Below are 57,671 nucleotides of genomic sequence, written 5' to 3'. Positions count from 1 at the left end.
CGATTGAATAAGTCATGGTTTATCTGAATAGTTGATTAGTTTTTATGTATTGTATCGGTTTTATCTGAACTCTACTATACAGACAATAGCAGAATTTTAGAAAAAATTAAAATATATAGAGCAGAAGAAGCAACCTTTATACCAGTGATTGACATGATGGAAAATTTGGTCAATCTAATTGGCAAATAATATTAGACCAAAATACTATCGATTAGCAGCTAAAAAGCAGCACCTTAAAAAATATAAGACACTGCTTTTTATCTAAAATACCTCCATTCTTAAGCACTCGTTATTTAACTATTATGCTTGGCTATCCAGTTTTGCATTTGCTCAATTTCAGGCTGCTGCGCGTCAATTACTTGTTGTGCCAATTGACGCATTTCTTCATTTTTGCCATACTTTAGCTGTATTTTTGCCATATCTACTGCGCCAATATGATGCGGCAACATACCGCGAGCAAATGCCATATCTGGGTTAGGGTCAGCGATACCTGCCATCATTTCACTATGCATCGTATCCATACCTTTAGCATAAGCTGTCTGCATGGCTTCAGTATCAGACGTTGGCTCAGCAGCATCAGGATGGTTGGCAAGCCAGTTCTGCATTTGCTCAATTTCAGCTTTCTGAGCGTCAATAATCTCTTGTGCCAACTGACGCATTTCTGCATCCGTACCATACTTTAGCTGAATCTCTGCCATATCAACAGCACCTATATGATGACCGAGCATTCCTTGGGCAAAGGCAGCATCGGGATCGTTGTATGCCATGCCTGCCATCATCTCATCATGCATCTTAGTCATAGAGTCATTATACTCTCCATGCATGCCCGTCATCGCATCGCCTGACATATCATGACCTGCATGAGCATCCATCGCGCTAGTATCTGTTGTAGCATTATTAACGGGAGCCGCCTCGTCTTTGACACTAGCCTCTGTTACATCATTCGTCGGCTGACAAGCGCCAAGCATCATCATGGCACTGACACTAACTGCAAGCATGGCAAGACGTGAGTTTCTTATCATTTTCATAGTAGATCCTTAATTACGATCGTTTGGTAGTTATGGTTCATATAAAAACTGGCAAATCAGCTAAGATCCACCAGTTGGAAAAATCATTTAATTTATGTACTAAAAGCAGTGCGTTTTAAGGCTATTTATTCTAATGCTTCGATTAGTGCCTGCATCTCTTTAATTTCACGTTTTTGTGCTTCGATGATGTCGTCAGCAAGTTGCTGTACTCTAGGGTCTTCTATATCGGCTCTTGAGCTGGTTAAGATCGCAATTGAATGATGCGGTATCATAGCCTGCATCCAATCCACTTGATCGACGGTTGCTTGAGATCTGACGCCCCAGATACCTACGGCAAACATCAGCACACTAAGACCATAAATCATTAAGTTGACCTTAGTTTTCTTGTACATATTGCTCATAAAGGCGAGCATAATCACTGCCATGCCTGCGCCCATATATAGCGCCATATAGGCTCTGGTCTCACTAAAATAAATATGATCCCACTCATAAGTATTGAAGTACATCATGATATACATCACCACGGTAGACGTCAGAATCATGAGGGTGAACTTTACATAAGGGTTCATCTGTTTTTGCTCTGTATGATTCATCAGTCAGTCTCCATCAATGCTGCTATCAGTACTACAATGAGTAGCTGAAATTTAAAAAATCTATCTAAAGTATTGGCTTATAGCTGCTGCTCTGCGGACTCAATCTCAGCGTATACTTGGTTTGTGCCATCTTTATTGATTTGCATAATTTGGTATGGCATAAACTTATCTTGATATTCCATACCAGGGCTACCGACGGGCATACCCGGTACCGCCAAACCAATGGCTTGCTTTGGTGGATTTTGCAAAAACTCAGCCACATACTTAGCAGGAACATGACCTTCGATGACATAACCATCACTAGTAACGGCGGTATGGCAAGAACGCATCTCAGCAGGTACACCGTAACGCTCTTTAAATAATGACAAGTCTGCAACATCATGGGCAGTTGCCGTTAACCCATTATCTTCTGCGTGCCCTATCCATTCTTTACAACAGCCACAATTGGCATCTTTATAGACAGTGGCTGACACGTTCTTGAGCAGGTCTGGATTGTTGGCTGGTGTCTCTGTTACTGTTTGCCTACTCTGTATAGCGTTTGCCTCACCACTGCTGGCGTTAGCGGCATTGGTAGTAGAGGGGCTAGCATTAGAAGCATTGCTGTCAGATTGCCCACATGCTGATAATATGGCAGCAGTTAATAAGACCGCTGACCCTCGAACAAACTTAACGGTAAAAGGAATCATAGAGGCTTCTCATAGTGTTGAATATTTCATGATGTTGAATATTAAAATTAGGATGTACTTAAGCCAAACTAGCATAGCCACTCTGACAGTCAGATGACGCCAAGATGACAATTTTGTCATCTTCTAGACTGAGCATAGGTTTATTACCAGTATTCCTCTATGATTGATAGCAATAGAGACATTTTATATTGATCTCATCCTAAATAATTGGCGCGAGTATGCTATGAAAGTATTGTTAGTCGAAGATGAGTTATCGCTTGGCGATTATATTAAAAAAGGTTTAAGCGAGGCAGGTTTTATCGTTGAGCATAGAACCACAGGTTTAGATGGTTATCATGCTCTGATGACTGAGGACTTCACTGTCGTGGTGATGGATGTGATGCTGCCTGATGTCAATGGTTTTGAGCTGGTCAGTAACTATCGCGCTGCTGGTAACACCACCCCTGTATTATTTTTGACCGCAAAAGATGACCTTGGCGACCGCATAAAAGGCTTTGAGATTGGCGGTGACGACTATCTCACCAAACCTTTTGCCTTCGCTGAGCTGTTGGTCAGAATCAAAAGCTTACTACGCCGTGCCAATCAAGCAGATTACGCCAGCACAGTGCTTCAAATCGCTGATTTAAAACTGGATATCGCCAAACGTAGTGTGCATCGAGATAAGGGTTCTATCAAATTGACGGCCAAAGAATTTGCGCTATTGCAGTTTTTACTTGAGCATCAAGGCGAAGTATTGCCCCGCTCTGTCATCGCTTCACAAGTATGGGATATGAATTTTGATAGCGATACCAATGTGATTGATGTGGCGATAAGACGCTTACGAAGTAAAATCGATGATGGCTTTGAAAATAAGCTCATTCATACCGTACGCGGTATGGGCTATAAACTAGAAGCGGACAATATCGCCGCTACAGTCAATAATGAAACTAGCATTGATATGAGTAATAAGGCTAATACGGTTTCTAAACTCAATCATGTTGAAGTAAAATAGCATGGCATATAAATCCGAGCATCGACGCTTGTCATTACTGTGGCGCACTACCCTAGTATTAACGGTATGTGTGCTGATATCTCAAGCTTTTTTGTACATATGGATACAGCGTTCGGTTAATGATCATTTTGAACAAATGGACTCAGAGATCCTGACTCATGCTGCGTTTAATTTACGACAGTACATGACAGAGGTGACATCGGATGATCAGCGCTCTAACAACCTTGCCGACCCTGCTCATCTCGCCAATACAGCATCATCCGTGATAGATATCTTTCGACCAGATTATGAAGTCAAAACAATTATCACTGACCATAATGGACATGTCATTAATAGTCAGCCAAAGGATTTTATTGATAAACTCAATGACTCCCAATTGGTCGAAAAACTATGGCAGCAGCACCGCGATCAACCCTTTGACTTGCAGCTTAATCATCGTCATTATCGCGCGCTGGTCATTGAGCACTCTAATCGCTTGGCATTAATCGCGCTACCGATTGATGTGCATCATCAATACCTTGCCCAGTTTAATCACCATCTTATTCTGATACTTATTGCGATTACTTTTATCTTGGTATCAGTGGCGGCTTTTAGCGTCTATTTAGGATTCGCCCCCTTAGCGACCATCAGTCAAAAAATGGCACGTATTAACGCCGAGCAGTTAGACGATAGAATCATCGTCTCTGAAATGCCAAGTGAGCTGCGACCCTTGGCTGACGCTTATAATGCCATGATGGATAAACTCGAACATAACTTTGCCTCATTATCACAGTTTTCAGATGACATTGCTCACGAACTGCGCACACCACTGGCAACGTTAAGCACCCAAACTCAAGTGATGCTTAGTAAACCTAGAGACCATCAAGAATATGTCGAGCAACTACATCATCAACACGACACGCTCAAGCAACTATCCCTGCTAATTAACAATATGCTATTGCTGGCAAAAACTCAAAAAGGTCTCTACGACTCACAACGTCATCTTGTCGATACTGACTCACTGATAATTAAGCTCATCGATTATTTTGAACTGATAGCCGAAGAGCGCGGTATCTCTTTTGAAAAAAAAGGTGAATTTGATGTGGTATTAGGAGATGAGAGCTTGTTACAAAGGCTATTTGCCAACCTGATATCCAATGCCGTTTACTACGCCGCCAGCGACAGTATCATTACTATTGCAGCCGTTTCTAAGACTGCTAGCCTCATAAAAAATAATGCTCATACTCTTAAAGAAACCGTTCAGCAGCCATCGCTAAGCATCACCATCACTAACCGCTTGCAGACGCCCCTAACTCAAGCGGAAGCAGATAGACTGTTTGAGCGCTTTTATCGTCATGACAAATCCAATAGCCAGCACTCGGGCACAGGGTTGGGATTGGCCATCGTACAAGCGATCGTCAATGCCCATAACGGCAAAGTCAGTATTACGATTAAGGATGAGTATTACTTTCAAGTTAATGTACAGTTATTAAAATAATCATAGGGCGTATTTTATCGAGAAATGGTCACCTTTTGGTCACCGAGCAGGTGGTCAGCAATTTTTAGAGAGTAAGATTTTCTCACTTGAATTTATCAAAGATATGATCGTAAAGAAAAAATAGCCAACCTTTATAAACAAAGACTTCAAGAGAAATTTTAGACACAAAAAAACCTCAAGTAAACTAATACTTGAGGCGAAACTTGCTTAAACTCGAGAGTTTAAATTCGTTTTAAATATGGCGCAGCGGACGGGACTCGAACCCGCGACCCCCGGCGTGACAGGCCGGTATTCTAACCAACTGAACTACCGCTGCTTAGGTCGTCTTAGCATCTTCTCTTATTACAGAGACACTCGCTAAAAAGAGTGGTGGGTGATGACGGATTCGAACCGCCGACATTCTGCGTGTAAGGCAGACGCTCTACCAACTGAGCTAATCACCCTGAGAAGCGTTAAAAAATTGCACTGCAATTTTAGCTTCGCAAATTAAAATTCCTTAAAGAGAATTTTATAGAAAGTTTAATCTTTAAAGTTGTCACGCTTTAAGTCAGTAAAAATCCTAACAACATTGAACTTAATTAAGTCCCCTTGCTGTGGGTGTGTATTATATAGATTTACACATAGCTGTCAAACAGTATTTTCAGTTTTTTAGCCTATTTTATAGGTTTTTATTTATTAATCTGACAAGCCTATGTTTTTATTGGATTTATATTTTCATAAAAAACCAATAAATTTTCAAGCATGATCCTATTTACTGGCTAATGCTTGTTCGATATCCATTTTTATGGCTTCTGGTTTGGTGGTTGGCGCATAGCGGTCAATGACCTGTCGATCTTTACCAATTAAAAACTTAGTGAAATTCCATTTGATACCGTCTGTTAATACGCCACCCTTTTGCTCTTTAAGCCAATCAAAAATAGGATGAGCGTCTTTGCCATTGACATCAACCTTCGCCATCATTGGAAAACTGACACCATAATTCTTTTGACAAAATGCGCCAATATCCTCATTACTGCCTGGATCTTGTCCGCCAAATTGATTACAAGGGAAACCAATAACGACCAATCCTTGATCTTTATATTGCTGATACAACGCCTCTAGGCCTTCAAATTGCGGGGTGAATCCACATTTGCTGGCGGTATTGACGATTAATAATACGTTATCTTTGTAATCAGAGAACGCTTGTGAAGTACCGTCCATACGTTCAGCGGTAAAATCATAAATAGTACTCATCATTTGTCCTTAAATTGATTAATTTATTATTTTGGTTTTTTTAAGCCGTGCTCATTTTTCAATAACAGTGAAAACGTTAATAATGCTAATCACTGGCAAGGCAGCATCTCGCGCTTCCCTGCCATGACTCTAAAATACTCTAAGCAATTTTTTTTAACAATTACTTTTCAGATTTATCTAAATCAATAGACACAGAATTGATGCAATAGCGCATCCCCGTCGTCTCGCTTGGGCCGTCAGGGAAGACATGACCTAAATGTGCGCCGCAGTTACTACAGGTGACTTCTGTCCGCGTCATGCCCAGCGAATTATCCACATGCTCCTCGATAGCGCTGTTATCAACTCCTTGGTCAAAACTTGGCCAACCACAGCTGGCATCAAATTTATTGCTTGAGTCAAATAAGCTCGCACCGCAGCCTTTGCAGCGATAAATACCGTCATCAGTCGCATCGTTATAGACGCCCGTAAATGGGCGTTCTGTACCCTTTTCACGCATCACGTGATATTCATCAGCACTTAAACGCTCTTTCCAATCAGCTTCTGTTAATTGGCTGATTTCTTCTTGGCTAAGTTGATTGTCTTGCATAATGTATCCTTAATTTGGGTATGTATTATCTCATCCATTAGCATTAGCTTTTATCTGCTATAAACTAACACTTTATCGCCATATTTTTATAAAAACGATGGGCCTTATCTATTGTTTATCCACTTAATATTCAAGGCATACATTACAAGAAAACCATCATAAACAAGTGATGGCGTAAGGTATTGAAAAAGCTATGATAAATAAAATACAGCAAATTTTCTTAACATATCAATGAATACAGATGTAGCCATGACAATAACTCTCTGAAAGAAGTTTGATATCTAAGGCCTGTCCTCAATTCAATCGATTATCTTCTAAATGGACTAAAATGGCTAAATTTTGCCAAACATCGTCAAATAGCTTATCAATATCTCGATATTATTTGCGCTACTTTCCTTGTTTAACGACAATTTATCTCATTTTTATTACCATTTTTAAAATAAGGACACGGCCTAGTAGAGCAGCAATGAGGCAACGATAATACTATCAATGCAAGTTATTCTTGCATTGATAAATATATCTTCCTTAAAAACAGCTTGCATTGATACTGATAATGCAATAATATCTTGCATTAAGGCTTAATTAAAACAAATGCCTGCTTTCCTTCTCTCCATTACCAACTAATGAATAAAGGCTTGAATGACTATGGCTGATGACAAAAATAAAAGCACACAAGCCGAAAGACTGGTACAGCTACGTCGTGATAAAGGGCTGACTGCTGAGCAATTAGCGCAAGCCATGACCGCAGCAGGCGCAAAAGTCAGTCGCGGTGCTATCTCGAATTGGGAGCGTGGCACCAATGGCATTGTGTCATCTAAACTACCAACGCTAGCACACATTTTAGGCTGCAGCGAAGGCTATCTGTTACGCGGCGAACTAAAAAACGACAGTGATAATAATAAAGAGGTGAGTAAGAGCGCTCATTCTCATAATAAGAATAGTCAAAACACGTCATCTGCTCAAACTGACAAGATACATGACTCCCAAGCCAATCACACTACTACAACTCCTTCTATAGATACAAACTCACAAAATAACCCTATGAGTGGTCACACTATGAACACAATAAAAAAATCGGATAAATTACAAAATGTTTGCTACGACATTCGCGGCCCGCTCCTACAAACAGCCAATAAGATGGAAGCAGAAGGCAAACGTATATTAAAGCTGAACGTCGGTAACCCAGCCCCCTTTGGTTTAGAAGCCCCGCATGAGATTTTGCGCGATGTGGCAATGAACTTACCAGACGCGACCGGTTATTCCGACTCGCAAGGGATTTTTTCAGCGCGTAAAGCTGTCCTACAGTACTATCAATCAAAGGGGTTGCTATCGGCAGTTGATGTCCGTGATGTCTATTTGGGCAACGGAGTTTCTGAGCTGATTGTAATGACCATGCAGGCCTTGATGAATGATGGTGACGAAGTGCTTATCCCAATGCCAGACTACCCGCTTTGGACGGCAGCGGCGAACCTAGCTGGTGGCACAGCTGTACATTATCGCTGTAATGAAGACGACAATTGGCATCCTGATATCGAAGACATTAAATCTAAAATCACCTCTAAAACCAAGGGTATCGTGGTGATTAACCCTAATAATCCAACGGGTTCACTTTATAGTGATGAATTACTCAAACAAATTATTGAGGTCGCTAAAGCGCATGATTTAATCATCATGGCCGATGAAATTTATGATCGTATTCTTTATGATGATATGGTACACACCCCAATGAGCACGTTGACTGATGATGTGCTGGTGCTCTCATACAATGGCTTATCTAAATCGCATCGTATCGCGGGATTCCGCGCAGGTTGGATGATGGTGTCTGGCAAAAAGCACCATGCCACTGACTTTATCGAAGGCTTGGACATGTTAGCGTCTATGCGCTTGTGTTCCAACGTCCAAGGTCAATACGCTATTCAAACCGCGATGGGCGGCTATCAAAGCATGAAAGAGCTCACGTCAGAGCGTGGGCGCTTATATAAGCAGCGTGAAATGGCTGTGTCACGGCTTAATGCGATCAAAGGCATCTCTTGTACCATGCCACAAGGCGCGTTTTATTGCTTTCCAAAGATGGATCCTGATGTTTACCCTATCGAAGATGATATGGCATTTATGATGGATTTGCTTGTTGAAGAAAATGTCTTAATGGTACAAGGAACAGGCTTTAACTGGGATAAGCCCGATCATTTCCGCTTGGTGTTTTTGCCAAACTTACATGATTTAGAAGACGCCATGGACCGCTTAGATCGCTTCTTTGCCAAAAAGCGCAAACAATTTGGTACCGAATAAACCTTAACTTGACATAAAAAAACGCTTATCGGCGTGATGCTGATAAGCGTTTTTTATTTGAAACGTGCTTATAAATAACGTTAAATAAGACTTAAACAAAAACTTTAATAAGCGTACGTGTTAAAAAATATTGACCAAAATGATATAACTGATTGCAGACATTGCCGCTGCTGCAGGAAGAGTAATGATCCATGCCAAACCGATAGGTTTCATCAACGCCCAATTGGTGTCTCTATTGACGATACCGATACCAAGTACCGCGCCAACTAGCGTATGCGTACTTGAGACGGGCAGACCCATGGTTGATGCGCCCATTACCACTGCAGCCGCAGCCAATTCAGCTGAAAAACCAGAAGCGGGATGCATTTTTGCCAAATTTGTACCAACCGTTTGAATGACTTCTTTACCAATGAACCAAAGACCAACGATAAGCGCAACACCAAAGGTCAGCATAACCGCAGGCGGTACAGCGGCTTCAGTCGCAATGCTATTGGTACGGATAACATCCATAATCGCGGCAAAAGGACCGACTGCATTGGCAATATCGTTTGAGCCATGGCTAAAGGCAAAAGCAGAGGCGGTAAAGACTTGCATCCAGCTAAACATAATAAACGTCGCTTTGGTCAAATCCTCTTTATGTTTACCGCGGATACTCTTGGTATAGATAAAGGTCGCAAGCCACACCAGCGCCGCGATCATACCCATGATTAAAAAGCCTTGCAGCGTCGTCATGCCATTATTGACATTCTTTAGCCCCTTAAAGATGACCAAAGAGGCCATGACCGCACCGCCTGCAGCCGCAATGATAGGCACCCATTGCTTCAACGCTTTTAGCGTATCAAGGTTGCTGCGTTCATTTTCAATCTCATAAAGCTGTTTATAGTAGTCAGTCTCTAAATCTTCAACATCGCAATCATCATCTTTATAGATTTCTTGATCACGTAACATCGCTGACGTATAGGCAAGTTGTTCTGATTCTGTTAAACCGTCCAAAAATTCTTTGTGGTTTTGTTTTAAGGTTTTTTTGTCGCCTTTCAAAGTCGCAATGTGCGCCTCTGTTCTATCATTATACTCAATGATGTTTTTCTTAATCTGTCCATATAATACATAGGACAAAACGCCGCCCAATAGCGGTGATAATACCCAAGAAATCGCGATGGTGCCAATCGTACTCCAATTCACCGTTGATAATGCCATTTCAGTACCACCTAACGTGATACCTAATACAACAGAGCTACCAACAACGCCGCCAATAATAGCGTGCGTGGTCGAAACGGGCAGACCCTTTTTGGTGGCAAATAACAGCCAAAATGCGGCAGCGATGAGCGCTGACAGCATGACATAAATGAATTGGTTGGGCGTTACTGAAAGACCATCTAAATCGACAATGCCGCTTCGAATGGTATCGGTGACTTCACCACCTGCCAGTACGGCTCCGGACACTTCAAATATCGCTGCGATACCCAGCGCCTGCGGGATAGTCAACGTCCCTGCACCCACTGAGGTACCAAAGGAGTTGGCGACATCATTACCACCAATATTGAATGCCATAAAGACACCAAAAGCGGTGGCCACAATAAATAGCGTCGTCTGTTGACGCATCGTGTAATCTAGACCCCACCACAAAAAGTAGGCGGTCATCGCAATCAGTAAAATGGCAAAAAATAGATTTATTCTCATAGAACCGACTGATTTGGCTGGCTCTGTAGAACTGTTGCTGATACCCATACGTTGATACGTCCTGCGTAAGCTGATTGAAATTATAGGCGGTTGATGACATTGCGCGGCTATTAATAATGTTCGTGATAGCTTCTGACATTAATATAACGTATATGAAACGCGCAATATGCTTGCTAAAAAACGGTTTTTCTTACTGCTATCTTGGTGCTCTACCCTAACGCTTATCTTTTATTTACTCGTATTTTATTTTACGTAAAGGCAGTAAATAAGGTAAAACACATCACTCAATATGTCACAAAGCCGCAAGGAATATTGCCAAATCGTCTGATTACAGCAGCTTGCGGCTTAGAGATGTCGTAGTAATAATTTTGGTGCTAATAACTGCTATTGTAAGAACCTTTGCCAAACTTATTAACCAGAGTGATTAAAATGTCTATTTCAAAGGATAAAACACGCTACTCACTCAGTGAGTTTCGTGCACAGCAGGAGCTATTACGCGCCTATTATATTAAATATAAGCGCATAATGCATGATGATATTGCAAGATTTGTAACTGCCAGCAGATGTGTTAGAAAACATCCTGCTGTAACGCCGCATTATACTCTCTTTCCCTGAATTTATTTAACGTTAAATATATAATTATGGCGCTTTGTAACCAGCTATCTAATTGAATGACCAATCACATATCAGCTGCCACACACCGCTGATAGTTGCTTAATCGCATGATCTAAAACATCCAAACGTGCTTGACGCTTCTCATTGGTCGCGATGACGCACCACGGTGCGTACTCTGTATCGGTACGTGCCAGCATATCCGCCGCAGACTGCACATAATCCGACCATTTATCACGGTTGCGCCAGTCATCGTCCGTCAGCTTAAACTGCTTGTGCGGTGTCTCCTGACGTGCCTCAAAACGTTTAAGCTGTTCTTTTTTATCGATAGCCAACCAGTATTTGATAACGATTGTCCCCGCCGCGGCTAAATCCGCCTCAAAGCGATTGATTTCATCGTAAGCACGCTGCCATTCCTCATCCGTGGCAAAACCCTCAATGCGCTCAACCAAAACGCGCCCATACCAAGTCCGATCAAAAATGGCAATACGGCTAATACGGTCGGTTTGCTCGTTCGGAAGTTTGGTCCAAAAACGCCATAGATAAGGATGTTGCAGCTCATATAGCATTGGCGCACTGATATTATAAATTTGATACTCGCGTGGGTCGAGCGGCGCCACCAATCTTTTGATCGCGCCACCTTTGCCAGCAGCGTCCATTCCTTCAAAGGCAAAAACGATATGACGCCCTTTGCGCGCACGCAGCAACTGGGCAAGGCGAACTTGTTTTTCTACCAACGCATCACGGTATTCCGACTTATCAATCTCTGCATCATCGATATTTTTTAGACATTTAGGAATTTTTACAGGTTCAAACTTTGCTGATTTGAGTGATTGCTGAGCTTGCTTCTTAGCCTTTGATTTATCAGAGGTGTTTACTGTATTGATTTTACTACTCATTAGCGCGGTTTGCATCGCTTGTAGCACTTCATGGCAAAAATGGTCAGCCGCATCTGACTTGTCATCACCATCAATGATGATCCAATCATCTTGCTGGCGTAGCAGAACGGTAGCCACTTGATTAAAGGTTTCGATAACTTTTTTACTATTCCAGTCAATTTGGTATAAAAACTGCGGATCGGCTTCATCGTCATTCAGTCGCGCTTGCAATGTTTCAATATCCACATGGAACCAGCATTTAAGCAGTCGGGTTTGATTGGCAGCTAGGTCTTGTTCGAACGCTTGTAGCTTAATAAGCTGCTGCTGTAAATATGCTTGCCATTGTGCAATCGGTAACGCTTTGTCGTTGTCAGACTTTTCTTTGGCAGACTTGTCATTGTCTGACGTTGCCATACGCATGACGTTATAAAGCAAGTCCGCATACCAGTTGCCAAAATAAACCATCACATCGCCATGACGGGGTAATGCCTTGGTATGTGCCTGCCAAATCGGCTGATACGCTAAGGGACAATCACCAACGGTTGCCTCAACTTTAAGTAGTCGAGGATCTACCCATTGGCGCAATTGCTTGACAGCAGTGCCCTTGCCTGCCTGCTCCATACCATTGACCAATACCAATAGCCCTGTTGGTTTATTGAGGATTGGCGGCGTCTGTTGCCGCGTTGCTCGTAGAGCATATTGGGCCGTGACCAGTGCCAATCTCAGGGTATCTTTGTCCATAGAAAACTGGCTCAGGGGATTGGGAGTTAAGCGTTCATCGATAACCTGCTCACTAAATTGTGCACTTAGCGCTTGTGGTGCGGTGGGTTCAGTCGTCTTATTATTTTTGCTCATAACTGTCATCATCCTATGATTGAAAGCGTGTTAGCGTCATCATAGCATTGCTGCAATTCGGTAAATAACGCTGCTATGTAACAGTTTGACATTTGTATTCTGCTTTATTTTCTTTTAAGGTGAACACAATCTCAGACATATGCTGTAATCACGCTCTATAAATACAAAAACCAAAAGTATAAAACATGGTTTATCCTGAGCTTTTTATTCGCAACCTTTTAACTCTCTTTACTTTTATGCAGGTTTACTAACCATGGCCTCTTTAGCCGATTTACAACAACATTTGAACCGTTTTTGGGCACTGCCTTATCATGAAGATTTGGCATTAAACGATAAACTTAGCGAGGTGCAAGCTTGGCAACGAGATCGTATTCAGAACACTCACAAAGACTTGTTTGAGCAACCTCAAAATCAGCTGATGGCAGATTATTTTTTGACCCAATTGTATGGCGGCGATGAGTTTAAATTGTTGGCCAAACAGTTAGAACGTATTGTGCCTAAAGCGCAAAAAGTCGAGCGTTTTGCGCCAGCAGCGGCTTTAGAGACTGGCAGCATGGCGATACAAGCGGCTATTTTAGCGATAGAGCTAGATTTACATTTAGCAGAATGGCTATTGTCTCAAGATTTAGTCGTTAACGAAGACAACATGCTGACCGCCTATCGCGTAGTCAACGAAGCCGACACCAGACGTATCCAAATCGGTCATTTAAAAGAGGTGTGCTATCGTACCGATAAATATATAAACTCTTTTATGTTGCAAAAAGCCTTTGCCTTGGCTAAAGGCACCGCCTACCGTTACAACTATCAGCCTTTGTATGAATTTATCGATTCAGGCTTTAAAGCGATGAAACCACTAAAAAGTGTCAGCGGCTTTATTGAACCGTTTTGTGAGCGTGAGCTTGAGATTATTGACCGTGTTCATGAGACGGATAATGGCGGTAAGCCAATGACGTTTGGTGTATGATAGACGCATCATTTGCTTGGTTAGCTGCTATTTTATACCTTGCAAACAAATAACCATAAAAGTGAATCACAGGATAATGCTATGACCGATAACACCCATAATAACAACGCTCATCTCGATCAAAAACCTATCATCAATGGTCATTTACAAGATAAATTGGTCAGAGACAGCATCACCCACAATCAAAATATTACGGCACAAGTGCAAGCACGTCAAAACTATGAAACTAATAGCACGCTTAATACGGGTATTGATGCTGGCGTCGAAAACAGCAAGAGAAATGACTTTACACAAGTCCAAGACCTACCAACGGGAACGCCACAAGGCCAACAAACCACTATGCCAAATAACAACACTAGCAGCAACACTGTAGACAATGCATCTGCACAAATACAAACCGCCAAACAAACACTTTTTAATCAGCGTGATGATATCAATAATCCGCATACGCCTGATACCGATGGTAATGAAGAAACGCATTTTGGCTACAAGACTGTCAATAAAGCTGAAAAACAAGCACGCGTTGCCGATGTTTTTACCTCAGTTGCCAAAAAATACGACATCATGAACGACTTAATGTCATTTGGTATTCATCGCCTATGGAAGCGTTATGCCATCAGCTTATCAGGCGTACGTGCGGGTCAACATGTGCTTGATATCGCTGGCGGTACGGGTGATTTAGCCAAAGTCTTTAGCCGTGAAGTCGGCAGAAATGGTCATGTGGTGTTATCAGATATCAATGCCGCCATGCTAGAAGTCGGTCGTGAACGCTTAATCAATGCTGGCTGCAATAACGTCGATTTTGTACTTGCCAATGCAGAAACACTCGCGCCATTCGATGACAATAGCTTTGATTTGGTCACTATCAGCTTTGGTCTACGTAATGTAACGGACAAAGACGCAGCGCTCAAATCGATGTATCGCGTGCTGAAGCCAGGTGGTCGTTTATTAATTTTGGAGTTCTCTAAGCCAGTATTTGAGCCATTGTCTAAAGCCTATGATTTATACTCATTTACCGCCTTACCTATTATGGGCAAGCTGATTGCCAATGATTCTGAGAGTTATCAATACTTGGCCGAATCGATTCGTATGCATCCTGATCAACAGACGCTAAAGCAGATGATGATGCAAGCGGGCTTTGAAAATTGTGATTATCATAACTTGACGGCTGGTATTGTCGCCGTCCACCGCGGCTTTAAAGCGTAAGATTAAGTTTTAAATTACATTAGGGCGTGTCTTCAATTCACTCAATAGTCATCTAAATGGGCTAAAAATGGATAAATATTGCCAAACATCGTCAAATAGCTTGTTAATATCCCGATATTATCTACGCTATTTTTCTTGTTTGACGGCAATTTATCTCATTTTTATCTCCATTTTTGAAATGAAGACACGCCCTACATAGTAATAGACATGCCATCACGTAAAGTGGTGGCAACTGACCTTTACAAACCCTGCGCTTTTCTAAAGGCGCTCAATTGAATATGCGAGAGCCTTATGCTGACTGTTCTACTTTTGGCGGGTGCCGAAAAGCTGATTAACCTTGCTATTGCGAGTGATGAAATTACCAAATCAGGATTGGCACCGCTTGCTGGCAAAGTATTGCGACTCAATATGGCCATGCCTGAGATTCGTTTGGATATTTTATTCACTCATGAGCGTTTGCGTTTTGAGCCGGTGACAACCGAGAGTGTGTTTGAGCAAAGTGGCGCGATGAACGAGCACCAACAAGCCAGTATGGAGCGCGCACGGATTGGTCATAGTCGTCCAGACTGTACCATTACTGTAGATAACCCAGCGCAACTGCTGAATCTGATGCGTGGTGCCGAAGGCAATTTACCTATCGCGGGTGATTACAAGGTACTAATGCAGCTCAAACAACTGGTCGCAGGTTTCGACCCAGATGTTGCAGGACAGCTTGAGCCATTTATTGGTAAGCCGATGGTCAGTCAGTTGCATCTGCTTATATCACAGCTAAAAGGTAGCTGGCGCCATAGTGCCAAACGCGCTTTTGATGACGTCAGCGACTGGGCTAATGAGGTGGCTGGTAATAGTGCTCCTGATCCTATCGAGACAGCAGAAGTAAACGATCTTAAGCAGCAACTATTAAAGCTGCGGGCTGATGTCGAACGTGAAGAGGCCAAACTTGCTGCTATCAAAGATGAACAGGCACGCTTTCTCAATAACTCGTTTCATCAATAACTGTTGTCGTCGATGATCGCTAAATTCTATTATCGACAGCACTGTTTATAGATAAGTGCAATTTATAGATAAGCACAGTTTATAAATAAGTGCAGTGCCCACCCTATTTTGACTTTCTTTAGAGTACCCATACCTCATGCTATTATCTCATCGCGCCCGTTTACTTGAGCTTTGGCGTATCGCCGCAACTTATCGCATCGATACTCATCTTTCTATCGAAGACGCGCCACAGCTGCAACCTTTGGCACGTTTGATTCGCCTACATCCAGCGGCGTGGGGTAAAAAACACCAACCCAATGCGATTAAATATGCGCTTGAAGACATGGGCACGCTGTTTTTAAAGCTTGGCCAACTACTGTCAACGCGTCGCGATTTAGTGCCGCCTGAGATTATAGAGCAATTGGTTCAGCTACAAGACAAAGTCAAACCTTTCAATTCTGATGTGGCCATTACCCAAATCCAAGACCCCAAACACGGTCTTGGTCAATCGATTGGCACCTTGTTCGCACGCTTTGATGTCAAACCTCTAGCGGCGGCTTCTATTGCCCAAGTACATACTGCTGCATTGCATGATGGTCGTGAAGTGGTGGTAAAAGTGGTGCGTCCTGATATCCGTACCACCATCATTGCTGATTTTGAGCTACTACGTGAGCTGGCCAATTGGGCATCAGCGCGTATTGAAGCGGCACGTGCCATTCATATTATAGATATTGTCGAAGACTATCGCCAAGTGATGTTAAACGAGCTGGATTTGACCTTAGAGGCAGACAATACCACTCAGATGCGCAACAACTTCTTGGGCTCGGCATTGATGTATGTACCAGAAGTCTATGATTCTGCCAAAAATGTGATGGTCATGGAGCGTATCCAAGGCGTTCCTATCTCGCAAGTTGCAGTGTTTGATAAGATAGGTTATGACCGAGCAGCACTAGCAGAAAAAGGCTTAACGATATTTTTTACCCAAGTATTCCGCGATAACTTCTTCCATGCCGATATGCATCCGGGTAATGTGTTTGTAGAGACGCCGCCAGTTAAAACACTCACCGCAGATATGGCAGCGGTTGACTTAGGGCATGAACCACGCTATATCGGACTTGATTGCGCCATCATGGGTACGCTATCAAAAGACGATCAGCTTATCGTCGCGCGCATGCTGTTGGCGGTGATGAATAACAACTTTACGGCGATGGTTGATATCGTCAGCCGTGCCGGTTGGATTCCACCAAATACAGACAAGCATGCCCTGATGCGCGATATGAAACGCACGGTTGGTCCAATGCTACAAAAGTCTATCAATGATATCGACTTTGCTGGTGTCTTAATGCAAATTTTAGATATCGCACGTCGTCACCATATGAGTATTCCGCCGCAACTCATGCTGCTATTGAAGACCTTGGTTCATGTCGAAGGACTCGGTCGCGACTTGTATCCTGACCTTGATATCTGGTCACTTGCCAAGCCGATTTTAAGCAGTTGGATTAAAGAGCAGCTCGATCCGATGCGTAATTTACAACATTTACGCCAGCAGTTACCAGAGATTTTATTATCTACGACTGATATTCCAAAGCTACTGGATCAAGGCTTACAAAGCCTTGCCTCACAAGGATCACGCCAAGACAGTCAACTGCGAGAAATACAACAAATTCGTGCGGATATGCTTAATGATCGCCGCCGAGATTGGCTAGCACTGTCAGGTTTTGCCATTTTCATTGCCATTGCAACACAGGTTGTTGGCTGGCTCTCGCCTATCTTTTATATATTGGCTATTTTGGTTGTCGTTTGGCGTATTTTAGCCTAACGCTTTGTTACTTTTAATAAAAATAAGTATTGGTTAATAGCCATTACTATCTAATTTTTATTCAATAAACTCCCACTCACTTTCATTGCTTTCTAGCGACATTTAAAGTGAGTGAGAGCTTAGCTTTTACATTGCCTCATTTCTCATTGGCTCGGTAAAAAAGACACTCTGTATAGGAGTCACCCATGTCTACCTCTAAAATATCAAGTGCTAAAAAAGACCACAGTGATGCTATTGCTGCCTTACAAACCCGTTTCGGTAAACAACTTACTACAAATATAATGGTACGTGAGCAGCATGGGCATACGATGACGTGGCTTGCCAATCAGCCACCCGATGCCGTCTTGACAGTAACAGATAAGCACGAGGTAGCAACTGCGGTGGAGATTTGCAATCAGTATCAAATGCCAGTGATTGCATTTGGTATTGGCTCATCCTTAGAAGGGCAATTAAATGCGCCTTATGGCGGATTATGCATCGATATGCATGCGATGGATGCAATATTGCAGGTACATAATGAAGATCTGACAGTGACCGTACAACCAGGCGTCACACGTGAGCAGCTCAATCACTACTTACGTGATACTGGACTATTTTTTCCAATAGATCCGGGTGCCAATGCCAGTATCGGCGGTATGGTCGCCACTCGCGCTTCAGGCACCAATGCGGTACGTTATGGCACGATGAAAGATGTGGTACTCGCGCTTGAGATAGTCACCGCGAGTGGAGAGATTGTCCGCACTGGTACCCGTGCCAAAAAATCTGCAGCGGGTTATGACTTGACGAGATTAATGATCGGCTCAGAGGGGACACTTGGCATTGTTACTGAGGTGACGCTTAAACTATTCGGCATCAGCGAATGTATTGGTAGCGGTATTTGCCATTTCCCAACGATTGAGGATGCCTGTCAGGCAGTGATGCTGACCATTCAAATGTGCTTGCCGATTGCGCGCATTGAGCTACTTGATGCCATGCAAATTAAAGCCTGTAATCAATATGCCAATCTTGATCTGGATGAGACGCCTACCCTATTTGTAGAGTTTCATGGCACAGATGCCAGCGTCGCTGAACAAGCTCAAATGTTTACGGATATTATCGAAGAATTCGGCGGTCGTGACTTCGCTTGGGACACCAATGAAGCCGAGCGCAAGCGTCTGTGGCAAGCACGGCATAACGCTTATCATGCCAGCTCTGCTCTACGTCCTGAAGCCAGCGCCTTATCGACCGATGCCTGCGTGCCAATTTCACGATTAGCAGAATGCGTCAGTGCAACAGCAAAAGATATCGAAGCGTCAGGTATGATTGGACCTATCGTCGGTCACGTCGGCGATGGTAATTTTCATGTTTTGTTATTGGTCGATACCGATAACCCTGAAGAAGTTGCTACCGCTGACGGCATTATTAACCGCTTAGCTACCCGCGCTATTGAGATGAATGGCACTTGTACAGGTGAGCATGGCATCGGGCAAGGCAAACAAAAATATATGCAGCAAGAGCACGGTAATGCCTTAGTGCTTATGCAAGCGATTAAATCAGCCCTTGACCCTAAAAATATCTTAAATCCAGGTAAAATATGGCCTGAGCCTTTACCCACTGTTTAACTGTTGAATATTGCTTATAAGAAATCAAAGCCTAAAAAATGCGCCTACGTTTAATACTCTAGTTAAACGTAGGCGCATTTTTTAGGCTAATTTCATAACATCTGGTCAATTGCCATTTGGGTCAGTACACGTCCACGAGCGGTACGTAATACATAGCCTTGCTGAATAAGGTATGGCTCAATCACATCCTCAAGTGTACCGCGATCTTCAGCCATTGCTGCTGCTACCGCTTCAACGCCAGCTGGACCGCCATCAAAGCGTTCGTGCAATATCTCAATATAACGTCTGTCCAAATGATCAAGACCACGTCTATCAACTGCCAGCATATCGAGCGCACTGCCAGCAATCGCGCCATTGATACTACCGTCGCCTCTCACTTCAGCATAATCACGTACACGGCGTAATAAACGATTGGCAATCCTTGGCGTACCACGCGCGCGGCGAGCAATCTCCACCGCACCATCTTCACTCATCGGTACACGCATCAAGCGTGCGGCACGACTCACAATTGTGGTCAAATCAGCGATATTATAGAATTCGAGCCGCTGCACAATACCAAAACGATCACGGAGTGGCGACGTTAACAAGCCTGCTCGCGTGGTTGCCGCAACTAAGGTAAAAGGCGGCAAATCAAGCTTGATAGAGCGTGCCGCAGGTCCTTCACCAATCATAATATCCAGTTGAAAGTCTTCCATGGCGGGGTACAGTATCTCTTCAATAACGGAACTCAATCGATGAATTTCGTCGATAAATAGTACATCACCCTCTTCTAGATTGGTCAGCATGGCTGCCAAATCACCGGGGCGCTCAAGCACAGGTCCTGAGGTAGAACGCAAGTTACCACCCATTTCACGAGCAATAATATTGGCAAGCGTCGTTTTTCCAAGACCGGGCGGACCAAAAATCAAAGTATGATCTAATGCCTCGCCCCGACCACGTGCCGCGCCAATAAAAACCTCCATCTGCTCACGCACCACCGGCTGACCGATATATTCAGCCAGTAATGCCGGTCGAATATTAGAATCAGGCGCATCGCCTGCCCCTTCGAATGGATTAATCAAACGATCTTGCATCATAGGTTTTATCATTATATTAAATCATTATTTTTAAAGAATAGGTGTAAATAGCATAACCAAACGCTACGTATAAGTCATGCAAAACATCATAAGGCAGCGACTAAATAAAGCACAGCCTAAAACGAAAATAAGCGACAATGAATGTCGCTTATCTGTTTAAGATTTATTGATACTTATTAGGGCGTGTCCTCATTTTAAAAATGGAGATAAAAATGAGATAAATTGCCGTCAAACAAGGAAAGTAGCGCAAATAATATCGAGATAGTGATAAGCTATTTGACGATGTTTGGCAAAATTTAGCCATTGTTAGCCCATTTAGAGGATAATCGATTGAATTGAGGACACGCCCTAATAGTAGTGAGCTGAATGAATCAAAATCCTGACAACTGTTGCAGTGTGGCTTTTAACAATCCTTGCGTATCGACAAAGATATCACCGTTACTCTTAGCGGCTTTAATCGCTTGCTGTGCCTCTCTTTCTTTATAGCCCAAGCTAATCAACGCGCCTTCTACCTCAGCGATGATGCTGCCCTCGTGAGATACCTCAGCAGGTTGCATGGCAAACTCTAAATGACTGCTATCGACTTCGATATTTTTCAGCTTATCTTTTAGCTCAATCAATAAGCGCTGCGCTGTTTTTTTACCGATACCGGGAATACGGGTTAATGCCGTCTCTGACTCTTGCTCGACATGCATCTTTAGCTCAGCAGCTGACATCGCAGATAGCATTGCTAACGCCATTTTTGCGCCAACGCCATTGATCTTGATCAATTGCCGAAAGACATCACGCTCTTTGCGATCGATAAAACCATAAAGCAGCTGCGCATCTTCACGTACATGAAAATGCGTCCAAATACTCGCCTGTTCATTGAGACGCAACTGGCAAAATGACGGTAGCGGCAGCTCTATATCGTAGCCGACACCAGAGGTAGTCATGACACAGGCAGTCGGTGCCATCAAATACTGCACTTGACCACTAATCAATCCAATCATAATCCACTACCTTTATTAGAGCTGATATAAAAAATGAACTGAGCTGCTATTTAATGATAAATGCTATTAAATAAGCATATCTCACAGACATGCTTATTTATAAAAATCGACCATACCTTCAAGGCTGATTGGACGAATTTTATGCGCTTGCCCAGCTGAGCCAAAGGCTTCGAAACGATTGGTACAGATATCTGACATCGCAACCATAGAGGCTTTGAAGTATTTACGCGGATCAAATTCACTTGGGTTTTCTGCAAGGAATTTACGAATAGCGCCCGTTGATGCCAAACGCAAATCGGTATCGATATTTACCTTACGCACACCATGCTTAATCGCTTCAACGATTTGCTCAACCGGTACACCATAAGTCTCACCGATGTTGCCACCATTTTCATTGATGACTTTTAGCCACTCTTGCGGCACTGACGACGAGCCATGCATGACCAAATGCGTGTTAGGAATACGGGCATGAATCTCTTTTACGCGCTCAATCGATAGGATGTCGCCTGTCGGTGGACGGGTGAATTTATACGCACCATGACTGGTACCGATAGCAATGGCTAACGCATCGACGTTGGTGTCTTTAACGAACTGTTCTGCTTCATCAGCACTGGTCAATAGCTGCTCGTGATCTAATACGCCTTCTGCGCCAGAGCCGTCTTCTTCACCAGCCATACCAGTCTCAAGGCTACCTAAGCAACCAATTTCACCTTCTACTGAAACACCGCACGCATGTGCCATCTTGACAACTTCGCGAGTCACGCTGGCATTGTAATCATAATCCATTGGCGTTTTACCATCTTCACCGAGCGAGCCGTCCATCATTACTGATGAGAAGCCAAGCTGAATTGAGCGTTGGCAAATCGCTGGTGACATACCATGATCTTGATGCATAACGACTGGAATATGTGGCCACTCTTCGATAGCAGCAATAATCAGATGACGCAAAAACGCAGAGCCCGCATAACTGCGTGCACCAGCACTAGCCTGTACGATAACAGGAGAATCACAGGCGTCGGCTGCCATCATGATTGCACGCATCTGCTCTAAATTATTGACATTGTAAGCAGGGACACCGTAGTTATTTTCGGCGGCATGATCTAGAAGTTGACGTAACGATATTAAAGCCATAAGACGCTCTCTGATTAAATTTTGAATATGATATTAAGAAATCATTCTTAAAAATACGATGTTGCAACAATTGCCCTAAAACCCTAGCCTGATAATAGCCAGACCAGCAAAAAACTGGTGTTTTTTGATCGTAATTATTACGCCGTGATTATAGCAAAAATTGCTAGCGCTTCGTAGCGGTTAACCGACTATTTCTTTCTTTGCTTGATTCAACAAACAGAATGATAGCGAGTTTTATAAAGTAACTTGATAAGTTCCATATGATACGCAGCTAATTGAAAAAACGGATAAACCTTGTGCACCATATTTTTGACTGACTAGGGCCTACCCTCAATTCAATCAATGGATATTTAAATGGGCTAAAAATGAGGACACACCCTAACCTCTAGATTATAATTTTAAATACAAAAAAGCCTTGGCTATCACCAAAGCTTTTTAAATATTTTGAGGGCTTATACAGCAATCAATATCTGCAACCAACAGCTTAATAAGCTATTCATCAATCGATAAATTAGTAGCTCAATGGCTTAGGTTCAGTTGCTTATGTATTGATGATTAATACTGTTGTTCTGCTTCTACTGCGTTTTCACTGGCTTTATTCTCAACAGCAGATGCGCCATCGGCAACCACTTCAGCAGTTTTGGCAACGGCTTCATTTGCGCCTACCACAACTGCTTCACCAGTGTTTTTTAGTGCATCTGTAGCAGCAACACCGGCAGTTTCAGCACCTTCGGCAACTTCAGTACCAGCATTTTGTGCAGCAACTTCAGCTTCAGCAGCAGCGGCTTCTGTTTCAGCAGCGGCAGTATCAGCGTTAGCAGCAACATCATCACCAGCAGACTCAACAGCAGCTTCGGCGTTCTCTTCTGTTTGTTGGCTACATGCAGTGATTGCAAAAGTACCAGCAAGTACGCTAGCAAGTAATAAATGGCGTTTTAACATAATAAATCCCTCATAAATAAAGCATGTCAAATACATGATTTGCGCTATTTTATAGAGTGCAAATTAGACATGCAATCATAATTTTCAGTATAGAAACAAATAATTACTACTTAATAATAATGAGTGGCTACTGACTCTTATTTCTCTTAAAACAATAACATAAGAATAGTAGCCAAAATATTATTGATACAGCGTACATGAGATGGTGAGGCTAAATTGTACGGCTAATGTTACTCATCTGCTAAATATCGTTAAAGCGTTACGCATCAATCTGTAGAGCAGCAACCGCAGGCAATACCTTGCCTTCTACAAACTCTAAAAATGCGCCACCACCTGTTGACATGTAGCTCACGCCATCTGCCACTTGATATTTATCAATTGCAGCAAGCGTATCACCACCACCAGCAATCGAAAATCCTTCGCTGTTTTTAACGGCATTTGCTATGATTTGTGTGCCCTGACCAAAAGCATCGACTTCAAAAACACCGACCGGACCATTCCATAAAATGGTTTTTGCGTTGATAATAGCATCCGCTAATTGCTTAGCACTTTCTGGAGCGATGTCCAATATCATGTCATTTTCGCCAATCGCATCGACAGATTTGATGGTCGCAGTGGCTTGTTGTAATGAGCCTGTGAAGTCAGCAAAATCAATCTCATTTTTATCAGCAACGACAACATATTCAGGTAATAAAATCTCAGTCTTAGTCATAATGTCACGAGCTGTCTCAACCAAGTCCGCTTCATAAAGTGATGCACCAACGCTATGACCTTGCGCGGCTAGGAAGGTATTCGCAATACCGCCACCAACGATAATCTGCGAGCACAATTCAGACAAACTGTGCAGCACTTCTAGCTTTGTCGATACCTTGGAACCACCAACGATTGCCAACATTGGCTGCGCTGGGGTCTCAAGTGCCAAGCTTAACGCATCAAGCTCTGCCGCCAATAAAGGTCCTGCACAAGCTGTTTTTCCTGCTCGATGCATAGCTTGGGTAACGCCTTCTGTTGAGGCCTGCGCACGATGTGCAGTGCCAAATGCATCCATCACGAATACATCGCATAAGTCAGCGTATTTCTGTGCTAAATCCGCATCGTTTTTCTTTTCGCCCTGATTAAAGCGCACGTTTTCTAATAGCATGACCTCGCCTGCTTGAATTGCCACGCCTTCAGTAAGATAGTCATTGTTTAAGCTAACGGGCTTTGATAACTCTGTGGCTAATTTATCGCTTAAATACTCAGCAACTGGTGCTAGCGAATATATCGACTCAGGACTGCCTTCAGTTGGACGACCTAAGTGTGAACAAACTATAACGGCCGCGCCTTTTTCTAACGCCATCTTAATCGTAGGCAAACTGGCTTGCAGGCGTGCATCACTGGCGACTTTACCGTTTTTAATAGGCACATTGAGATCTTCACGAATCAACACCACTTTATCCGTTAAGCTCAGCTCACTCATACGCAAAAAATTCATTACCTGCTCCTATGCATCATCTTTTGTTAATCTATCGGTTGGCTTTTTACTCATTGCTGAAAATATTTATCAAATCGGCTGCTCTTGTCTGTGGCTGTATAAAAGCAACCAAGCAAGAATTTGAGGCGGTGTATTCTAGCAGTTTTCTAGCAAGTGCTCATAAAGAACGCACTATTAAATTTTACTCGGGCGTGTCCTTATTTTGAAAATAGGAATAAAAATAAGACAAATGGCTAAACTTTAATAAAAATCAGTAACATTTCGTGGTGGCACTTAGTAATAAGGCTGTTTAAGATGCTATTAGCACTGATAATAAATAATACCCACAATAAAAATAACCCATTAGGAGAACCCAATGAATATCGACCTTCAAGCTGCCAAACAAAACCTACTAACACTTAAAGAAGAATATGAAACTCGTATCGATAAAATCGAAGATCATATCCAAAACCCGCAAGACGACCTCAATGAGCATTGGGAAGACCAAGCCATCTCTTATCGTCAAAACGACATGCGTACAAATTTGATGGTTGAAGCCCGTCAAAGTTTGATCTATGTCGAAAATGCATTAAGCCGTATTGAAAATGGGACTTATGGTAAATGTGAAGTCTGCGGTGAGCAAATTGAAGAGCAACGCTTACAAGCTCTGCCTTACGCTACCCTATGTATGGAACATGCTGAATAACGACTCATTTTACTCTAAGACAGCCATTCTAAATTAAATTTCTAGTGATCAAGTAGGCATTTTCCATTGAGAGAATGCCTGCTGCCACTGTTGACAGCGCACAGCGATTTGATCCACGGGCAAATCCATAATATCCCCAACGACCGCCACGTAAGTAATGGGCAAACCTGCCAGCTCGGTGACATTTTCTGCCGTCAAGCCACCGATGACACATATCGCTATATTTTGCTGACAGCCATCTATAAGCTGCTGGCGCGAGATAATATTGGCGTTAGGTTTTGTATTTGAGGTAAAAATCGCACCCATAGCGGCATAGCTTACGCCCTCATTTTTTGCTTCTTCAACCAGTTCTATCTTGCCATGACAAGTGCGTCCGATCACTTGGTTTGGTTGTAGTTCGTGCTTAGCATCGGCAACTTCGCCATCTTGTTGACCCAAATGCACACCAACGCCGAGCTTGGCAGCCAGTTTAATATTGTCATTGATGACGACTGGTACGTTGTACGCTTTCGCCAACTCAACTATTTGTCTAGCCTCTTCGTATAGACGAGACTCACCATCAGGTAGCGCCAATATCTGCTTGCGACGAATTTGTAACAGCGCAATGAATCCTGTTGCTAGTGCTGCTTCTAATTTGCGATACAGCAGCGCAAACTCATCGTCATTGGTCAGTAAATATAGCTTTGGCGCTGATATAACAGTCGATATTTGAGTCATGTTATTTTTCCTAGAGTGTGTCCTCATTTTAAAAATGGAGATAAAAATGAGATAAATTTTTAGCCCTTGTAGAAGTCCATTGATTAAATTGAAGACACACCTTAAATTCAACACAATAAAAAGGCTGTTATATCGAATAACAGCCTTTTTATAAATGCTAAAACAGTAAAGTTATACCGTGCGGCGTGTCGCTAAACTGTTTAGAATATTTTTGGCATCACCCCAACGTGTGGCTGAGCTGTTTGCTCCTAAGATGACGATAATTGCTGGGCGGTTATTCACACGCGTTTCCATGACCACACAACGACCAGCTTCATTGATGAAACCTGTTTTTGAGATACCAATTGGATAATCACCGGCACGAACCAAGCTACTGGTATTATTGGCTTTATAAGTACGGTTACCACTTGAGTAGTTAGAAACATAAAAGTCATAGCTCTTGGTGGTCGAGAAACGACGAATTACGTCATAGTTACCCGCCGCGCGAACCATTTTAACCAAGTCATTTGATGAAGCGACGTTGCGCTTATCAAGACCCGTTGGATCACCAAAGAACGCCGTGGTCATACCCAGATCTTGAGCTTTACGATTCATGGCACGTATAAAGGCAGTATAGCCACCTGGATAATTACGCGCTAAACTCTTTGCTGCTGGATTTTCTGATTTCATCAATGCCATGAGCAACATCTCAGCACGATTTAAACGATCGCCTGATTTAAGGTTAGAGCTGGCTCGCTTAGGGCCGACGAAATCTTCTGGATCGAGTGTGAGCTCTTCACGCATATCGAGACCAGCATCCAATACGACCATGGCCGTCATCACTTTAGAGATACTGGCCATTGGACGTGCAATGTCAGCATCTTTTTCATAAATAGATTCGCCCGTTTCAGCATCGATGACCGCAACACTACGCGAATCAGTGCTGATCGGTATCATGTTACTGCTACCAAATGAGCCACGATACGTTGTATTGTAGCTATTACTGCTATTGTAACTGTTATTACTACTACCGAAGCTATTGGCGTTGGTGATACTGGTCGTACCATTGCCACTATCAACTTTCTTGATAGCTGAGCCTTTAGATTTGTACATAATATTGCGTGCTTCAGACAAACTATCGGCACCGCCCCAACTCATGCGAGCACTAGAGCTAGTGTCAGCGCTACCATTAATAGTAAGTGCCGCTTGTGCAACACTGCCCAAACTCAACGAAATCATAGCAGCGATTAATTGCTGTTTGGTTAATGGTAGTTGCTTCATTATGCCTCCTGCTGTCACGATGTTGTTAATTAGAGAATCAGTTACATACTAACCAATAGCAACAACGTACGTAGCGTTTATGAATGGGTTTATAAGTACTCGTATAGAGTTTTTGTATTTTTAGTGTATCATGGTTTGCATTTAAGTTTAATGTATCAAGCTGATTTAATAATTTATTTTGGTGTAATTCAAATTTTACTACAACCACTTTATATTACAGAAACATTGACTCACATTGCAGCAATATATCTTAACTTTGAACACTGTAATTATTCGTTTTTTGTTATATTAAACAATGGTATCTATCTAAAAGATTAGCAATATTTTATTTTTTTCAAAAACTAAAAAAACGACTCTAATGATTTTATTTTTTGTCATTTAGCGTCAATAAAAGCCTTCATTCTGACAAACAACAAAGAGTATCGTTATGATTAAAGTACTGGTAGTAGATGATCATGATTTGGTGAGAATGGGTATTAGCCGCATGTTGTCAGATAGTATCGATATCGAAGTAATCGGCGAAGCGGACAGCGGTGACATGGCCATCAAATTGGCCAAACAATTGCGCCCTGATGTGGTTTTGCTTGATGTCAATATGCCTAATATTGGTGGGCTTGAAGCAACCAAACGCTTAATTCAGCTGGATATGGGTATCAAAATATTGGCCGTCAGCAGTATGTCAGCGCAGCCTTACCCTTCTATGCTTATCAAAGCGGGGGTCAATGGCTATATTACGAAGGGCACGCCGCTCGATGAGATGATTCGCGCTGTCAAAAAAATCTATCAAGGTGGTCGTTATTTTAGCCAAGATGTCGCTGAGCAACTGGCTGATGTTTTGCTGTCAGATAATGCCAACTCACCTTTTGACTTACTGAGTGATCGCGAAAAACAGGTGGCAATGATGGTCGTTAACTGTCAAAGCCCGCAGCAAATCGCTGATCAGCTATTTGTGAGTGTCAAAACCATCAACACTTATCGCTATCGTATTTATGAAAAAGTTGGGGTTGATAGCGATGTGAAGTTAACACATCTGGCCATTCGTCATGGTCTAATTCAGCCATAACTCATTAGGGCGTGTCCTCAATTCAATTGAGGACATCTACATGGTCTGAAAATGGCTAAATTTTATCAAGTATCGTCAAATATCCCGATATTAATGGCGATATTTTTCTTGCTTGATTGTAATTTATCTCTATTTTAAAATGAGGACACGCCCCAGCAACTGTTCCCTTATTGCGGTCAATCTATGAAGCCTGCTACTAATATCGTCTCTGCTGTTACTCACTATTTGCATCGTGATGACACGCTATCTCTACCTCAATTGCGCAGGTTGGGGCTTATTTATAGCAGTTACCGCTTTGCTGTTAGTCTGTTTTCTCTACTGATGGTGTATATCACCGCTCACTCTGACAACAGCCTCTCTCTACCAAGCTTTTTACAACAAACAACGCTTAGCTTTTATTTCCTGCTTAGCCTTATTTTACTTGGCTTGTTTTATGTCGTTAATCAGCAAATGCGGCGACAGTTAGCCTTTGGTTTAGTATTAGACGTCATTATATTAAGCTTATTGCTATATACAGCGGGTGCGCCTGACTTACAGTTGACCATGCTATATATGGTGGTGGTCGCAGCGAGTTTTATGTTGCTACACGGCTCACAAGCCTTAATTATTACCCTACTCGCTATTATTTTTGTCATTTATCAGCAATTCTTTTATGCCATTGCTAATAGCATGAGCTTAGCAAATTTAGGGGACGCATTGCTCATGTCAGCCAGCTTTTTGGCGGTTGGTGGTTTGAGCTGGTCCATCTCACAGCGTTTGGTACAACTTGAGAAAGTAGCAGCGAGTCACGCTAAAGAAGTTGAACGATTAAACGTCATCAACCAAGAAGTCATCACGCAAATGGTTAATGGTGTCATCGTCATCGATAAACAGCATATCGTTTTAGCAAACCTTGCCGCTCACCAATTACTTAGCCTTTCGCCCACCCCTTCCGCATCATTGCACAACACTTCTATTGATACAAAAGATACTCGGAACAATACTCGCAGTGCACTCTTATCTAACTTTCAGCAGCAGCTTGGTCAACAACACACGCAGCTATTTAAAGCCTGTTTGTCAGTAGCGGCAGGCCAATCACGCACCTTTATTTATGATTTGCCTGCAGTCGCAAACGCTTCCATATTCGGTAAACTGCGCGTACAAATCATTCCATTGAAAGATGCCAGTAAATTGATAATGTTAGAGGATTTACGCCGCGAGCAAGCCAGCGCCCAACAATTGAAACTGGCTTCTTTAGGGCAATTGACGGCGAGCATCGCCCATGAAATAAGGAATCCTTTGGCAGCGATATCACAAGCCAGCCAATTATTAATGGAAGATGTTATAGAAGCCAATCTAGAAGTCGATACGGCAGATAATACGATAACGGCGACCATCTCAAATGATGATATGGCAGCGAATCATGAGCTTTATCAAATGATATTTTCACAAACAAAACGCGTGAATCGCATTATCGAAGATGTACTAAAATTGTCTCGCCAGCAAACCGCAAACCAGCAAGCGATTATACTGGCAGACTGGATGCCAACATTTTTAGAGAACTACTTTCAAGGACACGATGTTTTTCTACACGTAAAAACACAACCGACCATATCATTCGACACGCATCAACTAGAGCAAGTCTTAATCAATTTAATTAACAATGGCTTGCGCTACAGTAGCTACGCCCACCCTCATGCCTATGTGGAAATCGAGATTTATTGTGCGGATAACGATGTTATAATTGATATCTTGGATGCTGGTCGTGGGGTTAGTACCAAAGACTTAGAACATTTGTTCAATCCATTTTTTACGACAGACCAAGCAGGGACAGGCTTGGGACTGTATCTATCACAAGCTTTTTGTGAGGCCAACCAAACTCGTTTGCTTTATATTCCTGAACATGAAAAAACCTGTTTTCGCTTGATAGCACCTGCTATTGGCGCTGATACTTATGTAAATAAAACTGAACATAATGTTAATACCACTATTTTATAAATATTAACGTTACCAAGTATTAACATTACATAGAATACTTTGCCATTAAGGCCTCTTGGTTTTTACCATTTTATAGCTATTGAATACGATGAGATGATGTATGACAACAACCGCGCTAGTCGTTGATGACGAAGTGGATCTGTGCCGATTGATGCAAATTACTTTGACCAAAATGGGCATTAAAAGTGATGTAGCATATACTCTGTCGCAAGCAAGATCATACTGGCAAGACAATGATTACGATTTTTGCCTGACCGATTTAAAGCTGCCTGATGGGTCAGGACTAGAGTTAGTAAAAGAAATCAGCAATAGCTCTAGTACCCCCATTGCCGTTATTACTGCTCATGGCAGTATGGATCTCGCCATTGAGGCATTGAAGCTTGGTGCTTTCGACTTTGTGAATAAACCTCTTGAGTTACCGCGCCTACGTCAACTGGTGGAAAATGCTTTAAAAGTTATTCATCAAGATAATGAAGCAAAAACCACAGCTGAATGCTCACCTGAACAAAAACTGTTAGACAGTAGACTCATTGGTGATTCTGCGGTGATGCATCCGCTGAAAAATACTATTTTAAAATTGGCACGCTCACAAGCACCTGTATTTTTGTCAGGTGCTTCGGGTACTGGTAAAGAAGTGGTTGCCCGATTGATTCATGATTTAAGCCCACGCCGTGATGGTAGCTTTGTGCCAGTAAACTGTGGCGCAATACCATCAGAGCTAATGGAATCAGAGTTTTTTGGTCATAAAAAAGGTAGTTTTACAGGGGCTGTCGCTGACAAGCAAGGGCTGTTTCAACAGGCCAATGGCGGCACGTTATTTTTAGACGAGGTAGCAGACTTGCCTTTGGCCATGCAGGTAAAACTACTGCGTGCCATTCAAGAGAAAACGGTGAGAGCCATTGGTGATACCAAAGAGGTTCCTGTAGATATTCGTATCTTGTCCGCCACCCACAAAAATTTAAACCAACTGGTACAGGATGGGGCATTTCGACAAGATTTATACTACCGTATCAATGTGATTGAATTAAAACTGCCAACGCTCAATGCGCGTCGTGATGACATTCCTGTATTAGCAAAGCACTTTTTAGCATTAATTGCTGATGAATGGCAGTTAGAGAACCCTCCAACACTTACCATCGAGGCTTGTGAGCGTTTGCAAGATCATAACTTTGCGGGCAATGTCCGTGAACTACGTAACGTCCTTGAACGTGCCGTCACCCTAGCAGAGACGCCGTACATTGACATCAGCCATTTGGGTTTGCCTGATATTGATATGACTCATCACCGTGCAGCCTCTCAAGATCAGAGTGAGCCAGCAGTTATTGATAAAACTCAACATTCTGAACGTCAAATAAACAATCAAATGGTCGCTCAATCGATAGAAAGTAGAGAAAAAATCATTCAATCCATGGATGAGACCATAGCGCCACAAGCCAAGCAAGTGACGACCAATTTGCACCCTTATCGTACTAATGCTCAGCACTACCCTTCTATGATACAACGCTCGGCAAGTAATCATGCTGAAAGCTCAAACCATACAGCCCGTCACAATCACGAAGAATCTGTCACTAATCGATCTATTCTGCAAGAAAGTGATGAAAAAGCAATTCTAAGCAAATTAAAGGATGGTCAGTTACCCTCTCAAGGGTTGGAACACTACCTACAAGAACAAGAAAAACAGTTGATTATTACCGCGCTAAAAAAAACTGCTTGGAATAAAACGCAAGCAGCTGAACTACTAGGCACCACTTTTCGCTCTTTACGCTATCGCATGAAAAAACTAGAGATAGCTGAGGATCAATTCGAGCCATAGCATTCGCCATTTTTGAATAACGATAAATGATGATATTTTAACGTTGATATATCGCGATAGCCTGTCTTTAAGTGAGCCTTACTGAACCCTATTGCCTGCCACTGCTTGATCGACTTTGGTAGGTTTTCGGACAAAACGAATGCCCGAATCAAGTGCTTTTGTTTTTAGTAAAGCAAGCGCTTGCTGCTCCCATGTACTTTCACTTCCTGACAAGGTCATATCAGGCTCTACCCCGATTCCATCGATCTTATTGCCTGACGCTGTCATATAGTTAGCAACGGTGAGTTTAACAGCCTGCTCATCATTCAGTGGGATGACCGACTGTACAGACCCTTTACCATAGCTGACTTCACCAACGATTGTGGCACGTTTTTGTGCTTGTAAGCTGCTAGCAAGCACCTCTGCCGCTGACGCAGAATAGCGATTTTGCAACACCACCACTGGCAATGATTCAAGTATCGCCAGACCTTGAGTGGATAGCGTACGCGTATCACTTTGACGACCCTTTACTTGTACCACATTAGTGTCGCTCATAAACAAACTGGCCACACTCACCGCCGACGTTAGCACCCCGCCTGGATTATCACGCATATCTAGCAAGATACCTGTAATAGGTGCATCTAGATCTATCAAGCCTTCCAATAGTTTTTCACGGCTATTATTTTGAAAGGCAGGTAACTTGATAACAGCGATACCGTCAATGAGACTTGCCTCGACCGTTTGAGGGTGGCTGTTATTACGCTGCAAGGTCGTGGTATGTTTGCGGCGACCAGCTTTTGAGGTGACAACATCTACTTGCGTACCCGCAATCCCTGTCAAAAGCTGCTCGATATCGTTACTTTCTTTATCTTCATCAAGTTTGAAATCACCGACTTGATGTAAATAATCGCCAACCGCAATGCCCTTTTTATCTGCAGGCGATGCATCAATAACCTCTGTAATCACCCAGTAGCCATCTGTAGGCTGATAATTGACTTTAATACCGACGTCACCCACATCACCTTCGGTAAAGGCACGTAGGTTTTCATAAGCCTCAGCATCTAAAAATTCAGCATGACTATCTAGCTTAGTCAACATACCACTCAACGCATTATTGAACAGCTCTTCATCGTTGACCGCATCTACATATTCACGGCGCACCAAATCCACTACCGCAACAAACGTCTTGAGCGTTTCTGGAGAAATGGCATTCAATGATACTTGCGCAACCTCAGGTGGAATACTGACATCAATCTCGTTCGTGTCATCGGTCAAGGCACTCTCATCTGCGACACTGTCTATCGAGTCGTCAACTTGGTCGGCCGACTCAAGCATATCAGCGACATCTGATAAATTATTAGTGTCATCTTCTGTGGCTATCTCATCGGTATTTAAGCTAATCAGTTGTAGACTGGCGGTGGGATTATTGATAGTCGCATTAGCTGGTGACTTCGCTGCTTGTGCGTACATACTGGCAGTGCTGAGCCCAATCAGACCTATCATCAATGCAGGTTTAAAAATAGTCGGCGCAGTGAATACCTTCATTGCTTGTTTGCCCAATCGCTTCGTCACTGGTAAGCGCATAAAATAAATAGAACGCATAAGAGAACTCGTTTAATAATAGAATTATTTTTATAGATATATGGATGAATATTTATCTCATAAGATAGCATCAAGAGCCAGTCTAAGACTAGGAGAGTATTGCAAGTAACATTCACGACAACTCATATGAGTTCATCAAATGATGAGTAGCGGTGTCAAGTTTGTTTAGCAGACTAAATATCATGCTTGTCCTTATTTTTCTCACTATCCAAACATTTAAAGATAAATATCTCTTAAAAAACAGATCAAAAAAAGGAGAGACAATAAATATCTCTCCTCTTTCTATTAGTTCTAACAACGCTAGTAAGTTGTCAATTTAATAGTATTAAATGCCCAACTTACAACGCTGGAACCAGTAAGCTTTCACCCGTCATTTCAGTAGGCTGCTCAATATCCATCAGCGCCAAAATAGTTGGTGCGACATCGCTCAACTTACCACGACTACGTACTTGTAAGTTTTTCTCACCCACATAAATGAGTGGCACATGTTCAGTGGTATGTTGAGTATGTACTTGACCGCTTTCGTAATCTTGCATCTGCTCACAGTTGCCATGATCTGCTGTGATAAGCATATCACCGCCAGCAGCGCGTACTGCTGACTCAATACGGCCAACACAAACATCTAGTGCCTCTACTGCTTTTACAGCCGCATCAAAAATCCCTGTATGACCTACCATATCACCATTGGCATAGTTGACAATTAACACGTCATATTTGCCTGATTCAATGGCAGCCACTAATTTATCGGTCACTTCAGGCGCACTCATCTCTGGTTTCAGATCATAAGTCGCCACATCTGGAGAGGGTACGAGAATACGTGTTTCACCCTCATACTCTTCTTCACGACCACCGCTAAAGAAAAACGTCACATGTGCGTATTTTTCAGTTTCAGCGATACGCAGCTGAGTTTTACCATTGTCTTGCAAATACTCGCCAAGCGTATTGGTCAACGACGTAGGATAATAAGCAACGCTAGTTTTTGGATTGTCTGCTAAAACATCAGAATATTTGGTCAGCATCACAAATGCCGCAAGTTTTGGCTGCTTATTGCGGGCAAACCCTGAAAACTCATGATCTGGCAAGACAAAAGCTTGCGCCAACTCACGGGCACGGTCAGCACGGAAATTCATAAAGATAAGCGCGTCATTGTCATCAACGGTATATGGCACTTCATCACGGCCAATCACTACCGTTGGATTGATAAACTCATCGGTTTCGCGTGCCTTATAAGCAGCTTGTACTGCGCCATCTGCACGCGTAGACAGACGATCGGCTTTACCTTCAGTGATAAGCTCATAGGCTTTTTGGACGCGATCCCAGCGATTGTCACGATCCATTGCATAATAGCGCCCAATGATACTGGCAATCTGTACGCGGCCGCCTTCATAATGAGCATTAAGCTTATTGATATGGTCCCGCAGACGATTAATATACTTATCCGCCGATTTAGGTGGGGTGTCGCGTCCATCCAAGAAGCAATGTACAAAGACATTTTTGGCGCCGTGCACTAACGCCGAGTGGCACATTGCTTCGATGTGATCTTGATGCGAATGTACACCACCATCTGACAGCAAACCCATGATATGGACGTTACCACCCAACTCGTTCGCGGCTTTAACCGCCTTGACTAAAGCTTCGTTTTTATAAAACTCACGATTGGCCACTTCACTTGAGATACGAGTCGAATCTTGATACAGAACGCGACCCGCACCTAAGTTCATGTGCCCAACTTCTGAATTGCCAAACTGCCCATCTGGCAAACCAACGTCTTCTCCAGAAGCAGATATCAATCCATGCGGATATTGCTGATAAATCCTATCCAAATTTGGCATATTGGCGGCAGCAATCGCATTATCCTTATCGTCTTCACGATGCCCAAAACCATCTAATATCATTAAGACATGCGGCACTTTTTTATTTTGATCGCCATCCTGCTTACTATTGAGTTGAGCCTGATTATCATCGATAAATGCTGATTGTTGCTGGGTATTGGTCATGGATTACCGCTCCTCAAGTGAATGAACGCCTATAATGCTATATTAGGATGTTTAAAGCCCTCTATATTAACACACATCTTAAAATAGCTGAAAAATCGTCATTTTACGCCCACTCTCAAGCGTTTAAAGCATACTTATTTAAAGCACATCTATCAGTAGAAAAGGCGGTTAAAACTTAATAGCAATAATGCCACTCTCTAAATCTACGTATCAATCTGTAAATCATACTTGCAATCATTCAAACCATTCGTTAATATAATTATATTCTGAAGTGTTGGCTAGTAGATGTTTATTCCCTGAGCCGATAATGCTTTACCAGGATGTGGTACCTATTGCTTCATTGTGTATGCCTGCACCGCTTGCGGTGTATCAGGAAACCTGCAGAGGCAGTGACGCATCCGCCCTGAACTTCACGGTTCATGGGTCACCATCTTACAGCGGCACTTCGGTTGTTCTATTCGGTTAATTATTATTTTATTTATATTTGGTAGGTTTACTTATCACTTCATAAAGAATTAGTAATAACCATTAAAAACCCCCTTTTATCATTGATAAAAGGGGGTTTTTCTATGCTTGCCTATTAATTTAACTATTCGTCATTGGCAGATTTGGTGATTTTTTTCACATCCTTGGGAATGGTTTTTGCTGTCCCATCAATCGTTGTATGCTGTTTAAACCCATCACCAAACGGGTTTTGTTGTTGACCGAACGGATTTTGATTATTCATACCTCCTGCGCCGCCGAATGGGTTTTGACCGCCCATACCACCAAACGGATTTTGTCCGCCGCCCATCTGTCCACCCATTTGCTTGGCCATCATTTCCATCATTTTTTGCTGATTATTCATGACATAATTATTAGCAAAATCTTTAAGCTTCTTTTGCACGGGTGGCAATATCACCAATAATGCGAGCAAATCGCTCAGCACACCTGGAATGAGTAGCAAAATACCAGCCGCTGCCATGGCCACACTTTTCATCATGGTTGATTCTTGCGGACGCATCGATGGGTTCATCATGCCACCTGCTTTCATCTGCTGTGCCATTGGATTGAGGGCAGCCATCCCTTTACGCAAGAGGGAGATACCGATGACTGCGGCGATAATAAACCACATAAATACCCACCAACCACTCATAAACTGAGCAAGCAAATACCAAAGTAGCATTTCGATAATAAACCAAACAATGGCAATACCAACTATCTGACCCATAAAGTGTCGTCCTATAAAATAAAAACCAATAAATTGAGCGCCATGCAAATTAAGATGGCTAACATATGATGTATATGGGGATTGATTGCTATACTATCAAACTTACGGCTGATTTTTAAGCCATATAGTCGGTACAATATGATTTGAATACAAGTCAGGTAAGTAGAAATTCTACGAGTAGGAGGCTGAACGAGCCTGATACTGTATCCGATTTATATAGGCTTGACGATAAAATAAAATATAAGCAAGTATGGAATACTATGGCAATTATTATTGGAATTGATCCTGGTTCGCGGATGACTGGTTATGGCATCGTCCAACAGACAGGCGATAAGCTCACCTATATCGATGCAGGTACCATACGTACCGACACCAAAGAGATGCCTGAACGTCTAAAGCGGATTTTTAATGGCTTAACGCGCATCACACAGCATCATTTGAAATATGCAGATGAGCCTATTTATACAGCTATCGAGCAGGTGTTTATGGCAGAAAACCCTGACTCAGCGTTGAAACTTGGGCAAGCGCGAGGTGCTGCTATTGCCGCCATGGTTGCTCTAGACTTAGAAGTATCAGAATATACCGCTCGCCAGATTAAGCAAGCCGTTTGCGGTTATGGCGCAGCGGCAAAAGAGCAAGTGCAAGAGATGGTCTGCCGTATACTATCTTTGGATGTCGTGCCACAGCAAGATGCCGCCGATGGTCTTGCCTGCGCCATCTGTCATGCACATTCAAGCCATTCCATGAATAAATTAATATTAAACAGTGCCATGCGTGGGCGCGGTGTGTCTAAGAAAAAAGGCCGCTGGCGTTTGACAGAAGAAGATCTAGGGAACTTGCGTTAAGAACGCTTATAAAACAAGCATAAAAAAACACGCGTTCAAATGCCGCGTGTTTTTCAAACTGTCTAAGTTATTTACACTATCGCTTTACTATAAAATCGCTTTACTATAAAAATGCAACGGCTTAAACCGACTACTCTGCGACGGCACTTTCAATCACTGCATCCAACACATAAGCATATTCTTCGCCTTCTGTGCTATCGTCACTGTCTAGTGGGTAACGCTGTAGACGTAATACTTCATCATGCATGCCATCATGCTGATAACCATCAATTTCACCCGTAAAGACTGCCCACTTACCTTCGCTCGTTTTAATACCTTGGTCATCATAGGTAATGGGTTTCACTTGTATACACATCTCTGAGCCATTATCGGTGCAAGGTATCATTTTCGAGCTTACTGCCCAAAATACGGTCTCGCCTTTACTATTATACTTGGCTTGTGAGGTAAGCCTACCTTCCCAAACCAACGTTGCTCCATTACTGGTGACTTGGGTTAATATTGGCTTATCACTCTTGAGACTATCATCCTGAGAGTTATTGTCTTTAGCGTCGCCATCTTTGGTACTGTGAGCTTTCATTAATGTTAACTGGCTTCCACCTTGCATCAGCTGACTTAAACTATTTTCAGCCTTATCGAGCTCACCACAAGACATTTTCGTACTCATACCCTCTTCAATAGTCAAAGTATGACCTTGCAATTGGTAGCCGGCGCTCATGGTATTACAACCAACGCTATAACTTAACGTATTCTCACCTTGGTATTGATTAAAAGACAAACGCACTTGGTCTTTAATATCCGTCAGCCTATTTAATGGCTGTGCGCCTTTGTCCATTACAGACATCAATGTCCAACGATAACGTGAAAGATTGGCAATCATTTTCTCTTCATCACTCATCTTATCCATCTGAGTATCATCCGTTACTGCATCAGCATTCATATCTATGCCATCACCATTTATTGCATCAGCGCTTGTCTGAGTACCTTCTTGTACATCACTTTCATTGGGCAAAGCGGCATCTTGGCAGGCACTTAAAACCACGCTTAGTGCCAACAAACTTGGTAGTAAAGTGAATCGAATTGGCCGTTTTTTAACAGATGAGGTCATAGCAGTCATACCTTGTGGTTATCCCTTTTTGAAGTCAAAGTATTTAAAAAATCAGGTTAAATATTTAACAATAAGGGGCTGATGATATCCACTTTATTAAAGCGTCACAATTCACCACTATAGCGCCGTTGATTACCATGGTTGTAACAAAGTGTTTATTTTTATGGATTCATCGTAACTGCTATTTTAATATTTAAAAGCACCATAAAAAATCAATGGTCTCAGATAATTGAAAATTGCATCAATTATCCAAGACCATCAATGATGTCGCATTTTTAATTTTTCGCGCTAGTCTTACTCGTTTGTATGATCAATTTTGGCTTTTGCCATATTTTTAATACTGAAACGCTCATTCATCATTTGATAAAAACGCGCAAGATTTTCGCCCTGCTCATTCGGATTTACGTTAAGGACTTTACCAAAATCCAAACCGAGATATAAGACGATATCAGCAAAGCTTAATTGTTCACCGACCAAATACTCACGACCTTCTAAAATATTTTCAAAATAAGCGAGGGCTTTAACAGCCCGTGCAACAGATGGCGCGACGAACTCTGGGACTTGCTCAACGCGTTGGGCTTTGGACGGATGGCTGTGTTGAAAAGCCAGCATAAAGTTATATAATACCTCAAACTCAGCAATGCGGCGCATAGCGCACACTTGTGCGCGTTGTATGACATCATTACCCATCACCGAACGCTCACCATAGACACGGTCGAGATACTCACATACAGCCTGTGAATCATTGAGTACTGTGCCATCCCCTAGTGTTAGAACTGGCACGGTCTGCATTGGATTTATTTTGGTGAACTCGTCTGACATTTGCTCATTGGCCGCAAAATCAATGTCAATCACGTCAACGTCATCCATATCATCGATATCGATGCCTTTTGACGCTAACAAAATAAGGGCTTTACGTGGATTGGGCGCGGTACGAGTGACGTATAGTTTTTTCATGGAAAACTCCTTGTAAGATTGGGTAAAAGCGAGGCAACGCTATCTGGTTTTATTATGGTTATTACGCTGTTGATGATAAATGAAGACTGACCATCCTTTATACAACAGTTATATCCTACTCTGCTCATCATAGCAAAGCCTTATTAGGCTTGCTTTTTTGATCAGAGACTAAACAACAAAAAGCCCCACAACGTTACGTCATGAGGCTTCATTTCATTCATCCAATCATACTACTTATTTATTGGGTGCAGGCGTGGTACGTAAATAAGGCTTAATTTCTGTATAACCTTTAGGGTATTTAGCCGCGATATCTTCGTTTTTGACACTTGGTGGAATGATGACATCATCACCATCTTTCCAGTCAACTGGCGTCGCAATATTATATTCATCAGACAGTTGCAGAGCATCAATGACACGGATAATCTCGTCAAAATTACGACCACAGCTTGCAGGATAAGTCAGCGTTAAGCGGATTTTTTTATTTGGATCAATAATGAAGACACTGCGTACCGTATGCGTGCTATCTGCATTTGGATGCATCATGTCGTATAGCTCAGCGACTTCTTTGTTCGGATCAGCAATGATTGGAAAATTTAGTTCAGTGCCTTGAGTCTCACCAATGTCTTTTGCCCACGCATGATGGTCATCGATACCATCAACAGAGATACAGATTGGCTTGACACCACGCTTTTGAAATTCGCCATTCAGTGCCGCAGCACGACCAAGCTCAGTCGTACATACTGGCGTGAAATCAGCTGGATGGGAGAAAAAAACGACCCAATTATCGCCTGCCCACTCGTGGAAATTGATATTACCCTCTGTGGTTGCAGCGTCAAAATTCGGTGCGGTATCGCCTAAACGTAAATGTGCCATGCTTAATTCCTTAGCTATGTTAGTGATGAGCACTAATATCCAAAGATATTCGCGTGCTCTATTATTATCAACGTACTTTTTATTATCAACGTGCCCTGTCAGATATTACACAATAACTCAAAGCACGTCAGCAAAAATTCTATTTTATCTTAGCAAACTGGTTATGACTGTCTTGTGAAGGATTGTAATGCGGTTATTCTGTTTATTACTAGGTAACTTAGCATAGACTTAACGAATGAATCAAATCACCATTCCAGAATCCCACAAACAGAAATCACCGAATTTACCTTTTTTACTGGTACCACCTGCTGCACGCCCAGCATCTGTTAATGTAAGCTCACCTTCTTGCTCTTGTAAATATCCCGCTGCAAGCAACTTATCATTTAACTCTTGTGTCTTAAAACCCAGCTCTTTGGCAAGTTTTGCTGTGGTCAGCTTAGAGTAATTAGGCGTTGCCGCTTCTGTAGCAGTAAGTGCGACCGTTGTATTAGCATTATTGCTGGGCATTGTATGACTGACAGTAGCAGTATTATCAGTCCTACCATCAGATTCAGTCACTTTTTCAAGCGACATGCGCACTTCATCGCTGATACGAATAATGCGCTGTGCCTCCTCATAAGTATCGGCATATAGTTTGGCATCTTCATTACGATAAATCAGCACACCCATTTCATTATTATTGACTTGGCTAAACTCATAAAGGTTCAAACTGGTAATAATGCATTCGTTTTCATTTAGATAGCACTTTGCATGCAAGTTTTTGCAAAAGCTGGTGCGAATAAAAGTCAGATTTTTGAGCCAGTTTATTTCTTCTGGGTGCAAATCATTCTTGCCATAAACGATTCTAATATCAATTTTTAGGCGATTACGGTCTTCTAATAGCTCTTTAATACGCTCATTCAGCTTTAGATAGGGACTGATGATAATCAACCTATCAGACGCACTTTTAATCAATTCTTCTAAATGGTAAGTCGTGCCACTGCTGTTTAAAAATTTTGCCATTATTATTTCCTCAAATCTTACGATCAATCACTTTATAATCATGCACAAAAAAGCCCATCCCTAGCGTACTAGAAATGGGCAAGCTTGCAAACTACTATTGTTCAGTAGTTTTTCAAATAAGCGCTAATGCCGCTAATAGTGATAAATTAAGCTGGCTTATAGCTATCACGCAAGCTGACTATTTGGTTAAAGACTGGTTTATCAGTGCTATGGTCTTCGCTATCAGAGATAAAGTAACCTTCACGCTCAAACTGGAAGCGTGTGCCAGCGTCCGCATTCACCAATGACGGTTCCACCACGGCATTGAGTTCAGTCAACGAGTTAGGATTCAATGCTTGATGGACGTCAGCGACGCCACTTGGGTCTTCAACACTAAATAACTGCTCATACATGCGCACCGTTGCTGGAATGCCTTGGCTAGCTGATACCCAATGAATCACGCCTTTAACCTTACGGCCTTCAGGATTTTGACCCAACGTCGTCGGATCAATCGTCGCTTTTAGTTCGACCACATTGCCCGCTTCATCCGTAATGTGCTCAGTCACTGCCAATACATAGGTATTACGCAAGCGGATTTCTGGCTTTTCTGGCGATAGACGCTTATACCCTGCTGGCGGCTCAATCTCGTAATCGCCTTGATCGATATAGATGGTCTCAGTGAAAGGAATTTCACGCTCGCCCATATCGACATTAGGATGATTTGGCTGCGTGAGCCATAAAGTCTGTGCATCATCGTCCCAACGCGCATTAACGCTATCAGCCTTTTGCGACTCCCAACTGCTGACCGCTTCAGCAAAGTTGGTAATGGTCACTTTTAATGGCTTAAGTACCGCCATACCACGACCTGTGGTCGTCTCTAATGATTGACGAATGCTAAATTCTAATAAGCGAAAGTCAACGACGCTGTCTACTTTGGTTACACCAACACGCTCACAAAAATCACGTAATCCCTCTGGTGTATAACCACGGCGACGCATGCCAGCGATCGTCGGCATACGCGGATCATCCCAACCACTAACGATATTTTCGTCAACCAACTCTTTAAGCTTACGCTTGCTGGTCAAGGTATGATCGACATTTAAGCGGCTAAATTCATACTGGTGCGGTGGTACATCAAAGCCAATTTTGTCAATGACCCAATCATAAAATGGACGATGATCTTCAAACTCCAGCGTACACAATGAATGGGTAATGCCTTCGAGTGCATCAGAGAGCGGATGGGCAAAATCATACATCGGATAAATGCACCATTTATCACCCGTTTGGTGATGCGCTTGATGCATGACGCGATAGATGACAGGGTCACGCATATTCATGTTTGGGCTTGCCATATCAATCTTGGCGCGCAACACCGCTTTACCTTCCGCAAACTTGCCTTCTTTCATGTCATTAAAGAGGGTCAAGTTTTCTTCAACACTGGCAGAACGATGTGGTGACGCCGTGCCTGCCTCATTGAATGAGCCTCGGTTTTCTTTAATTTGCTCAGGCGATTGCAAATCTACATAAGCGTCGCCTTGTTTGATAAGCTGAATCGCCCAAGCATGAAGTTGGTCAAAGTAGCCTGACGCATGGTGCGCCTCTCCTGCCCACTCAAATCCAAGCCATTTGACATCATTTTCGATATTGTCGATGAAGTCTTGCTTTTCTGCGGTTGGATTGGTGTCATCAAAACGTAGGTTACAAACACCACCAAACTCTTCGGCCACGCCAAAGTTTAAGCAGATAGATTTTACATGCCCCAAGTGCAAGTAACCGTTTGGCTCTGGCGGAAAACGCGTCACGATTTGTGGGTATTTTTGTGCCTTTACATCATCACGAATGATATTGCGAATAAAATCGTTTTTTTGTTCGTCTTTTTGTGCATTGTTGCTTGAGTGCTCACTCATCGGGCATTGCTCCTAACGCAAATTGTCAGTTCATGCTACGTGCCATCACGCAGCATGGAAAATTCAAACCAAATCATTAAAAACAAGTTATTAAAAATGATAATAAAAAGCTAAAGTTGCGTTATTCTATCAGCTTTTGCGAACGCATTAACAGCCTGATACATGACACGAGATAAAAAAGCCGTTAGACTAGCCATAACTTTTTAACCACCAACTTTTTAGCCACCACTTAACAGCGTCATTTTAGGCGTTGCAATCAAAGAGGAATATCACATGGTAGACATGCCACCAGTAGTAGAACTAGACACCAATATGGGTGCGATCGTTATCGAACTCAATGAAGAAAAAGCACCAAAAACCGTTGAAAACTTTTTAAACTATGTAAAATCTGGTCATTATGACGGTACGATTTTCCATCGCATCATTGACGGATTTATGATTCAAGGCGGCGGAATGGACGCTGAAATGAATGAAAAAGCGACCAATGCTCCAGTTGAAAACGAAGCAGACAACGGTCTAAAAAACGACGCTGGTACGATTGCGATGGCGCGTACGCAAGATCCGCATTCAGCAACCAGTCAGTTTTTCGTTAACGTAAAAGACAACGATTTCCTAAACCATTCTGGCAAAAACATGCAAGGTTGGGGCTACACCGTATTTGGTAAAGTAACAAGCGGCATGGATGTCATCGAAAAAATGCGCGGCGTACCTACTGGTCGTTTCGGCATGCATGCTGATGTACCAAAAGAGCCAGTGGTCATCAATTCAGCAACCATCATCACTCAGTAATCATTCTTCAATAGTTATTACTCAGTAGCGATGAGTCTGTAAAAGCTTATGAGTCGTTGCTGTTTAAAATTACGAGGATAAAGATAAATGCAAAGTTTTGACCACCTAATTACCACCCGCCCTCATGAGGTGCGGCAAGTATTGATTAGCGATTTGCATTTATCGCCTGAAGAGCCTGCCTTAGTGCAGGCTTTTTTGGTGCTGCTTGATGATTGCCTTGCTCTGCCTGCGCTCAAGCGCTTATTTATCTTAGGTGATTGGTTTGAAGTTTGGCTCGGTGATGATTTTTATTTGTCTTTATCCGACGAGGAACGACAAAGTCATTGGCTTACTCCGCTTATCGTTAAATTAAAAAAACTGCGCATAGCTGGCTGCGAGATTTTGGTCATGCATGGTAATCGTGACTTTTTGTTAGGTCAGCCATTCTGCAATCTATTTGGTGGCGAGCTTATTTATGAGCCGTATATTTTGACTGTCGGTCAGCAAAGCTATCGCTTAGAGCACGGTGATGCCTTGTGTACTGATGATAAAAAGTATCAGTTTTTTCGCAAAATAATGCGTAATCGTTTGACTCAGTGGTATTTGCTCAATAAATCATTAGAAAAACGCTTGGCTATCGCCGATAAAATGCGGCAAAGAAGCCAGCAGAATAATGCCAATAAAGCAGCACGCATCATGGATGTCAACGAGGATGCAGTGATACAAGCAGTGGCTGATAGCGATGCTTTACTGCACGGACATACTCATCGTTCAGCTATTCATCACGCGACTCATGATAAAAAACGCTACGTGCTCGGCGACTGGAGATTGTTAGATAAAGATACTCGCCAGCCAAAAGTAAGTGCGGTGATTGGCGCAGTGACAGGCGACGAGCATTCAAATGACAGTTTTAGTAGTAATGATGCTGAATTTAGATTGATTGAATTTAAATCGCTCATTTAATGTCATTTTTTTTGAGCGCCTCTGAACAATAAAAAAGGTCTGTTGATAATTCAACAGACCTTTTTTACTATAAATGACACTGCATGATTGACGCGAATTTAAATGTCAAACTATTGATCGCTCAACTCTTACTTTACGGTATTAATTTAAAGAAATGTTGGCGATAATGCTTCAATTCACGAATAGAATCACGAATATCATCTAACGCTAAGTGACTGCCGCCTTTTTCAAAGTTTCTGAGAATATCAGGACGCCATCGGAAGCAAAGTTCTTTAATTGACGACACATCCAGATTGCGATAATGGAAGAATTTTTCTAATTCTGGCATTTGACGCGCCATAAAACGGCGATCTTGACAGATGGAATTGCCACACATTGGCGACTTACCACTATCGACCCATTTATTGAGAAACTTAATGGTCTCGGCTTCGGCCTCTGCCAATGTCACGGTACTACGACGGACACGGTCGACCAATCCTGACTGACCATGCTGCTTGGTATTCCAATCATCCATTTTATTCAACGTTTGATCCGATACTTTTATAGCGAACACTGGCCCTTCGGCAAGGACATTCAAATCTTCATCAGTGACAACGGTAGCAATCTCGATAATCTCGTCATTCAAGGTATCCAGTCCGGTCATTTCTAGGTCAATCCATACCAGCCCTTTTTTGCCTTGGTTTCTGATTTTAATCTTGTTGGGGTGGTCACCGGTACTCATAAAATATCCTATGGTCAATAAAGTTTAGAACAACTTTGGAGCAATATTAATTAGATAAATCGCCTGTTAATGTTCATGCCTAAGTAGCAAACTGTAGCAAAACCTTGCATCTACTGATTTATAACCCTTAAAACGTTACAAAATCTCTGTCTGCAGCAGGCGCTTTAGGCTGTATGTTATCAAACTTTCACGCTACACTTAGCAATATTTTTTTAATAGGTTCAAAACCCATGGCATTAATTCGGCAACGCAAACTGACTAAGCAACAGATTCGTCGCATCGACAAACAACAGCTGGCAAGTCAAGACAGCATCGATGACAGTTTGATGGATGGCGTGGTCATGGCGCATTATGGCAAGCAGTTGGAAGTACAAGTGACCAGCCTGCCTGCGGTGATACCCGTGCAGCCGGAGATTGCACCCGATGATCCTGAACCGTTTTGGCAAGAGCTGGCATTAGGCGATATTTGGCGTTGTCATGTGCGTACCAACTTACCGATGCTAGCTGCTGGCGACCAAGTACGTTGGAGTGCTGATCCTAATACTGGCTTTGGACGTATTGAATCGGTCAAGCCGCGTACCTCTCTGGTCTCGCGTCCTGATCGTTATCATAAACTTAAACCTGTCGCCGCCAACGTCGATATTTTAGCCATTGTCTTCGCGCCGCTACCTGCTGCCGCGCCAACCCTCATCGATCGTTATTTGGTCGTCTGTCATCATGCTGGCGTAAAGCCGCTGTTGGTGCTTAATAAAGCCGATCTATTGGCAGAAGAAAACGGCGTCGATACCAAAGAGTTACTCGCACAATATGCTTCTCTCGGTTATGAGAGCGTTCTCACCTCAGTCGATTGCCCTGAAAACGTCGCGGATAGCGATGAGCAAGAAGGGCTGGATGAATTAAAACGTTATATCGATAAAAAACTGGTTATTTTTGCTGGGCAATCTGGTGTCGGTAAAAGCAGTCTCATCAATGCACTACTACCTGAGTCGGCACAAAGCGTCAATATCATCTCTGATAACTCAAAACTTGGTCAACACACCACCACCACCAGTCGCTTATTACCATTTAATCCAGCCGACTTGACCCAAGGCGGTATCGTCGATACGCCAGGTATCCGCGAGTACGGCATTTGGCATCTCACACCCGATGATATCATTTCAGGATTTGTGGAGCTTGCACCGTTATCTGGCAACTGTCAGTTCCGTGATTGTCGTCATACTCACAACAGCAAAGGCTGCGCACTATGGCAAGCGGTTGCTGACGGCGTGGTATTGCAGCGCCGTGTGGAAAACCTCGTTACCCTAAGAGAAGAGGCAGATACTAAGCCCTATTAATATTGGCATTATTAGTATCCGCCTTATTAATCGCTGCCTTATGGGTCGTTAATCGCTTGGTTGACCATCGCCCGTTTACTATGGATGGTCTAATCGGTATAATAGCGCCTTGTTCAGTATCGTTAGGCTGTCTTCTCAGCTTAACCGAACACTTATTTTTTTGGAGGTATGGTTTGGATCGTGCGCTGGAATTTGTGGGCAACCACCCGTTTTTATTTGGTATATTAGCCGTACTTGCCGTGCTATTTTTTACGATTGAAAACAAACGTAGTGGCAGAAAAATATCGCCCAATACCTTAGGTATGATGGTTAACTCGCAAAACGCGCAGCTAATCGATATTCGTGCCAAAAAGAAGTTTGAGACTGGTTACATCCAAGGCAGCCGTAACATACCGTTTACTGAGCTTAAAGACCGCTTAGAAGAAATCCGTGCAATTGAGCGACCAGTGATTATCATTTGTGATATGGGTGTGCAAGCAGGCGCGGCGATTCAGATGATCGGCAAGGACAGTGTTTATCGCTTAGAAGGTGGTATCGGCGGTTGGCAAGCAGCGGGCATGCCATTGGTCGGTTTAAAAGATGCAAAGCCTAAAAATAAAGGCAAAGCCAAACCAAGTCTACATAAATAGTTAGCTATACTGCTATTTAAAAGATATTTAGCTCGTATCAATTGATATATGACTGAGGGGCGTTGAATATTCACAAATAAAAAAGACACCTTATCGATAGGTGTTTTTTTGTTTGTGGCATTTGTGCTACCGTCAGCGCTTTTATACTCAAACATCTTGAATTTGCTCTGCTCATCCCCACTTTAATAACGAGCATTACCGAATCTATCTTCAATTTACTTGCTGGTAACGGATTATAAGAATTTTTATCAAATAATTATTTATAATACTTTTTATAATAAAACGGTTACCTTCTAAACTTATAAATAAGGATTTACCATGACTGTCGCTGTTAAAGTTTATACGACGCCTATCTGCCCATACTGCTCAAACGCCAAACAACTCTTAAAAACTAAAGGCGTTGACTACGAAGAAATTGGCATGCACGATATGAGCCGCGAAGAGCGTCAAGAATTAATGAAAAAAACCAATAACTATCGTACTGTACCGCAAATTTTCGTCGGTGAGACCTTTGTCGGTGGTTTTGATGAGCTCAATCAAATGAACCAACAAGGCAAACTTGACGAGCTATTAGCAGGTTAATCTGCTACTTTTCGTTGCTGTCTGTCTTTGCCTGTGCAATGATAGACAGCGGCAAAGATAAAGAGAGTAATAAAAACATCCAGATTTTGTCTCGATTTATATTACAATGAACTTTTATTAAAATGACAGTTTGTCCAACTACTTGATCAACTTTTAGAGGATTTATCATGGCTGAAGAACAAGCACAACCACAATTGGCACTAGAACGTATCTACGTAAAAGACATGTCACTTGAAGTCCCAGGCGCTAGTGTGTTCACCAAAGAGTGGAACCCAGAGCTTGATATCAATTTGTCTAGCAACGCTGAAAAACTGGATGACGATCATTATCAAGTCATCTTAACGGTGAGCGTTACAGCAAAAAATGCGGAAGAAGCGGCATTTATCGCTGAAGTGCATCAAGCAGGTATTTTCTTATTAAAAGACATCCCAGAAGACCAAATCGGTCAAATCTTAGGTGCATACTGCCCGAATGTTTTGTTCCCGTATGCTCGTGAAGTCATCAGCGACATCGTAACGCGTGGTAGCTTCCCGCAGTTATTGCTAGCCCCTGTCAACTTTGACCAAGCTTACGCGCAAAGCCAGCAACAAGCACAAGTTGATGCTGAAGGTAATGCATAAGTTTTAAGCAAAAATTTGCTAGCTTTATTCGCAGTATATTTTGATAAAAAAGCCGTTTACTCATTAGGAGTGAGCGGTTTTTTTTGTGAATGCTATTTAAGCGCTTACTCAATAGAATCGTTGAGTAACGAGAATTCTGCTTAGTAATATTGTAAGACAGACAGTTAAAACCATCAGACATAAAAAAACCCTGCTAATAAACAGGGTCTTCAATCGCGTCATCAATTATTCGAAATCGATGATTAGCCTTTTAACGCTGATAAAATTTGTTGCTTAACATCATCGATGCCTTGCGTACCATCAAACTTATCATAATTAGGGGCATCGGCACCTTCTTTGGCCTTGTCTTGATAAAAACCAACAAGCGCTGATGTTTGCTCATGATAAGTCGCTAGACGATCACGAATGGTAGATTCTTTATCATCTTCACGCTGGATTAGCGCTTCACCAGTCACATCGTCGATACCATCGACCTTGGGTGGATTGTGATCAACGTGATAAACGCGACCTGAACCAGGATGTTGGCGACGACCAGATAAACGCTTGACAATCTCGTCATCCGGCACGCTAATTTCGATTACATGATCGATAGCAACGTCAGCATCTGCAAGTGCTTGAGCCTGTGGAATCGTACGCGGAAAACCATCCAAAATACAACCATTGGCACAATCAGGCTTAGCGATACGTTCTTTCACTAGGTTAATAATGAGGTCATCAGAAACCAAACCACCAGCATTCATGATGTCTTTGGCTTTTTTGCCAAGCTCGCTGCCTTCTTTGATTGCTGCACGCAGCATATCGCCAGTTGAGATCTGCGGGATATCATATTCTTTAGAAATAAACTGGGCTTGGGTACCTTTACCGGCGCCTGGTGGACCTAGCAAAATAATACGCATCATTACACGATTCTCCTTAATAGATAGGATTTTGGGACTAATAAAACTCAGGGATTGGTTGTTTGCCAAGCTACCTTACCTTGTGGCTTGGCAAAGCTCAAGTATTTTCATTATTTGCAGTGATAAGTTGTCATGACTTATCTGTTCATATAATGCTGTTGCACGCTGCTGTATCGGACAACAGCGCTTACGTCAGAGGTGCTGACAACAACAGATATAAATACTATGGAATTTGTTGATTAATTTCAACATTGACCTGATTTTGTTCCGCACTAATCACCACTGGATTACCTGACAAATCCCCTGACTCTGCACTGGCAGTACCACTATGGCTGATACGAGCGATGACAGCCAACTGAACTTTATCCGCTCGAGCCGATTTCAAAGTACGTTCAGGCATCATGGCATCCAAATCGCTCAGGCTAATGCTGGCTTCACCTTGCTTGATAACACTGATCGGCAAACGTTTGGCAGCAAATGGTGGGCCACCATTGACATCACGTATGGCGACAAACAACACATCGTCGGCTTTGACTAATGGCAGCAGGCTAGCATTAATCGTAACAGTCACTTCAATACCTTCAGAGGCTTGCTGTTGCTGAGCGGTGACATTAGCACTTAGCTCATCTAGACTCACCAATGCCTTGGTGTGATCACCAGGTTTAGCCGCAATACTGTCACGTAGACGCTTAATCCAGCCTTGTGCTTGATCAAAATTACTACTCCGTGCCTCACCCATTGCCATGAGCATTTGCGCGCCCTCATGCTCTGGATTTTTAGCCAACACGTCTTGTAGCACTCGGCGACTATTAGCGTCTAATTGGCCTTTATTGGCAAAGAAGCTAATCTGTGCATAGGTGGTTGCAATCTCTTCATTGTCTGGTGACAAACGATAAGCACGCGACAAGGCTTCAATTGCGGAATCCGTCGCTTCTAATGATAAGAATAATTCTGATAAACGCATCCAGCGATCTGGATCATCAGCATGACGATAGACATTGGTCTGCATGGCACTAATCAGCTGTTGACCATCTTCAATCGCCCAAGCAGGCGGCTGATCAATCTTACCCGTTAACAAGTCATCAGCCACTTGACCCACTTTGTCTTCAGCTGTCCAAAGCTCGAACACAGGCGTACGATCGCCGACCATCAAATACGCCATCGCTGCCAAGACAGGCACCCAGACAGTAATGATCAGGCGGCTTTTGATACCAGGTGCGACCATCGGTGTGACTTCACGCTGAGCATCTAATAACTGACGTTCAAGCTCCAGTTTTTGGTTCTGGTAATGGCTGTCATCGATAGTGCCATTATCTTTATCTGTTTTTAGTTCTGCTAGACGCTCACGGAACACAGCAACGTTGATATCCAACAGCTGATTGTCCAGAGGTTTTTCTGGCGAGCGTGATGCTCGCAGCCAAGGCATGATGGTAATAACAGCGAGTATTAAGGCAATGAGTAAGCTTAGAGCAATAAATAAGCCCACAGTAGAGAATATGGTCATTTTTTGTCCTTGAGGCTTGTAATATCATGGTCGTTTTTGTCATCGCTCGAAGCACGTGATAACAGACGATCAATCTCGGCTTTTTCAGCAGCAGACAGAGCAGCAGCCGTACTATTGACCGTTACCCCGCTTTCACCACTAGCGACAAGCTGACGTCGTTTGCTTTGCCAGAACCAGCCTATGAGTAAACTGATGAGTAATAGTGGCGGAAAAAACCACAAAATCCACGTTGATGGACGGACAGGCGGCTTATAAGTGATGAAATCGCCATAACGTTCCTGCATATAAGCACGAATCTCGCCATCACTACGACCATCTTTTATCAAATCATACGTTTTTTGCTTTAGATCTTGAGCAATGGGCGCATCCGATCCTGCAAGATTTTGGTTTTGACATTTTGGGCAACGCAGCTCTTCGATGAGACCACGATATTGGGCTTCTTGCTGCACAGAATCAAAGTCATATACCTCAATAGCAGCATAGCTTGCCATACTTATTAGACAAGCTATCAATAAGCTCGAGACTTTTAACGTAACGGCTGTTATTTTATTGGCTATCATTTACACGCCTCCGCAACCTGAGTCGGATCTGGACTGACGTTGTTATTATTGGCTTCATTGAGCACCATCAAGCAAGGCGTAATACGGCTTTGCCAGTTGCTTTCATTGATCTCACCAATGATGTGCTGACGAATAATACCATTACCATCGACTACGAAAGTTTCAGGCGCACCCGTCAAACCTAAATCCAAAGCAAACTGACCAGATAAATCCTGAATAGACATCGAGAACGGATCGCCACCTCGGTTTAAGTAGCCTAGGGCATCGCCAATGTCATCTTTATAGTTGACCCCGACCAGATTGACACCGCGCTCCTCTAGTTGCATAAGAAAAGGATGCTCAATAATACAAGTTGGGCACCAAGAGCCCCAGATATTCATCAAAAAGGGCTTATCAGGCAGATTCTCATTGGTCATGATACGACTGGTATCTGATAATAAAGGCAACTCAAAAGCGGGCACTGGGCGCTCAAGTGCCGTATTGGTAACGATATCCGTCGGCTTACCCAAACGCAGATATAGCATGATGATTAAGCCAATGAAGACGATCAGTGGAATCAAAAACCATAGCTTAAGTTGCTTTTTGTTCATGGTTTTCGTGCCACCTACCTTATCTTGCTTTGCATTTTGATCAGGGGATTGCTTTGATGTGCTCATATTAATTATCCCCTGTCTTTAATGCTGACGCATCCAAATCGGCGACGGTGGTAAAGCCTGCTTTATTCGCCGCAATTTGTGCAGGTGTCTTGGTTTTTTTAATACGATACCGATGATCAAGAATACTCAGTACTGCACCAAACGCCATAATCAGAGCGCCTAGCCATATCCAGCGGATAAGCGGTTTCACATAAATACGTACTGCCCATTCGTTGCTATCTTCGGCGATAGGTTCGCCCAGTGCCACATAAACATCACGCATGAGGCTAGCATCAATCGCGGCTTCTGTGACTGGCATCATACTAATGATGTAATTACGTTTTTCAGGATACAGCGTAGTCACAGCACGGCCATCTTTGCTGATTTCAACCTCAGCTTGGGTGGCATCAAAGTTGCTGCCTTTGACTTCACGAAAGCCTTTAACGGTAAAGTCATAGCCTTGGACATGAACGCTATCGTTTGGTCCAAGCGCGACATCACGTTCAATACTTAACGTACTGGTAAATGCGACGCCGATGACAGCAATAATGACACCGATATGAGCGGTCTGTTGACCCCAATAGCTCAGACGTAACTGGCGTAACCCTTTAACAAAATTGGGTGCGTTTTTGGTTTTGTCTTTGAAATCAACCACCATCCATAGCAGTACCCAAAAACTGACCGCCAAGGTAACGCCAATATTAAGCATCGCAGACGGGCTCACAAAATACGTGATAACTGCTGCAAGCACTAAACTACTGGCTGCAATGACCATACCAGCGCCCAATAGCGGACGGCTGTCTTTTTTCCAGCGAATGTTCGAGCCCATACCCATTGCCACTAAGATCAGCCACGTTAGCGGTACAAATAGCGCATTAAAGTAAGGAGGGCCGACAGACACCTGACCTAAATTAAAGGAGTCAGCAATGATAGGATACAGCGTGCCGAGTAGTACGACCAAAGTCGAAATCAAAATAATAACGTTGTTAATGACTAAAAACGACTCGCGTGAGATCAGTTGATACTGACTTTCGACCGTTAAACGCCAACCACGTACCGCAAACATCAGCAAGCCACCGCCGATGATCACACCGAGAATGACTAGAATGACCAGACCACGCGTTGGGTCGGCGGCAAACGAATGCACCGAGGTAATAACGCCAGAACGCACGAGAAAGGTGCCCAATAGACTGAGTGCGAAAGCAAAAATCGCCAGCATAATCGTCCATGCTTTAAAGACACCACGTTTTTCTGTGACGGCAAGCGAATGTAACAGCGCAGTACCAGCCAGCCATGGCATCAATGAAGCGTTCTCTACTGGATCCCAGAACCACCAACCACCCCAGCCAAGCTCATAATAGGCCCACCATGAGCCAAGCGCGATACCAACGGTCAAAAAGCCCCAAGCCGCCAATGCCCACGGACGCGACCAGCGTGTCCACACTGCATCTAAACGACCTTCCCACAATGCCGCCATACAAAAGGCAAACGGCACGACCAAACCCACATAGCCCATATACAGCATCGGTGGATGAATAATCAAACCGAAATCTTGTAGCACAGGATTTAGATCCACACCATCAACAGGTAAGTTTGGTAATGTACGATCAAATGGCGACGAGGTAAAAATCAGCATCGCTAGCATCATCATCTGCACGCCGGCCAAAATTACTAACACTCGCGCACGCATAGACAGTGGCAAACCACGGCTAAAGTAAGAGACCAGCGCACACCAAGTAGCCATGATGGTCATCCAAAGCAGCAATGAACCCTCATGACCACCCCAAGTTGCCGACAGCTTATAATACCAAGGCAACAGCGTATTAGAATGCTGAGTGACATAGACGAGGCTGAAGTCATTGTAATAAAAGCCTGCCATCAGCGCGGCAAATGATGTGATCATGGCAGCAAATTGTGCCCACGCCAGACTTGGTGCCAAACGCTGCCACGCAACGTGGTCACGCATAATACCGACGGTTGGTAATACCACCTGCAAAATCGCCAATATAAAGGCGGCTAGCAAGGCAAAATAACCCAATTCTGTGATTAACATACGGTCTAACCTTGTTTACCTTAATACGGTCATTGTTTATTTTAGGGATTGGTTTTTTAGGATATTCGAAAGCATCCAGTAATCGTTACTACGAGTATTTATACTGCTGATCTTTATTAGTATTATTTATTATAAAAGCGCCATTAGCCATTGCAGCTGAGGGCGCTTACAGCAAGGTACATTAGCGTCAACTTGTCACGTTTCTGTATCCACTCTGTATGCGATGTGTATAAAGACCTAAAAAATGCGTCATTACTGAATCGCAGGAAAAAACACTAAAACCAGATGCAACCAGCCTGCTAAAAACCCTGTCAAACCACCCAACACGATTAACGTCATCTCATCTTCACGAAAAGCGGGACGTAATAAGTTCTGAAACTCATCTGGCGTCAGCGCGCGAATACGGTCACGAAACAGCCCAAAAATTTTACTGGCACGGCTCTCATTGAGCTCAGGATCTCGCAATGGCACCATTGTCGCAACAATTGACTTATCAATGATGGTGTTTTTTAGCTGTCCATATTCGCGGCGACCCAAGCCTAGGCGCAGTGTCGTACTAATCACTGGCGACTCTAGCACTTTATATAAATGCGACTTCATCAACTCACGCGTTTGCGCAGCACGGTCGCCATACATCATCTCATTCATGATGTTCTCAAGCGTCACCAAATCTTTTACGACAATCTCAGCAAAAACCTCAGAAACCTCCTCTTGGCGTTTCATAAAACCGCCTTGCAAACGGTACTGGGCGATATGTGGTAATTGCGGTCTAATAAAGGGAAAGCGACTCTGGACGGCAAAAAACTTCACATAAGGAATAAATCGCGGCTCTACAGGATTAAACACCATCCAAATAGCAATCCAATTGGTAAGAAAACCCCAAATAGCGGCAAAAAACGGCACTGTCCAATGCTGCGGCACCACCAAAAATATAAACATTTGGATAATACCGAAGACCAAACCAATCAAAGCACTGATATGCCAAATAAAATCGATCTCTTTTTGACCAACCTTCAAAAACATATTGACCATTAAACGACGATCACTTTCCATCGTGTTAACAATCATTTTGCGCATATCAACCAAGTCTTCGACGTTATGGGTCAAGTCAGTCACCAAAGACTGCATGATATTGGGCAGCTCTTGATGCGCTTGAGCGTAGACACGGCGCTTCAACGCATAAGGCAAATTACCCCACAGCGCTGGCGAATGATCCAACATAATTTCATCAATCAATGCTTCAAGGTTTTTGTCCACGGTATCCGTGATAAATACCGCCATCTGCTCAGGCTCCATCGCCTGAAAGAACTCATCAAGCGAGCCAAGCTTTGATAGCGTTTGATCCACGATAACGCCTGATATCTTGCCAGCCTTTCGTGGGACGATACCTTGCCAGCCAATACCCGGCAACCCAAAAAACGGGAAGTTTGGAATACGAATACCCCGAAACTTAATCGGATAGAACAGCATTTTAAGCGCCATCCACACGTGTATCCATGTGACAAATGCGGTCACAGGCGGAATAGTCAGCATGGCAAAAAACTCTGGGTGTTCAGCTATTGTCTGCCACAATGAAGTTGCATCCATGACTTATCTTGCCCCTGACAGGTTAATTGTCGTCGCTAATTAAAAAGGATTAGCAAATTAGAACGCTTAACAAAAAGCCGCTCTGCCCATGATAATTATTATCAAATAAATCGCCTGATTTTAGCATACTTGCCATTCATTAGCACACGTCGAGCCTAGGTAAGTTGTGACTAGGGATGACACGTTTTACTATTACTTTCGATAGTAACAATATTAATATCATCTACAGGCGCTTTAGATAATAACGACCACAAAATAAATGGCGGTGTACTGCGGCGGCTCATTTGTTCTGTTATAATTTGTGATTGTATGACCGCACATCGCTGTATATAGATTGAGGGATTATTATTTCAACTCATATCAGTCCATGTAATTGAAATTCTTATTATTATCCTTTATGCTCGCCGCACTTTGGTGAACGACCCTGCCCTTTTACTCTCTTTTATTGACTCACTGACCGTTTGGGCTCTTACTTTCTATGAATAAACCGCTAACCCCCAATACTGAACAGGTCAATCGTGTTTTCACCAGTCGTATTATTATCCTTGGAATTCTGATATTTATTGGATTGAGCGGCTTGATCGTGCGTTATGGTTACCTGCAAGTCTATGCGCACGATAAGTATACGACGCAAGCAGACAATAACCGTATTAAACTGATCTCTGCACCGCCCAGCCGCGGCTATATTTATGATCGCAATGGGATCATATTGGCAGACAACCAGCCCGTATTTACGGCCATGTTAAGCCCTGATGAAGTC

The 57,671-nt window shown here is 42.9% G+C and carries 49 protein-coding genes, 2 tRNA genes and 1 other RNA gene (1 of these 52 only partly in view); 21 read left to right on the top strand and 31 right to left on the bottom strand.

The features are described from left to right. Positions 1-293: 293 nt before the first annotated feature. The 3 genes from JMX82_RS07545 to JMX82_RS07535 all read right to left on the bottom strand — a co-directional run bounded on the left by JMX82_RS07545 (position 294) and on the right by JMX82_RS07535 (position 2,307). Positions 294-1,028: a DUF305 domain-containing protein gene (locus JMX82_RS07545; protein WP_227676451.1), complete on the bottom strand. Its 735-nt coding sequence runs from the start codon at positions 1,026-1,028 to the stop codon at positions 294-296. A gap of 125 nt (positions 1,029-1,153) precedes the next feature. Then, complete coding sequence (locus tag JMX82_RS07540) at positions 1,154-1,621, bottom strand: DUF305 domain-containing protein (RefSeq protein WP_227676449.1); 468 nt, start codon at positions 1,619-1,621, stop codon at positions 1,154-1,156. Between the two features lie 77 nt (positions 1,622-1,698). Beyond that, positions 1,699-2,307: a DUF411 domain-containing protein gene (locus JMX82_RS07535; protein WP_201540074.1), complete on the bottom strand. Its 609-nt coding sequence runs from the start codon at positions 2,305-2,307 to the stop codon at positions 1,699-1,701. A 223-nt stretch (positions 2,308-2,530) separates the two neighbouring features. On the opposite strand from JMX82_RS07535, the gene JMX82_RS07530 reads away from it, so the two are divergent. Together JMX82_RS07530 and JMX82_RS07525 are read left to right on the top strand one after the other, a co-directional pair. Further along, a complete protein-coding gene (locus JMX82_RS07530; RefSeq protein WP_201540073.1) occupies positions 2,531-3,298 on the top strand; it encodes a heavy metal response regulator transcription factor in 768 nt (255 codons plus the stop codon). A gap of 1 nt (position 3,299) precedes the next feature. Further along, a complete protein-coding gene (locus JMX82_RS07525; protein ID WP_201540072.1) occupies positions 3,300-4,775 on the top strand; it encodes an ATP-binding protein in 1,476 nt (491 codons plus the stop codon). Positions 4,776-5,014: 239 nt separating this feature from the next. On the opposite strand, the gene JMX82_RS07520 is transcribed toward JMX82_RS07525, so the two are convergent. The 4 genes from JMX82_RS07520 to msrB all read right to left on the bottom strand — a co-directional run bounded on the left by JMX82_RS07520 (position 5,015) and on the right by msrB (position 6,594). After that, positions 5,015-5,091 (bottom strand) — tRNA-Asp (locus JMX82_RS07520). 51 nt (positions 5,092-5,142) lie between these two features. Then, positions 5,143-5,218: transfer RNA gene (locus JMX82_RS07515), tRNA-Val, on the bottom strand. 304 nt (positions 5,219-5,522) lie between these two features. Next, positions 5,523-6,008, bottom strand: coding sequence for a glutathione peroxidase (locus tag JMX82_RS07510; protein ID WP_201540071.1), 486 nt, complete (start codon positions 6,006-6,008; stop codon positions 5,523-5,525). Positions 6,009-6,168: 160 nt separating this feature from the next. Beyond that, entirely contained in the window at positions 6,169-6,594 is a 426-nt protein-coding gene (gene msrB, locus JMX82_RS07505) for a peptide-methionine (R)-S-oxide reductase MsrB (protein ID WP_045448234.1), read from the bottom strand. Positions 6,595-7,239: 645 nt separating this feature from the next. Here msrB and JMX82_RS07500 point away from each other — a divergent pair. Next, positions 7,240-8,883 carry an aminotransferase class I/II-fold pyridoxal phosphate-dependent enzyme gene (locus tag JMX82_RS07500; RefSeq protein ID WP_413786759.1) on the top strand — a complete coding sequence of 548 codons (1,644 nt, stop codon included), beginning with the start codon at positions 7,240-7,242 and terminating at the stop codon, positions 8,881-8,883. A 120-nt stretch (positions 8,884-9,003) separates the two neighbouring features. Here the strand turns inward: JMX82_RS07500 and JMX82_RS07495 are convergent, their stop codons facing one another. Together JMX82_RS07495 and JMX82_RS07490 are read right to left on the bottom strand one after the other, a co-directional pair. Further along, entirely contained in the window at positions 9,004-10,611 is a 1,608-nt protein-coding gene (locus tag JMX82_RS07495; RefSeq protein ID WP_193008281.1) for an inorganic phosphate transporter, read from the bottom strand. A gap of 638 nt (positions 10,612-11,249) precedes the next feature. Continuing rightward, complete coding sequence (locus tag JMX82_RS07490) at positions 11,250-12,908, bottom strand: ATPase (RefSeq protein ID WP_201540069.1); 1,659 nt, start codon at positions 12,906-12,908, stop codon at positions 11,250-11,252. A gap of 253 nt (positions 12,909-13,161) precedes the next feature. Between JMX82_RS07490 and JMX82_RS07485 the strand changes: the two genes are divergently transcribed. The 5 genes from JMX82_RS07485 (at position 13,162) to JMX82_RS07465 (ending at position 19,473) form a co-directional block, all read left to right on the top strand. Next, the gene (locus tag JMX82_RS07485; protein WP_201540068.1) at positions 13,162-13,872 is read left to right on the top strand and encodes an FFLEELY motif protein; all 711 of its coding nucleotides are present in this window, start codon (positions 13,162-13,164) and stop codon (positions 13,870-13,872) included. A gap of 81 nt (positions 13,873-13,953) precedes the next feature. Beyond that, positions 13,954-15,078 carry a bifunctional demethylmenaquinone methyltransferase/2-methoxy-6-polyprenyl-1,4-benzoquinol methylase UbiE gene (gene ubiE, locus JMX82_RS07480; RefSeq protein WP_201540067.1) on the top strand — a complete coding sequence of 375 codons (1,125 nt, stop codon included), beginning with the start codon at positions 13,954-13,956 and terminating at the stop codon, positions 15,076-15,078. A 291-nt stretch (positions 15,079-15,369) separates the two neighbouring features. Beyond that, entirely contained in the window at positions 15,370-16,074 is a 705-nt protein-coding gene (locus tag JMX82_RS07475) for an SCP2 domain-containing protein (RefSeq protein ID WP_201540066.1), read from the top strand. Between the two features lie 136 nt (positions 16,075-16,210). Beyond that, a complete protein-coding gene (locus JMX82_RS07470) occupies positions 16,211-17,872 on the top strand; it encodes an ABC1 kinase family protein (protein ID WP_201540065.1) in 1,662 nt (553 codons plus the stop codon). A 185-nt stretch (positions 17,873-18,057) separates the two neighbouring features. Further along, the gene (locus JMX82_RS07465) at positions 18,058-19,473 is read left to right on the top strand and encodes an FAD-binding oxidoreductase (RefSeq protein WP_201540064.1); all 1,416 of its coding nucleotides are present in this window, start codon (positions 18,058-18,060) and stop codon (positions 19,471-19,473) included. 92 nt (positions 19,474-19,565) lie between these two features. Here the strand turns inward: JMX82_RS07465 and ruvB are convergent, their stop codons facing one another. The 5 genes from ruvB to JMX82_RS07440 form a co-directional block, all read right to left on the bottom strand. Further along, positions 19,566-20,546: a Holliday junction branch migration DNA helicase RuvB gene (ruvB, locus tag JMX82_RS07460; RefSeq protein WP_045447074.1), complete on the bottom strand. Its 981-nt coding sequence runs from the start codon at positions 20,544-20,546 to the stop codon at positions 19,566-19,568. A 374-nt stretch (positions 20,547-20,920) separates the two neighbouring features. Continuing rightward, positions 20,921-21,541, bottom strand: coding sequence for a Holliday junction branch migration protein RuvA (ruvA, locus tag JMX82_RS07455; RefSeq protein WP_201540063.1), 621 nt, complete (start codon positions 21,539-21,541; stop codon positions 20,921-20,923). A gap of 93 nt (positions 21,542-21,634) precedes the next feature. Then, positions 21,635-22,672 carry a class II fructose-bisphosphate aldolase gene (fba, locus tag JMX82_RS07450; RefSeq protein ID WP_045446949.1) on the bottom strand — a complete coding sequence of 346 codons (1,038 nt, stop codon included), beginning with the start codon at positions 22,670-22,672 and terminating at the stop codon, positions 21,635-21,637. A gap of 555 nt (positions 22,673-23,227) precedes the next feature. Beyond that, on the bottom strand, positions 23,228-23,614 hold the full coding sequence (locus JMX82_RS07445) for a hypothetical protein (RefSeq protein ID WP_045446952.1): 387 nt from the start codon (positions 23,612-23,614) through the stop codon (positions 23,228-23,230). A gap of 259 nt (positions 23,615-23,873) precedes the next feature. Further along, positions 23,874-25,088, bottom strand: a complete 1,215-nt coding sequence (locus tag JMX82_RS07440) for a phosphoglycerate kinase (RefSeq protein ID WP_201540062.1) — start codon at positions 25,086-25,088, stop codon at positions 23,874-23,876. A gap of 355 nt (positions 25,089-25,443) precedes the next feature. Between JMX82_RS07440 and JMX82_RS07435 the strand changes: the two genes are divergently transcribed. Further along, on the top strand, positions 25,444-25,773 hold the full coding sequence (locus JMX82_RS07435) for a TraR/DksA family transcriptional regulator (protein WP_201540061.1): 330 nt from the start codon (positions 25,444-25,446) through the stop codon (positions 25,771-25,773). 48 nt (positions 25,774-25,821) lie between these two features. Here the strand turns inward: JMX82_RS07435 and JMX82_RS07430 are convergent, their stop codons facing one another. Together JMX82_RS07430 and JMX82_RS07425 are read right to left on the bottom strand one after the other, a co-directional pair. Continuing rightward, a complete protein-coding gene (locus tag JMX82_RS07430; protein ID WP_201540060.1) occupies positions 25,822-26,490 on the bottom strand; it encodes a thiamine phosphate synthase in 669 nt (222 codons plus the stop codon). A gap of 171 nt (positions 26,491-26,661) precedes the next feature. After that, a complete protein-coding gene (locus JMX82_RS07425; protein ID WP_045451193.1) occupies positions 26,662-27,750 on the bottom strand; it encodes a serine hydrolase in 1,089 nt (362 codons plus the stop codon). Between the two features lie 427 nt (positions 27,751-28,177). On the opposite strand from JMX82_RS07425, the gene JMX82_RS07420 reads away from it, so the two are divergent. From JMX82_RS07420 to JMX82_RS07410, 3 genes are all read left to right on the top strand, one after another. Further along, a complete protein-coding gene (locus tag JMX82_RS07420; protein WP_055123802.1) occupies positions 28,178-28,813 on the top strand; it encodes a response regulator in 636 nt (211 codons plus the stop codon). A gap of 183 nt (positions 28,814-28,996) precedes the next feature. Next, positions 28,997-30,790 (top strand): sensor histidine kinase, encoded by a 1,794-nt coding sequence (locus JMX82_RS07415; protein WP_201540059.1) that lies wholly within the window; start codon positions 28,997-28,999, stop codon positions 30,788-30,790. A gap of 100 nt (positions 30,791-30,890) precedes the next feature. After that, a complete protein-coding gene (locus tag JMX82_RS07410) occupies positions 30,891-32,603 on the top strand; it encodes a sigma-54-dependent transcriptional regulator (RefSeq protein WP_201540058.1) in 1,713 nt (570 codons plus the stop codon). A gap of 78 nt (positions 32,604-32,681) precedes the next feature. Here the strand turns inward: JMX82_RS07410 and JMX82_RS07405 are convergent, their stop codons facing one another. Together JMX82_RS07405 and gpmI are read right to left on the bottom strand one after the other, a co-directional pair. Then, positions 32,682-34,184: a S41 family peptidase gene (locus JMX82_RS07405; RefSeq protein WP_201540057.1), complete on the bottom strand. Its 1,503-nt coding sequence runs from the start codon at positions 34,182-34,184 to the stop codon at positions 32,682-32,684. Positions 34,185-34,522: 338 nt separating this feature from the next. Then, positions 34,523-36,181: a 2,3-bisphosphoglycerate-independent phosphoglycerate mutase gene (gene gpmI, locus JMX82_RS07400; protein WP_201540056.1), complete on the bottom strand. Its 1,659-nt coding sequence runs from the start codon at positions 36,179-36,181 to the stop codon at positions 34,523-34,525. A 260-nt stretch (positions 36,182-36,441) separates the two neighbouring features. Here gpmI and ssrS point away from each other — a divergent pair. Continuing rightward, positions 36,442-36,637, top strand: a non-coding RNA gene (gene ssrS / locus JMX82_RS07395) — 6S RNA. Positions 36,638-36,770: 133 nt separating this feature from the next. Here the strand turns inward: ssrS and JMX82_RS07390 are convergent. Next, positions 36,771-37,391 carry an FxsA family protein gene (locus JMX82_RS07390; protein ID WP_055123798.1) on the bottom strand — a complete coding sequence of 207 codons (621 nt, stop codon included), beginning with the start codon at positions 37,389-37,391 and terminating at the stop codon, positions 36,771-36,773. 260 nt (positions 37,392-37,651) lie between these two features. Between JMX82_RS07390 and ruvC the strand changes: the two genes are divergently transcribed. After that, positions 37,652-38,236 (top strand): crossover junction endodeoxyribonuclease RuvC, encoded by a 585-nt coding sequence (gene ruvC / locus JMX82_RS07385; RefSeq protein ID WP_201540055.1) that lies wholly within the window; start codon positions 37,652-37,654, stop codon positions 38,234-38,236. A gap of 130 nt (positions 38,237-38,366) precedes the next feature. Here ruvC and JMX82_RS07380 read toward each other — a convergent pair whose 3' ends face one another. The 5 genes from JMX82_RS07380 to JMX82_RS07360 all read right to left on the bottom strand — a co-directional run bounded on the left by JMX82_RS07380 (position 38,367) and on the right by JMX82_RS07360 (position 44,059). Beyond that, a complete protein-coding gene (locus JMX82_RS07380) occupies positions 38,367-39,341 on the bottom strand; it encodes an META domain-containing protein (RefSeq protein WP_201540054.1) in 975 nt (324 codons plus the stop codon). Positions 39,342-39,635: 294 nt separating this feature from the next. After that, positions 39,636-40,298 carry a glutathione S-transferase family protein gene (locus JMX82_RS07375; RefSeq protein WP_201540053.1) on the bottom strand — a complete coding sequence of 221 codons (663 nt, stop codon included), beginning with the start codon at positions 40,296-40,298 and terminating at the stop codon, positions 39,636-39,638. Between the two features lie 234 nt (positions 40,299-40,532). Next, positions 40,533-41,171 (bottom strand): peroxiredoxin, encoded by a 639-nt coding sequence (locus JMX82_RS07370; protein ID WP_045446971.1) that lies wholly within the window; start codon positions 41,169-41,171, stop codon positions 40,533-40,535. Positions 41,172-41,411: 240 nt separating this feature from the next. Beyond that, on the bottom strand, positions 41,412-42,173 hold the full coding sequence (locus JMX82_RS07365; protein WP_201540052.1) for a phospholipase D family protein: 762 nt from the start codon (positions 42,171-42,173) through the stop codon (positions 41,412-41,414). Positions 42,174-42,319: 146 nt separating this feature from the next. Beyond that, complete coding sequence (locus JMX82_RS07360; protein ID WP_201540051.1) at positions 42,320-44,059, bottom strand: glutamine--tRNA ligase/YqeY domain fusion protein; 1,740 nt, start codon at positions 44,057-44,059, stop codon at positions 42,320-42,322. Positions 44,060-44,332: 273 nt separating this feature from the next. On the opposite strand from JMX82_RS07360, the gene JMX82_RS07355 reads away from it, so the two are divergent. After that, entirely contained in the window at positions 44,333-44,848 is a 516-nt protein-coding gene (locus JMX82_RS07355; RefSeq protein ID WP_193011176.1) for a peptidylprolyl isomerase, read from the top strand. Positions 44,849-44,935: 87 nt separating this feature from the next. Continuing rightward, on the top strand, positions 44,936-45,790 hold the full coding sequence (locus JMX82_RS07350; RefSeq protein WP_201540050.1) for a UDP-2,3-diacylglucosamine diphosphatase: 855 nt from the start codon (positions 44,936-44,938) through the stop codon (positions 45,788-45,790). 133 nt (positions 45,791-45,923) lie between these two features. Here the strand turns inward: JMX82_RS07350 and orn are convergent, their stop codons facing one another. Beyond that, positions 45,924-46,511, bottom strand: a complete 588-nt coding sequence (orn, locus tag JMX82_RS07345) for an oligoribonuclease (RefSeq protein ID WP_045446983.1) — start codon at positions 46,509-46,511, stop codon at positions 45,924-45,926. 230 nt (positions 46,512-46,741) lie between these two features. Between orn and rsgA the strand changes: the two genes are divergently transcribed. The 4 genes from rsgA (at position 46,742) to secB (ending at position 49,676) form a co-directional block, all read left to right on the top strand. Beyond that, a complete protein-coding gene (gene rsgA / locus JMX82_RS07340) occupies positions 46,742-47,845 on the top strand; it encodes a ribosome small subunit-dependent GTPase A (protein ID WP_055123794.1) in 1,104 nt (367 codons plus the stop codon). A 173-nt stretch (positions 47,846-48,018) separates the two neighbouring features. Beyond that, positions 48,019-48,474, top strand: a complete 456-nt coding sequence (locus tag JMX82_RS07335; RefSeq protein WP_201540083.1) for a rhodanese-like domain-containing protein — start codon at positions 48,019-48,021, stop codon at positions 48,472-48,474. A 318-nt stretch (positions 48,475-48,792) separates the two neighbouring features. After that, entirely contained in the window at positions 48,793-49,056 is a 264-nt protein-coding gene (grxC, locus tag JMX82_RS07330; RefSeq protein WP_045446994.1) for a glutaredoxin 3, read from the top strand. 167 nt (positions 49,057-49,223) lie between these two features. Beyond that, positions 49,224-49,676: a protein-export chaperone SecB gene (gene secB, locus JMX82_RS07325; protein ID WP_045446997.1), complete on the top strand. Its 453-nt coding sequence runs from the start codon at positions 49,224-49,226 to the stop codon at positions 49,674-49,676. Positions 49,677-49,918: 242 nt separating this feature from the next. Here secB and adk read toward each other — a convergent pair whose 3' ends face one another. The 6 genes from adk to JMX82_RS07295 all read right to left on the bottom strand — a co-directional run bounded on the left by adk (position 49,919) and on the right by JMX82_RS07295 (position 56,911). Continuing rightward, positions 49,919-50,575: an adenylate kinase gene (gene adk / locus JMX82_RS07320; RefSeq protein WP_045451169.1), complete on the bottom strand. Its 657-nt coding sequence runs from the start codon at positions 50,573-50,575 to the stop codon at positions 49,919-49,921. A gap of 220 nt (positions 50,576-50,795) precedes the next feature. Continuing rightward, complete coding sequence (gene ccmI / locus JMX82_RS07315; RefSeq protein WP_201540049.1) at positions 50,796-52,076, bottom strand: c-type cytochrome biogenesis protein CcmI; 1,281 nt, start codon at positions 52,074-52,076, stop codon at positions 50,796-50,798. Continuing rightward, on the bottom strand, positions 52,073-52,567 hold the full coding sequence (locus JMX82_RS07310) for a cytochrome c-type biogenesis protein (protein ID WP_372862127.1): 495 nt from the start codon (positions 52,565-52,567) through the stop codon (positions 52,073-52,075). The genes ccmI and JMX82_RS07310 overlap by 4 nt, the downstream gene beginning before the upstream one ends. 65 nt (positions 52,568-52,632) lie before the next feature. Beyond that, positions 52,633-53,292, bottom strand: a complete 660-nt coding sequence (locus tag JMX82_RS07305) for a DsbE family thiol:disulfide interchange protein (RefSeq protein WP_055123790.1) — start codon at positions 53,290-53,292, stop codon at positions 52,633-52,635. Between the two features lies 1 nt (position 53,293). Next, on the bottom strand, positions 53,294-55,324 hold the full coding sequence (locus JMX82_RS07300; protein WP_201540048.1) for a heme lyase CcmF/NrfE family subunit: 2,031 nt from the start codon (positions 55,322-55,324) through the stop codon (positions 53,294-53,296). A gap of 252 nt (positions 55,325-55,576) precedes the next feature. Continuing rightward, positions 55,577-56,911 (bottom strand): hypothetical protein, encoded by a 1,335-nt coding sequence (locus JMX82_RS07295; protein WP_087815527.1) that lies wholly within the window; start codon positions 56,909-56,911, stop codon positions 55,577-55,579. 478 nt (positions 56,912-57,389) lie between these two features. On the opposite strand from JMX82_RS07295, the gene mrdA reads away from it, so the two are divergent. Next, positions 57,390-57,671: the 5' end (the start) of a penicillin-binding protein 2 gene (gene mrdA, locus JMX82_RS07290; RefSeq protein WP_201540047.1), read on the top strand. Its footprint extends 1,704 nt past the window's final position; the window shows 282 of its 1,986 coding nt (coding positions 1-282); its start codon is at positions 57,390-57,392; the stop codon falls past the right edge of the window.

Origin of the sequence: Psychrobacter sp. 1044 (assembly GCF_904846525.1) — a bacterium.
Lineage (GTDB): Bacteria > Pseudomonadota > Gammaproteobacteria > Pseudomonadales > Moraxellaceae > Psychrobacter.
The sequence above is the reverse complement of the archived record's forward strand: the minus strand, read 5'-3'. Positions and strand labels throughout refer to the sequence as shown.

Bases quoted from the DNA above. Each gene is read 5' to 3' on its own strand.
- JMX82_RS07350 (WP_201540050.1), top strand. From the start codon at position 44,936: ATGCAAAGTTTTGACCACCTAATTACCACCCGCCCTCATGAGGTGCGG.
- JMX82_RS07355 (WP_193011176.1), top strand. From the start codon at position 44,333: ATGGTAGACATGCCACCAGTAGTAGAACTAGACACCAATATGGGTGCG.
- JMX82_RS07295 (WP_087815527.1), bottom strand. From the start codon at position 56,911: ATGGATGCAACTTCATTGTGGCAGACAATAGCTGAACACCCAGAGTTT.
- ruvB (WP_045447074.1), bottom strand. From the start codon at position 20,546: ATGCAAGATCGTTTGATTAATCCATTCGAAGGGGCAGGCGATGCGCCT.
- JMX82_RS07310 (WP_372862127.1), bottom strand. From the start codon at position 52,567: ATGGCAAGCTATGCTGCTATTGAGGTATATGACTTTGATTCTGTGCAG.
- JMX82_RS07465 (WP_201540064.1), top strand. From the start codon at position 18,058: ATGTCTACCTCTAAAATATCAAGTGCTAAAAAAGACCACAGTGATGCT.
- JMX82_RS07485 (WP_201540068.1), top strand. From the start codon at position 13,162: ATGGCCTCTTTAGCCGATTTACAACAACATTTGAACCGTTTTTGGGCA.
- fba (WP_045446949.1), bottom strand. From the start codon at position 22,672: ATGGCTTTAATATCGTTACGTCAACTTCTAGATCATGCCGCCGAAAAT.
- ubiE (WP_201540067.1), top strand. From the start codon at position 13,954: ATGACCGATAACACCCATAATAACAACGCTCATCTCGATCAAAAACCT.
- gpmI (WP_201540056.1), bottom strand. From the start codon at position 36,181: ATGACCAATACCCAGCAACAATCAGCATTTATCGATGATAATCAGGCT.
- JMX82_RS07425 (WP_045451193.1), bottom strand. From the start codon at position 27,750: ATGAAGCAACTACCATTAACCAAACAGCAATTAATCGCTGCTATGATT.
- rsgA (WP_055123794.1), top strand. From the start codon at position 46,742: ATGGCATTAATTCGGCAACGCAAACTGACTAAGCAACAGATTCGTCGC.
- JMX82_RS07470 (WP_201540065.1), top strand. From the start codon at position 16,211: ATGCTATTATCTCATCGCGCCCGTTTACTTGAGCTTTGGCGTATCGCC.
- JMX82_RS07390 (WP_055123798.1), bottom strand. From the start codon at position 37,391: ATGGGTCAGATAGTTGGTATTGCCATTGTTTGGTTTATTATCGAAATG.
- JMX82_RS07380 (WP_201540054.1), bottom strand. From the start codon at position 39,341: ATGACCTCATCTGTTAAAAAACGGCCAATTCGATTCACTTTACTACCA.
- ruvA (WP_201540063.1), bottom strand. From the start codon at position 21,541: ATGATTGGATTGATTAGTGGTCAAGTGCAGTATTTGATGGCACCGACT.
- ccmI (WP_201540049.1), bottom strand. From the start codon at position 52,076: ATGACCATATTCTCTACTGTGGGCTTATTTATTGCTCTAAGCTTACTC.
- JMX82_RS07435 (WP_201540061.1), top strand. From the start codon at position 25,444: ATGAATATCGACCTTCAAGCTGCCAAACAAAACCTACTAACACTTAAA.
- secB (WP_045446997.1), top strand. From the start codon at position 49,224: ATGGCTGAAGAACAAGCACAACCACAATTGGCACTAGAACGTATCTAC.
- JMX82_RS07370 (WP_045446971.1), bottom strand. From the start codon at position 41,171: ATGGCACATTTACGTTTAGGCGATACCGCACCGAATTTTGACGCTGCA.
- JMX82_RS07420 (WP_055123802.1), top strand. From the start codon at position 28,178: ATGATTAAAGTACTGGTAGTAGATGATCATGATTTGGTGAGAATGGGT.
- JMX82_RS07365 (WP_201540052.1), bottom strand. From the start codon at position 42,173: ATGGCAAAATTTTTAAACAGCAGTGGCACGACTTACCATTTAGAAGAA.
- JMX82_RS07500 (WP_413786759.1), top strand. From the start codon at position 7,240: ATGGCTGATGACAAAAATAAAAGCACACAAGCCGAAAGACTGGTACAG.
- JMX82_RS07440 (WP_201540062.1), bottom strand. From the start codon at position 25,088: ATGAATTTTTTGCGTATGAGTGAGCTGAGCTTAACGGATAAAGTGGTG.
- JMX82_RS07300 (WP_201540048.1), bottom strand. From the start codon at position 55,324: ATGTTAATCACAGAATTGGGTTATTTTGCCTTGCTAGCCGCCTTTATA.
- JMX82_RS07545 (WP_227676451.1), bottom strand. From the start codon at position 1,028: ATGAAAATGATAAGAAACTCACGTCTTGCCATGCTTGCAGTTAGTGTC.
- JMX82_RS07530 (WP_201540073.1), top strand. From the start codon at position 2,531: ATGAAAGTATTGTTAGTCGAAGATGAGTTATCGCTTGGCGATTATATT.
- JMX82_RS07490 (WP_201540069.1), bottom strand. From the start codon at position 12,908: ATGAGCAAAAATAATAAGACGACTGAACCCACCGCACCACAAGCGCTA.
- JMX82_RS07535 (WP_201540074.1), bottom strand. From the start codon at position 2,307: ATGATTCCTTTTACCGTTAAGTTTGTTCGAGGGTCAGCGGTCTTATTA.
- JMX82_RS07525 (WP_201540072.1), top strand. From the start codon at position 3,300: ATGGCATATAAATCCGAGCATCGACGCTTGTCATTACTGTGGCGCACT.
- JMX82_RS07430 (WP_201540060.1), bottom strand. From the start codon at position 26,490: ATGACTCAAATATCGACTGTTATATCAGCGCCAAAGCTATATTTACTG.
- grxC (WP_045446994.1), top strand. From the start codon at position 48,793: ATGACTGTCGCTGTTAAAGTTTATACGACGCCTATCTGCCCATACTGC.
- ruvC (WP_201540055.1), top strand. From the start codon at position 37,652: ATGGCAATTATTATTGGAATTGATCCTGGTTCGCGGATGACTGGTTAT.
- JMX82_RS07445 (WP_045446952.1), bottom strand. From the start codon at position 23,614: ATGTTAAAACGCCATTTATTACTTGCTAGCGTACTTGCTGGTACTTTT.
- orn (WP_045446983.1), bottom strand. From the start codon at position 46,511: ATGAGTACCGGTGACCACCCCAACAAGATTAAAATCAGAAACCAAGGC.
- JMX82_RS07375 (WP_201540053.1), bottom strand. From the start codon at position 40,298: ATGAAAAAACTATACGTCACTCGTACCGCGCCCAATCCACGTAAAGCC.
- JMX82_RS07495 (WP_193008281.1), bottom strand. From the start codon at position 10,611: ATGGGTATCAGCAACAGTTCTACAGAGCCAGCCAAATCAGTCGGTTCT.
- JMX82_RS07540 (WP_227676449.1), bottom strand. From the start codon at position 1,621: ATGAATCATACAGAGCAAAAACAGATGAACCCTTATGTAAAGTTCACC.
- JMX82_RS07305 (WP_055123790.1), bottom strand. From the start codon at position 53,292: ATGAGCACATCAAAGCAATCCCCTGATCAAAATGCAAAGCAAGATAAG.
- JMX82_RS07405 (WP_201540057.1), bottom strand. From the start codon at position 34,184: ATGCGTTCTATTTATTTTATGCGCTTACCAGTGACGAAGCGATTGGGC.
- adk (WP_045451169.1), bottom strand. From the start codon at position 50,575: ATGATGCGTATTATTTTGCTAGGTCCACCAGGCGCCGGTAAAGGTACC.
- JMX82_RS07415 (WP_201540059.1), top strand. From the start codon at position 28,997: ATGAAGCCTGCTACTAATATCGTCTCTGCTGTTACTCACTATTTGCAT.
- JMX82_RS07360 (WP_201540051.1), bottom strand. From the start codon at position 44,059: ATGAGTGAGCACTCAAGCAACAATGCACAAAAAGACGAACAAAAAAAC.
- msrB (WP_045448234.1), bottom strand. From the start codon at position 6,594: ATGCAAGACAATCAACTTAGCCAAGAAGAAATCAGCCAATTAACAGAA.
- JMX82_RS07510 (WP_201540071.1), bottom strand. From the start codon at position 6,008: ATGAGTACTATTTATGATTTTACCGCTGAACGTATGGACGGTACTTCA.
- JMX82_RS07475 (WP_201540066.1), top strand. From the start codon at position 15,370: ATGCTGACTGTTCTACTTTTGGCGGGTGCCGAAAAGCTGATTAACCTT.
- JMX82_RS07410 (WP_201540058.1), top strand. From the start codon at position 30,891: ATGACAACAACCGCGCTAGTCGTTGATGACGAAGTGGATCTGTGCCGA.